Origin of the sequence: Persicimonas caeni, from assembly GCF_006517175.1 — a bacterium.
In the GTDB taxonomy this organism is placed as follows: domain Bacteria; phylum Myxococcota_A; class Bradymonadia; order Bradymonadales; family Bradymonadaceae; genus Persicimonas; species Persicimonas caeni.
On the sequence record NZ_CP041186.1, the window covers coordinates 7,200,941 to 7,258,331 of the forward strand.

Consider the following 57,391-nt stretch of genomic DNA (forward strand, 5'->3'; position numbering starts at 1 on the left):
TGCGGATAATCCCGCCGGGCACGAGCTTGTCGTTGACCCACACGAGGCGTCCGGAGACCTGGGGGGTCACCACCAGGTTGCGCGCCGCGACGACCTCGCCGGCGGCCTGCACGTTCAGGCGGTGCGAACTCGCCTCGACCATCTCGGTCTGCACGAGGACCCGTTGCTCGCGCTTCTCTTTGCGCTCGGGCTCTTTTTTGGTGGAGACCAGCAGCACGACCAGTCCGACCGCGGCGGCCAAGACCACCAGCGGCAGGCCGAATTTGGCGACATTCTTAGCGACGGGATTCATTTTCGACTCCTTCGGGGGCTTCGAGCTGTCGGGTCCAGGTGCCTCCCAACGCGCGGCACAGTTGGACGCGGGTCGAGAGTTGCTGGCGGCGAGCGTCGAGCAAAGTCTGCTGGGTGCGCTGCAGGGCTTGGATGGTGTCGAGCACCCGCAGGTAATCGAGCACGCCCAGTCGGTAACGGTCGCGAGCGAGGTCGAGCGCACGCTCGGCGGATTCGAGTTGTTTCTGGAGGCTTTCGACGAATTCTTGCTGGCGATTCTCGCGGATCAGGGCGTCCTGAGTTTCGCGAAGCGCGGTCAGCAGGGTCTGTGCATAGTTGAGAAGAGCTTCCTCGGCCACGCCCTCGGCTTGGTCGATCTGAGCGTTGATGCGGCCGCCTTGAAAAATGGGCTGAGAGAGACCGGCCGAGGCGCTGTAGAGCAGTTGCTCGAACAGCTCGGCGATTTCGGTCGCCTGCAGCGACAAGCTCAGCGAGAGTTGCAGGCTGGGCAGACGCTCGGCGACTGCTGCTTCGAGGCGCTCGTCGGCGGCCATCAATCGCAGCTTGGCGGCGCGAAGGTCGGGGCGACGCTCGAGTAGGTCGGCGGGTACGCCCGGGTCGGGGATCGGCGCCAGCTCGGGAAGCTCGGCGGCGGTCAGCCCCAGATCGGCCTGCGGCGGCTTGCCCACGAGCACCGCGATTTGGTTGCGCGCGACCGCCTCCGAGGCCTTCGCCAACGCCAACTGCCCGCGCAGCGACTCCAGGTTTTGCTTTTGCTGGGTCACGTCGAGCGCGGTGGCCGTGCCCTGGCTCAGGCGCAGCAGCGTCAGCTCGTAGAACTTCGCGGACGTCTCGATCTGTTCCTCGAGCAGGTCGATTCGCTCGCGCTGGTAGACCATCGCCAGCCAATTTTCGGCGAGCTGCGAGGTCAGGGTGATCGCCAGCGCCTCAGCTTGGGCGCGTGTGGCCTCGGCGTCGAGGGCGGCGGCTTCCCAGCGGCTGCGATTCTTGCCCCACAGGTCGAGCTCGTAGGAGGCGGCCATCGAGGCGCGATAGCTGGCGAAGCCGTCTTCGAGGCTGAAGAAGTCGGGCTCGGGCGCCGGCTGTCCGGGTTGGCCGGTGGGTAGATCGGCGCCGAATTGGGCGCCGATATTGGTGCGCTGATAGGTAGCGCCGGCGTCGGCGCTGAGCCACGGCCACAGCGGTGCTTGCTGCTGCTGGGCGATGGCGCGGGCCTGCTTGATGCGCGTAAAAGCCATGCGCAGATCGAGGTTCTCCTCGAACGAAGCGTCCACCAGCCCCTCGAGCTCTGAGGAGCCGAAGTCGGTGCACCATTGCTCGAGGGGCTCGCCCTCGACAGGTGTCTGCGAGTAGCTTTCGGGGACCTCGACGACCTCGTCGGTCTTCTCGGCGTACTTCGTCGACTGGCAACTCGAGGCCACCAACGCCACAGCGATGAGCGCGATGGAGGTCCATCGACCTGCGCGCCATCCCCGAGAGGGTGGGGGAGCATGTCTGTTAGCTACGTCCATGACGAAACCAGGAAATTAGTAAGTTCGTACTCATTAATCGAGCGGCACTGCACAGAGGCCTCGGAGAGAGCGCGGGTGCAGTTGAGATGCACCTGCGAGCGTCTGGGTAACATCTAATCCTCGTGCTGTTCAGATGGAGGTGCTTGTTCGATTCCGCGCAACAGGTTGTCGACCACGCCGCGCACGAAGGTCTGCTGCGGCATCGGCAGGAAGTCGTTGAAGCCGCAGAACTCGAAGAAGGCGTAATTTTGAATCGAACCCAAGAACATGCGAGCGGCAATTTCGGTGTCGCAGCGTCGCACCCGACCACGTCGTTGCTCGGACTGCAGGTACTTCGCCAGCGCCTTGAGGCCGCGCACCGGGGGCGGCTCGGCCATGCGCTCGAACATCTCGGCGCGCGCCGAGCCGTCGGCCATGACCATGCTCATCTTGGGGATGAGCTCTTCGAAAAAGGCGAGCATCTCGTGAGCCAGACGCGTCAGGTTGGTGCGCACGTCGTCGCCGCCCGACTCCTGGAACTCTTCGGTCAGTGCGATCCAGGTCGGCCGCGGCGAGATGCCCATGGCGGCCATGAATAGCTCGTGTTTGGTGGGGAAGCGACGAAAGATCGTCCCCTCCGAAATCCCCGCGCGGCGAGCGATTTCGGCGGTCGTCGCGCTGAGTCCAGACTCAAAAAAGACGTCGCGGGCGGCCTGCAGGATTTCTTCGTCTGTGATGCTTGGCGTGCGTGCCATAGGTGTTCTCGCGCAATTGCCGGGTTCAGGAGGAACCGTAGCCACGCTGAATAAATGAGTCAACACTTTTTATTATTCCGCGCGTCGCCGGCCCGTTCCTTCGGCAGGCGGCGGCGAGGTGTGGATCGGCACCGCCACCTGGGCTACCATCTTGTTGTACCGCCAGCGCTTTCCGAAACGAGCCGTGGGGTTGGAAGGATCGGGATCGTGCTGAAGATCAAACGTAACAGATTCTCATACCCGAAGTAGGCGGCTGGCGACACGCTGCATCGACTTGGGGCCCCAACTCATCGAGGCCCCGATGCAGTTCAACAGGTGGTACGCTCTGATTTGCGAGGCTCGATCGATGCGCATGTCCGGAAGGATTTGTCTTCTGTTGTCCGTGGTGCTTGTGGCGACCGCCTGGTTGATTCCGGCGACGGCTGATGCCCAAGTCTTTGTCTACCCTCGCCGACCCAGTCAGACCAACGTGCGTTGGTTCGACTTCGATTGGCACCACGTCGACGTTCTCATCGGCCCGGAGGCGTCCGGCGAGACGATCAAGGATTCCGGGCCGCGCATGCACTATGCGCCCCACGACACGGCTCACGGGCCCGAGACCCAGCCGCTGGGCCAGGGCGGGCCGTGGGACTGGTCGGCCGCGCGCACCATGCACTACGCCCCGGGCGGCACCGGCGGTTGGGCCCAGGGCGGCAAGCAAGGCCAAGCCGGCAAGCAGGCCCAAGTTGGCATGCAAGCCCAAGGTGGCATGCAAGCCCAGGGTGGCAAGCAAGCCCAGGGGGGCGAGGACGACGGGGCCAAAGGCAAAATCGAGGGGGACCGAGAGCTCAGCGAGAGCGAGGCCCAGGCCGACGATGTCCCTCCGTGGACCGGCGGCGTGCGGCTCTTTTTCTACGAGCGCGAGCGTGAGGTCGCCGAATGGGCCGCCGGCTTTATCGAGGTGATGTACCGCGAACTGGTCAAAGATTTCGACTACGTGCCCCGAAAGACGTTCTCGTACTTTCTGTACAGCAGCTACCACGAGTTCCTGCAGACCAACCTGTTTCCGATTCAGGAGGGCGTGCTCGGCGTGACCAGCCCGCGCAACCTGGACGTGACGCTGCCGTATTTCGGCGACCACGCCATGTTTCGCGACGTCTCCAAGCACGAGCTCGCCCACGAATTCACCATCCAGAAGGTCGGCAGCTACGCCAAAAAGAACAAGGCGGCGATCAACCCGCTCATGAAGCTGCCGCTGTGGTTCATCGAGGGCTTGGCCGAGTATTATGCCAAAGACGGCCTCGACCCGAGGACCGAGACCCTGGTGCGCGACCTGGTCGTCAACCCGGACGCCAGGCGTGGCTACGTGCTCGAGGGCTTCTTCGACGACCGCGTGCGCAGCTTTTTGTGGACCTACAAGCTCGGCCAAGCGCGTGTGGCGTTCTTGGAGGAAACCTACGGCGAGGGCACCATCCAGCGGGTGCTCGAGGAGTCGTATCGGCTGGTGGGCACCGAAGAGGGCAAAGACCGCGTGGGGAGCTTTCCGGCGCTGTTGACCGCGCTGACCGGCGACTCGCGCAAGACGATTTCGACGCGCTTCCAAAACTGGGTCAAGCGCCGCCACTTTCGCACCTACTTGGACGCCGACCAGTCGCCGGGCATCCTGCAGGAGTACGACACCGGCAACGGCATCATCCAGGCCCTGAGCACCTCGCCCGACGGGCGGGTGCTCATGTACAGGAGCATCTCGCCGAACACCGGCCAGCGCCAGCTCTACCTGGTCGACCATCGCGATCCGGAGGACGCGCTGACGGTCGCCGCCGACGGCAAGCCGGGCCTGGAGTCGCTGCACCCCATTGCCGGGCGAAACTTCGACGTCGGCAAGGAGACGCTGGCGTTTGTGGCCCGGCAGGACGAGCGCGACCTCATCTACTTTCAACCCTACAAGCGAACCGTCGAGTGGGCGGAAGTGCCCTCGGCCGACGACGAGGGCGACGAGGAGGAGGCTTCCGCCCGAGACACTGAGAAGACCAAGCTCGCCGCCGCCGACGATAAGGCCGTGGCGCGCGCCGAGGAGGCTGCCAAACAGGTGAGCGACGTCGACTTCGAGCTCGGCCAGCGGGTCAAATACCGGCTCGACGCTTGGAATATCATCGGTGTCGACACCCTCGCCTTGGGGCCCGACGGCCGGCGTATCGCCTTTGTGGGGCTTCGCGAAAACGGTCAAAAGGACCTGTACCTGCTCGAACCCAAGAAGGATGGCAAGAGCTTTACGGTCAAACGGCTGACCGACGATGTCTACGCCGAGCGTGAGATCAGTTGGGGCAGCGACGGCATCGCGTTTACCTCCGATGCCACCGAGAAAGGGCACTACAATATCTTTCGCCTCGAGCCCGACACTCGCAAGATCGAGCGGCTGACCTTCGAGAACCGCGACCACACCTCGCCGCGCATGCTCGACGACGGGCGAGTCTTCTTTGTGGCCTACGACGAGGTCGGCGCCAACGTCTATCAAGCCGTCGGCCCGGGGCTGGTGCGAAAGACCGGCCTCGCCACGGCGCTCTCCGACTTGAGTCCTGCGCCGGGTGATGGGCTGTGGGCGCTGCAGTACCACGAGGGGCGCCAGCGACCGGCGCGCATCCCGGCCAGCCGTCTGCTGACGGGCGATATATCGACACAGTCGGTGCAGGCGGCGGCCTACCCGTTGCCCGAGCGATCGCTCGACAAGTCCGAGCGCTACGACGTGTGGAGCCTCGATAGCTGGGAGGTGGGCACGGTGTTCGGCATCGTCGGCGCCAGCTCCGAGGGCATCGCCGGCCAGATCTATGCCACCTCGTACGACAAGCTGCGCGACCACACGGTCATCTTCAACATGCTCGCGTCGGGCTCGGTCGAGTCGATCGACGGCTCGCTCTTCTACATCAACCAGGAGAATCGCCTGGTCTGGGGTGGTGGGCTCTTCCAGGACGTCGGCTACCGCCTCGACCGCACCTTCAAGGACGACGGCACGGTCAACCGGTTCATCTCCTCGGAGCGCTTCTTCGGCGTCACGGGCACCGCGCGTTGGCCCTTCGATCGGTTCACGTTCGTGCAGGGCTCGCTCGCGATCGGTGGTCTCGACTTCTTCCTGTACGACGGCACCGAAGCCTGCCTGCAAGACCCGAACTGCATCCGCAACAACACCGCGCCCGATGACGCCGGCGGCGTGCTCGACCAGTGGGAGGCCGAGAACGACGACGTGCGCTTCCAGCTAGAGCCGTCGGTCAGCCTGGGGTACAATACCATTCGCTACCACCCGCAGACCGGCCCGTTTATGGGCCACTCGCTACTGCTGACGGGGACCTACGACTGGCAGCCGTTTCGCCAAAACGGCTACACCAACATTCGCTTCGACGCCGAGAAGTACTGGTCGTTGTGGGGGCGGACGAACCTCTTTTTGCGCGGCGGCACCGGCTACACCTTCGGCAGCCGCTTCGCCCGCTCGTTCTTCCTGTCGAGCTTCGACACGATACGCGGCGTTCAGTGGGGCGACTTCGACTACCTGCTGGGGCGCTCGTTCTTCTTTTCGACCGCCGAGTTGCAGTTCCCGCTCAACTTCTTGGTGCGCGTGCCGTTTCTGGACCTGGAGGGCATCACCGGCGTCGACTTCGGCGCGGCCGGCGACGACTTCGCCGAGGTATGGGACCGCCGCGTGCTCGACTACGTGCTCGGGGTCAACTTCGGGCTAGGCCCGTTCGTCTTCCGGCTCCACTTCGCCAAGCCGTTCGACATCGGCGCGCCGGTGCCGAACAACGGCGACTGGAACACGAACTTCTCGTTGTCGTGGCGTTATTGGTAGGGTTGGTTTTGCTGGCGTGTAGGTCTTGCAGGAGCGTAGGCCTTGCAGAGGTGTGGTGCCTGCTCTGCAAGGCCATCAAAAAAACGCAAGCTCACCCGAGCAACTCTTCAGCCGCCGGCATCTCGATGTCGAGCGACATCCCCGACGACTTCACGAAGTCGACCAGGTTTTCGGCGTAGGTCGGAAACGGCGGGCAAGAGAGCTCACCCTCGAGCGCCTCCATCGTGTTGATGGAGTTGTAGATGGTCAGCTGGTTGAAGTCCTCGACGAACTGGCGCGGGCTGCGCGTGAGCTTCTCGAGGTACGGAAACTTCATGATCAGCTGGGTCAGCTTGTAGGGCACGTGACCCACCGGGGCGCGCTTGCCCGCCTTCTCGGCGACCAATTCGAAGACCTTGCGCGCCGACAACGGGTTGGGGTCGCACAGGTGGAAGGTCTGCCCGGCAGTGTCTTCGCTCAGGCTGATGCGGTGCATCGCGTCGCACACGAAGTCGACCGGCACGACGTTGAGCGGCTTGTCGCCTTTGCCGGGCATCAAAATGGGCACCGACTCGGGCATCTGGATGATCAAGTTCATCAGGTAGTAAGGGCCGGCCATCCGGTCGATCTCACCGGTGCGCGAGTCGCCCACCACGATGCTCGGGCGAAAGACGCTGATGGGCACGTGCGCCATCGCCTCGCGCATCGCCTTTTCGGCCTCGTACTTGGTGCGCTCGTAGAGGTTTCGGAAGCTCTGCGCCTCCTCGAGCTCGTCCTCCATGATCACGCCGGTGCGCTTGCCTGCGACGAATGCCGTAGAGAAGTGGTTGAGCCGGTTGAGCTGCTCCATCTCCATGGCCGCGTCGATGACGTTTCTGGCGCCCTCGAGGTTCACGCTCCAAATCTCGTCTTTGTCGGCCCCCAGATACCAGATGCTGGCGATATGATAGATGTCGGTGACGTTGGCGACGAGCTCCAGATACTCGGTGCCGCTCAGTCCCAGGTCGAGCGCGACCACGTCGCCGCTCAGGATCTGATAGCGGTCCGGGTCGACCTCCAAGTTCTCGAGGCGCCGCGTGGCGCGGTCGACGAAGTCGGGGCGCACCAGCAGCCGGACGAACGCGTCGGGCTCGTTGTCCAGAATGGTATGCAGGAGGCGGCGCGACACGAAGCTCGGGAAGCCGGTCAGCAAGATGTCGCGTGCCTTGTCGGGACGTCGGTTGTCGTCTTTGGCTTTGTTCATGTCTGGGCGTCTTCGTCTGCGGGCTTGGCGGTGCCGCGGGTGCGCACGCCTTCCTCGATTTGTTGATAAATTTGTTCGACCTGTTCGCGGGTTTGCTGCAGCGTGCCGTTATTGTCGATCACGTAGTCGGCCACCGCGATCTTTTCTTCGAGTGGCATCTGTGCGTCGAGGCGCTGGACGGCCTCGTCGTGCGACATGTTGTCGCGCTCCATCACGCGCTTGATCTGCACGTCGCGATCGGCGGCGACCACGATCAGGCTGTCGAGCCACTCGTGGATGCCGTTCTCGACGATCAGCGCCGCATCGTAGATCACCCAATGGTGGCCCTCCGAGCGAATCTGCTGGGCGCGCTCCATCATGCGCTGGCCGATGCGCGGGTGCGTGATCGACTCGAGCTTCTTGCGCGCTTCACGGTCGCCGAAGACGACCTTTCCGAGCGCCTCGCGGTCGAGGGTGTCGTCATCGCGCAAGACCTCGTCGCCGAAGGCCTCCCGGATATCCTCCCACGCAGGCTCGCCGGGCTCGACGATCTTACGGGCGATGACGTCTGCGTCGATGATCCGTGCGCCGAGTTCGGCCATCATGTTGGCCACCGTCGATTTGCCGCTGGCAATACCGCCGGTCAATCCCACGATGACAAATGTGTCGTCCTGTGGCATCGCTTCGTCGTCCGTGCTTGAGTTGGTTCAGGTACGTTCCGATTTTATGGCATATCGCGGGGCGGTTGCCAAATGAGCATTGAAGTCTAGGATAGGCGTGCCCGAACGCGGCCCAAATCGGGCAGTTGGCGAAAGCGGGTGGCTCGCAAAACGGATATCCATCGATGGCCAGACGAAGAAGAAGACGCAGGGGAGACCGAGGAGCCGAGCAGGGCGGTCTGATCGACCGCGTCTGGACGTACGCGACCGACGTGCGCACGCCGGGCATCTTTATGGTGCTCGCCGGAGTGCTCTTGGCCTCCACTCCCTGGACTCGCACGCCCGACCCACTGGTGGTGTCGTGGTGGGACTCGCCGTTGTACCTGCCCGACCCGCTCGGCGTCGCGGCTGGTTTGGCGTCGGTCGCCGCCGTGTTGCTGCTCGGGACGATGTGGAATCGTTATCGGCTGGCCAGCGACCCGGACCTCGCCGAAACCGCCACGCCCGATGCAAGCGTCCAACTTACGGACGGCGACGACGTCGGCGAGGCGCGTCGCCCCTGGTTTGCCTGGGCCGGCGCACTGTGCATGCTCTCGGGCATCGCGGTCGTAGTCGGCTACTGGTTTTTCGCCCAGCAGATGCTCGGCACCGCACGCGTTCCCGTGGCGGTCGGCGAGACCATCGAGCACTACACGCTCCCGTATGGACAGAAGGGCCTCAAGGTCATGCTTCCGCTGCGAGTTCGTGTGGATGGTCTCGAGCGCAAAGAAGGGCTGGTCGCCAACGTCCAGTTGTTCAAGGCCGGCCAAGAGCCACCCAGCCCGCAAGGGGTTCCGGCTGGCTCGGGCGTCGAGATGGGCGACTTTCGCCTCACCTTCGTCGGCATGCAACCGGACGCTACCAAGTTGCGTGCGGTGCTCCAGAGCAGCGCCCCGAACACCATCCCGGCGGTGGCCAGCGAGGGGGACTCGTTCCGCCTCAGCCTCGACGGCCCCGAGTATAAGGTGTTGGAGGTCTCACAGAACTACCTCGGTGTGATGGGCCCGGCGGTGAAAGTCAGCGCGCCCAAGGTCGGCGAATTCTGGGTGTTCCAGAGTGCGTCGCAGGCCAAGGTGCCGCCCGACTTGGAGCACTCCATCGTGCTCGATCGGTTGCAGACCCAGCCGGCGGCGGTCTTCGCCGTCGCCAAGGCGCAGCCCTTCTGGCCGTTGTCGCTCGGCGGCACGCTCTTCGTTTTGGGCTTCGCGCTGCTCATCGTCTTTCCGGAGCGCATCTCTCGACGCAAGGATGGTCGAGTGCGCATCTGGAGCTTTAATGAAGCCGGCCGCATCACCGAGCAGTTGACCACCGCGCCGTCCCCGGCGAAGCGAGGGGAGGACTAATCATGAACCTCGTTATCCCAATCATCGCCGTCATCGGAGCTCTCCTCGCGCTTGCAGTTCTGGCGCCGCTGAGCGAACGCGTGCGCTCGTATCTCGGCCGCTCGGCCGTCGTCTTAGGCTGGCTGGGCGTGCTCGGCGGTGCGATCGGTATCTACACCGAGCAACTCGCCGGAGCGGGCGTGTTGCTCGGCGTGGCGGCCTCGGCCGGCCTCGCAATCTTGCCCCTCGGTATGCAGCTCGCCCCTGCGCGCAACCTGGCGTGGACGTTGGGCGCTGCGCTCCCCTTGGTCTTGGCCACGTTGGGCCTGACGGTCCAGGTCGACATGGCCGGCGGAAACTCCGGGCTCTTCTTGCTGCACGCCGGCCACTGGGGCGCACTGAGCGCGGCACTTGTGTCGTTGCTCGTCGCCGCGGGGCTCTCCTCGAGCGAGGGCTGGGCGAAAGATGCCTCCCGCAAGACGCCTGGAATGGGCGTCGGTGTGGTGCTCGCCTCGCTGACGATCGCCGCCTGGATGATCGGCAGCTTGCGAGGAGGCCCCGAGGGAATCGCCTGGTCAGTGCCGCTCGCCTCCGAAGCCGGCGGTGTGACCTGGCAGATTCCTCCGTCGGCCGCGTTGCCGCAGGGGCTGTGGCTCGAAGCGGTCGCCGAGCTTGCTTGGATGGGCCCGCTGTTGATCGCTGCTGCCGTTCTCGGCGTGGTGACCGGCCTGGCTACACGCTTTAAGGCTGGACGCCGCGCTTCAGCGCTCGGCTGGTTTGTCACGGGAGCGGTTGCGTTGTCCGGAGTCGCGGGACTGCTGTCGAGTCGGACCGGCGCCAGTCTGCCGGATCCGGCGCCGTATCGAGAAACGGCCAGCACGGTCTTGGGCGGCATTCAGGGAGCTCCGATGCTCATCCAGCAGGGAAGCTTCGTCAGCGAGGGCGGCGTGTTCGTGCCTCTCGGTGACATCGCCCCGGAGCTGGGGATGCTCGTTGCGGCTGCGTTGATTGCGCTGCTGGCCGGCGTCTTCTCCCTGCGTGTCCATTGGCCCGGAAGCGCCGGCGAAGGAGCCGAGCGCACAGCGATGGGGCTGCATGCACGCGACTACGCGCTGCGCGGCGTCGTGTTCGGCTGGCTCGCTTGGCTGCTCGTTACACTGATTCACTGGAACCACTTCGGCGCCGTCGGCGTCGGCTCGCCGGCCGAATGGAGCGCGGTGGGTTTTTTGGCGCTCGCGACAGGTGTTCTTCTGCTCAGTTGGAGCAGGCGGAATGGACGCAGTGACCGTATCATTAGAGAGTTGGCGCCGGGCGTGATGTTCGGATTGCTATTGTTCGGGATTGCGACCGGTGTGGTGTTCGACGCGCCATTTGGGTTGTCGATCGCGTTTTAGTCGGGACTGCTTTGTGGCGCCAAATCGCTACGCCTTGCATACAAGAGAGACCATGAAAATCACGAAAGCCGAATTCATCAAGAGCGCCACCCAACCCGAGCATTTTCCGCCGGCCGACAAGCCGGAGGTGGCCTTCGCGGGGCGAAGCAACGTGGGCAAGTCGAGCTTGATCAACACATTGCTCAACCGCAAGAAGCTCGTCAAAGTCAGCGGTCGGCCCGGGCATACCCAGTTGGTCAACTTCTTCAACATCAACGACCAGCTCTACTTCGTCGACCTTCCGGGCTATGGCTTTGCGAAAGTGCCTAAAGAGGTCAAAGACGCGTGGGGGCCGATGATCGAGGGGTACTTGGCCAATCGGCCCAATCTCACCGCCATGGTGTGCATCATGGACGTGCGCCGCGGCGTGCAAGAGGACGATTTCGAACTGATTCACGCAGCCCCTCACTTCGGCGTTCAGCCCATCTTGGTCTTCACCAAAGCCGACAAGCTGAACAAGCAGAAGAAGAAGCAACGCCGGATCGACATCGCCAACGAGTTCGGCGTGCACAAAGACGACATCATCTTGTTCTCGAGCCTCAACCGCACGGGCGTCGATCGCGTATGGAGGCGTATCGAGGAGCTGACCGGGCTGGGCAACGGATGAGTTGGCGCCTCGACGAGCCTCGCCTGGTGCGCGAGGGGGACGCGCTCAGAGTGCGCGAAGCCGGCGCCGATGATCTGGAGGCGATCCTCGCCATCGAGGAGACCGCCCACCCGACGCCGTGGATCGCAGAGGTCTTCGAGCGAGAGATGGCCCTCGACTGGTCGTATCTGTGGCTTTTCGAGCGTGGGAATAAGGCCGTCGGATTCCTCGTCTTCTGGGTGATCCACGACGAGGTCCACATCCTCAACGTGGCTGTCGATCCTGCATGTCGACGCCAAGGAATCGCCACCGCTGTCTTGGTTTATCTGGTTGAAATCGCCGAGGAACACGCGTCGAGTTTTGTGACGCTCGAGGTGCGCGAGCACAATCAGGCCGCGATCGCCCTTTACGAATCGCTGGGATTCGAGATCATTGGCAAGCGCGAGCAGTACTATGCCGACACTGGCGAGGACGCGTTCATCATGAGCTGCATCTTGTGATATGCGTGCGTTGCGTCGACCACCCCCCAAACGAGCACACAAACAATGAAAGTATTTTCGGGCAGCAGCCATCCCGCTTTTGCCAAGGCGATCTGCGATTACCTGGGCATCGAGCTAGGAAAGAGCCACACCGTCACGTTCAGCAACGAGAATATGCTCGTTCAGATCGACGAGAACGTGCGCGGAAGCGACGTTTATGTGGTCCAAACCTCGTGTCCGCCGGTGCACACGCACCTCTTCGAGATGCTCATCATGATCGACGCGCTGCGCTCGGCGTCGGCCAAGCGCATCACGGCGGTCATTCCGTACTTTCCGTACATCCGAAGCGACAAGAAGGATCGTCCCCGCATCAGCATCACCGCGCGCCTGATGGCCGACTTGGTCAAAGCGTCCGGGGCCGATCGCGTGCTCACGATGGACCTGCACAGCCCGCAGGCGCAGGGCTTTTTCCGCATGCCGGTCGACCAACTCCAGGGCGCCGGGCCGCTGTGTGAGCGCTTGGCCGACGACAAGCAGGACGACTGGGTGCTCGTGGCCGCAGACGCCGGCGAGGCCAAAGACCTGGGCCGTTACGCCAACCGGCTCGACCTGCCCATGGCGATCATCGACAAGCGTCGCGAGGGCGACGACGAGAAGCCGCGCGCGGTCAACCTCATCGGCGACGTGGAGGGGAAGGTCGCGCTGGTCGTCGACGACGAGATCGCCAGCGGGGGGACGCTCATCGAGGCGGCGACGTTCCTAAAGATCAAGGGCGCTCGCGAAGTAATGGCCGTGGCGACGCACCCGGTGTTCAGCTCGAACGCGCTCGGTCGCATCGCCACCGCGCCGCTGACCAAGGTCTTGGTCACCGACACGATTCCCATCGCCGAGGGGGCCGACACCGATAAGATCGAGGTCGTCTCGGTCGCGCCGATGTTCGCCGAGGCGATGGCACGTATCCGCGACGGCAGCTCCGTGTCGAACTTGTTCAAGGCCGACACCTTACGCGAAATCTTGCAAAAAGAGTCGATCGACGACTGAGCGATCGATTTGACGAGAAGAGGGCGGCCCGTCGGACGGGCCGCCCTTTTTGCTCTGTGGCAGGTTTGCTACTCGGAGAGCAATGCGTGGAACTCGCGCATCGACATCTCGGGGCCGTAGACGTCCAAGAAGTGCTCGAGCGAGTCCATCAACGCCGGATGCTCGGTCATCTCCGTCCACTTGAGGAAGGGGACGAGGAAGGGGCGGGCATGCTCGACCTCTTTTTGAAGTAGATACGCCGAGACGTCACCGCCATCCAGAAACCCGCTGGTTTCGTAGGCGTCGAGAAAAGCCTGGCGGTCATACTCGACCTGGCGAAACTCGACTTCCCAGCCGGTGGGTTTGAGCGTGAAGATGGCGTACTGGGCGCGCCAGTCACCGTTGAAGGGAAGGCCGACCGAGCCGACGTTGACGATGAGGCCGTCGCCAACCTCTCGCACCATCGGTCGGTGGGTGTGCGCGCAGACTAGCAGCGGCTCTTCGATCGACTCCCAGTGCTCGCGAAGCGTCTCCGCCTGGGTCCACTCGCCGATGCCTTCGCGGTACGAGCGTGGGCTTCCGTGAAAGAGGCGCAGCGACGGGGCGCACTCGGCAGTCATCGTGAAGGGGAGCGCGTCGAGGTACTCGGCGTGTTCATCGTCGAGCTCGGCGGCCATCCAGCGCGAGGCTGCCCATACCAACTCGGTGAGCCAATCGTCAGGGACATCCTGGCGGCGAAAGTCGAGGGTGTAGTCCTCGTGATTGCCGCGCACGCTGTGCCAGCCGAGCTCGCGGACGTGATCGACGACCGCGCTTCCCAGTGGGCCGCGGCCCACGAGGTCTCCTCCTACCAACACTTCGTCGACGCCGACACGGTCGATGTCGTCGACCACCGCCGCCAGTGCGAAGGGATTAGCGTGGATATCTGAGATGACGGCTACGCGCTGCATGTCTAGGAGCGTATGCGGTTCGAGGAGCTAGGTCCAGAGATAAGGTTTCCACTCGTCCGGATGCTCATCGAAGCGCGCGCTGCTGGCTGAAAAGGGCCACCACCGCGGCTCTTTGGGCTGCGACAGAAGCGGCATGGTTGCTTCTTCGGGGGTCCGGTCACCCTTGGTTCGATTACACGGTTTGCACGAGGTGACGATATTTGTCCAGTTCGTCGCCCCACCGCGGCTCCGTGGTAGTACGTGGTCGAAGGTAAGCTCCTCTTTGCGAAAGCGAACCCCACAATATTGGCAGCTAAAGCCGTCGCGCCGGTAGACGTTGGTGCGGGAGAACTGCACCCGGCTTCGAGGCACGCTGACCCGGCGCAACAGGCGCAATACCGAGGGGAGCCGAAACACGCGCGTGGCCGAGTGGACCACGCTGGCTTGGGGCTCGATCATCTCCGCTTTGCCCAGGATGAGCAGCGTGATGGCCTTTTTCCAGGAGACGACGCTCAGCGGCTCGTAAGTCGCGTTGAGTAATAATGCTGGGTCCATGCCGACGTACCTCGTACTACGGTGGGCCGTTGTTCCGGAACCAGCCGGCGATGGTTCCAGGCGCTCTCGAGGAGAGGAGCGCATATGCTTTGCCTGTGTCGGCTGTTCCATCCTCGGCTCAACGGGGGCCTGAGATACGTGAGCGCGAGCCGGGTTGCCATAGATGGAACGACAACCCGGCCAGCGTTTATTTCGTCGGCGTCGCCTTATAGGCAGACCCCGTCGATGCATCGAAGCTTCTGCTCCTGCGGGCAATCGGCGTCGGTGCTGCACTGGCGAATGCTGCCGTCCCAGCGCAGATACGGAATCACGACCCGGTCGCCGGTCTGCGGCGGATTGGGGCCGCCAAAGATGACTCGGTTGACGATCGAATCATAATCCCATCCGTCGGCGCGGCTACGTGTCCAGTCGACAATCGTGCCCGAGGAGACTTGACCGACGTTGACGTCGATGGAGGGAGGCGCCGGTGTTCCGCGCAAGCGCAGGCCGCTGGCGATGCCCGCCGAGGCGTTGGCGATATCGGCCAGGGTGGTGCCCAGGTCCGACTGGCAGATGCTGCCGGCGGTGCCGCCGGTGGCGTTTACCGCGCTGTGAATGCCGGCGGGGGCTTCGGCCGCCGTCGCACAACTCTCGCCGGGAATCCAGTAGATGCCGAACAGCGTGGCGGCGACGTCGGTGCGCAGGTAATAATCGACGAAGGGCTGGACGACCGCGTCGACCGCCGACTGATCGTAGTTGGAGTAGGTGGTCGGATCCTGCGGCGGGTTGCTGCCGCCGCCGGCGTCGGTCCAGTTCATCTTGGCCTGCACGTAGTCGTCGAACTCGTCGGTCACCGAGATGATCACCACCGCTGCGTCTTGGCGCAGTTTGAGCGGGTCGTTCGCCGCCCGCGGCATCGCCCGGTCGATGGCGGCCACGCCCATCGTCATGGTCATCTCACCCGACTCCTGGTCGGCGACCTTCTGCACGCAGTCTTTGAATTTCTGCGGGTCACGGGTGAAGTTGGCGCCGTTGTGGTCACACAACTTGCCGTTTTTGTACGGGGTGAACGAAATCCCCGGGAACGAGGGCAAAGACGGGCACGACCCGGTAAATCCGCCGCCGCCAAACATGTCCTTGACCCCCTGGCTGACCGCCGGGTCGCTGGAGATGCCATCGCAGGTGCCCGTAGTCACCGCCAGACGCCAGTCCAGGTTGGACTGCTGCAAAATCTGGACGAAGTCGTCGGCAAACTGACGCACCTGGGCGATCTCCTCGTTCATCGAGCCCGAGCCGTCGATGATCCAGATGAAATCGACCTTGGGCGTGGTGTCGACCCGGTAGGAGACGCACTGCTCGGTGAGCGTCTCGTTGGCCTCGGCGATCGCCGCACCACCGGTGATGTCGTCGATCAGATAGCCGGTGGCCGCCGCGTCGTCGGTGTACTCCGACTCGCGCACGACGGCGCCCGAGATGATGTAGTTGCCCGAGCCGCGCTTGATAACCTGGTAGACGAAGAGCAGCGGGTTGCCCGAGCTCGCGTTCGGAAGCGTATCCGACAGCGAGTGTGACGGCGTCGCTCCGTCGAGGCGGCCGAGGATGGCGTCGCGTGCGGAGGTCGGGCTCTGCACACCCGACAGGTCGATCACGGCGCTGACGACGGCGTTGTAGCCGTCGTGGGTGGTGATGCGCCGGCCGGTGGCGCGCTGCGTCGAGCCGCCATACAGGCCGGTGATGTCGCTGAAGACATCGTCGCGCACGGTCTCGGCGCTCGACCGGTTGGTCGGCAGCGAGGCCACGAATCCGGCAAAGTTGTTGGTCGTGTCGTTGAACACGTGAGCCTGGCCGCTCGACAGTCCGCTCACCTGACTGGTGGACAGCGCCGTCGGTACGGCCAACTGGTAGTTTCCGGTGCTGTTGCTCAGCATCTGCGGTTGAGACAGGTTCTGAGTGTCTTCGGGACGACACTCCAGATACTGCACTTCGTCGTTGTCGGGCGTGCCGTCGCCATCGGTGTCCGTCGAGCACGGATCGGACTCGCCTTGCGCACAGGTCGGGTCGTACTGCCGGTTGGGGCAAGTGCCGAGTTGGCCGTCGGCGTTGCCATCTTCGACCGCGTCGGGGATGCCGTCGCCGTCGGTGTCATCCGTGCGTGGGTTCATGCAGCCCGAGTCGACTTCGGGGCCGTCATTGACCCCGTCGCCGTCGCTATCCGGATTCAAGAAGTCGGTGCCGTTGAGACGCTCTTGCGCGTCGTCGAGCCCGTCACCGTCAGTATCAGCGGTGCGCGGATCGCTCTCACCCGGGTCGAATCGGCAGTTTTTGTTCTCGTCTTCTTCGCCGTCGGGGACGCCGTCTCGATCGGTGTCCGAATGGCCCGGTGACGTGCCCAAGCGGCATTCGCAGCCGTTGGTCAGCCCGTCGCCGTCGCTGTCGAGATCATTGGCACACGCCTGGTTGGCATCGACGTCGACGCTCGTTTGGGCGTCGGGGTCGTAGTTGGCGTCGGGCGGCACGAAGGCATCCTCACCGCCGCCGGCGTCTGTATCCGAGCCACCGCCGTCGGTGGCGTCGGAGCCTCCGTTGTTGCCTACCGAACGCTCCGGCTCACATTGGCCCGAGATCTGGTTGAAGACCTCTCCGGGGCCGCAATCGAGCGCGCCCCCTCCAGAGTCGGTGTCGTCGCTACATGCACTCAGGGTGAGCACGGAGGCAGCGGCGAGGACGAGAAACGAACGACAATATACAAGTGCGCGCATGGCATTTATCCAACAGGGCGGAATTACGTCTGTTATCGACTGGGGCACAATGTAGCGGAAACACAAGTCCCGTTACAAGATCACGCGGCGGCTTGACGGTCTGTTCCTTCAGGCGCGACACTTTGGGTCCGTGCTCCTTGGCCTCTTCTTCAATGTTCCGGGGCGTCTCACACTTGTGGATGAATGATGAACCTACGCCTGATACTTGTCTCGCCGCTGTTGATCGCGACGGCGTTTCTCCTGAGTTGCAGCACCGCGCAGGCTCCCGACGCGCAGGGGGATCTGTCGAAACAGGGGCCGTGCGCTGCGTCTTGGAATTTGCGCTACGAACGACTTGTGGGCCACAAGTGCTACCCGAAGCGCGTCGTCGAGGCCGCCAAGGCCGGATGCAAGGCCGGTGAGAAGACAAGTTGCAAGGTCGCGCGCGCCGTCAGTCGATACAACCGAACCACCCACCTCGACTTGGAAGATGGCGCGGTGGCGACCGCGGCGGCGGCTGGCTGCAAGGCCGGCGAAGGCGACGGTTGCGCCTTGCACGGTCTCGAGCTGTTGGCGATGCGATTTGACGCACAGGCGGCCAAGATCTTCGGTCGCGGTTGCAAGCTGGGGTCGCGGGCGAGTTGTTTCGAAGCCGCGCGGCTCAAAGGCGAGAAGCCCGCGTTCGACATGGCCCACAACACGTGCGATGCACAGCAGCCGGTGCCGTGCCGCCAACAGGCGTGCCGCCGCGGTGATGGCGCATCATGTCGCGTGCTCGGGCGTTTCGCCGAGGACGGCGAGCATCTCGAGCGCAACCTTGGTGAGGCGGTCACCTACTATGAGAAGGCGTGCATGCTCGCTGATATGGCCGGCTGTGGCGCGTTGGGGCGCTTTTACGCGCGTGGCCAAGTCGTCCCCAGGCAAACGGGCGTGGCGCGTAAGCTCTTCGCCTGGGGCTGTGGGCCCGATAACACCGAGGCGTGCGTGGGGGCAGCCCGCATGCTCGCCGAGGGGCTCGGCGGCGAGCGCGACCCGCAGGCTGCCGAGAAACTGTACTCGGCGGCTTGCGAAGGAGAGAGCGGTATCGCCTGCCGTGAACTCGCGTCGCTCTACAAGACCGCGATTGTTTTCCGGACCAAGAGGGCTGAAATTGCCTCGTATTTTGGCAAGGGTTGTGAGCTTGGCGACGGCCCCGCGTGCGCCCATCGCGCCGAGATCGAGCTCGCCAAGAAGCCTCTGGACGAGCAGGCCGTTGCACGCGTGGAGTCGCTCTACCGAAGCGCATGCGACGCAAAGTTCGCCGATGGCTGCAAGCAAGGGGCTGACCGGTTTTACTTCGGCAACGGAGTTCCCTCCAACGAGAAGGTCGCCATCGAGTTGGCTTCGAAAGCATGCGAGCTCGGGTCGGCCCTGCATTGCACGCGCGCGGCTGACGGCTATCGATTCGGACGCGGTGTCTCCGTCGACGACAAACGCGCCACCGAGCTCGTCGAACGAGGCATCGAGCTCCACAAAGATGCGTGCGGCGACGAGCAGGGGCGCGGCTGTTTCTACGCCGCTCACGCCATCGCCCACGGCTTCCCGCGAGAGAAAAAGCTCGAGGAGGCGAGGGCGTTTCTCGAAAAGGCTTGTGAGGATGGCGCCAAGGGGGCGTGTCGTGAGATCGCCTCGCAGTATGTCATCGGCGAAATTTATCCTCGTGAGCGCCAGCGGGGTATCGAGAAGCTGCGAAGCCTCTGTGACAAAGGAGACAACGCCAGCTGCGACACCTTGGCCGACGAGTTGTCCTTCGGGCTGGGCGGGGAGAGCGAACTCGCCGATGGCCTCGACTATCACCGGCGTGGATGCTTCTGGTACTCGAACGACGCTGCGTGTGTGAAACTCGGATTGCACTATCTGCGCGGTCACGGCGCCCAGCGCGATGCGAAAAAGGCGTTCGAGTATGCCTTCCGAGCCTGCAGTGAAGACGGCGAGCGCCAAGGCTGCACCGGCGCCGGCGTGACGGTATTGCGCAGTCATCCAGAGAGCGATGACGAAAAGAGCATGCCCGATTTGCTGCAGCAGTATTGCGTCTATGACGGCAATGACTCCGTTTGTACGCCCCTCGCACGGATGTACGAAACCGGCTACAGCCTTCCCAGAGAACCCTACCGCGCCCTCAGCCTCTACGAACGTGTCTGCGACGCCGAAGTTGGCTTCAGCTCCGAAGCTTGCTCACGCGCCGAGTTGGTTCGCCTGGCGAAGAAGACTGATGACGACGCGGACAAGTCCCCCAAAGACCTCGACAAAGCTTGCAAAGCTGGCGACGCGGCGAGTTGTGTGCTCCTGGCGCGGCACCACGAGTTCGGAACGACCGACACAAACCGGTTTCGCAAGGCGCTTCCCCACTACCGAAAGGCGTGCGAACTCGGCAGCGCGGACGCCTGCACGATCTATGTCACGCTGTCCTTCGAAGAGGGCCAGCCGTGGGGCGCAAAATTCTACGAAGAACTCGCCTGGGCCTGTCAGAAGGGGACGGCGCTGATGTGCTACCAGTGGGGCAACTACATGGGCAGCCACAACTGGGACATCTTCGTGCGGATGAACCAGGCGGCCTGCGCCAAGGGCAACCAAGTGGCATGTCGCCTCTTGGAGCGCAACTTGGAGCCGCTCGAGCTAGAAGCTGAGTCTTCGGCCAAAGCATCGTCCGCAGACAAGCGCTGAGCTAGCTGGGTAGGGTGCGCGCGGCGGTCAACACGACCACCTCGCGGGCACCGGCACCTCGGAGCACGCGCGCCACTTCGTCGGCCGTCGCGCCGGTGGTCATCACGTCGTCGATGAGCACGACCTTGTTCCCCTCGACTCGCTCAGAGTTCGTACACTCGAAGGCTCCCCGCAGGTTCGTCAGCCGCTCGTCGCGGCTCAATGCGGCCTGGGCACGAGTACGCACGGTCTTGCGCACCAGGTCGCTCGCAACGTGTCGATGGGGCAATGCGAGGCGGGCGAGGAGATGAGCCGGGTTGAATCCACGAGCGCGCAAGTCTGCCGCGTGCATGGGCACGGCCGTAATGACGCTATCGACCTCGTCGCTCGCCCGAGCGATGCGCTCGTCAATCCAGGGGCGCCACGCGCGTGCTAGACTGCGAAGCATCCACAAATGACCCTGGTACTTGGCGCGCTGTAACGCTTCGGCGATGACGCCGGCATACTCCCACCGCGCCCGGGCGGTTTCGAAGCGCGGACGCCGCGCGAGACACCGGCCGCAGATTTCGTCGACGCCCGAGTACGTCCCCTCCACCTGAAGGCGGGGGGCTCCACAGACGAGACATTTGGGGCCCTCGATCGGGAACACGGCGTGCGCGCAGCGCCCGCAGGCGAGTTGGTCTTCAGTCAGGTAGTCGTCACAACTGACGCAGCGCGCCGGAAAGACTTGGCGAAGTGCAAAGCGTACGATCGTTCGGAGTCTTGGGGGCAGTTTCATGTCGTCCTCTGTCGAAAACAGGTGCTTGGTGGTGGAGAGGCTCGTCGAGCCTCCCCTTTGGTTTTCGGCAGATCTATGGGATTTGTTGCGTGGTTTTTTGAAAATCACGCCCCCACGGGCTTCACGAGGTGATTTGTGAAATTTGAAATTGTTGCGGTAGGGAAACTCAGAAATCAGCATTTTCGGGCGTTGACCGACGACTACCTCGGACGACTGGAGCACTACACGCCGGTCGAGGAGTTGGAAGTGCGTGAGTCGCGGCTCACGGACCGAAATGTGTCGAAGGGGCTGGCCGAGGAGGCCGAGTCGCTGGAGAATGCGGCTTCGGAGGGGGCGGTGACGATCGCGCTGGACGAGCGAGGCAAGCACCTGACGAGCCGTGAGTTGGCCCGTTGGGTCGACGATTGGATGGTGACCGGCACGCGCTACGTCAGCTTCTTTATCGGTAGCGCCAACGGCCTCGACGCCAACTTTCGCAAAAGCTGCCGCCGACGCCTGTCGCTATCGAAGATGACGCTCCCGCACGAAATGGCACGCATGATGCTCGCCGAGCAACTCTACCGGGCGATGAGCATCATCCGCGGTGAGCCCTATCACCGCTAGCTTGGATAGCCGCGTACCGAAGGCGGCTGCTTAGAGCTTTTGCAGCTCGAAGTGGCCGTACAGGTCGTCAGGGCCGTCTTCGAGCTCCAAAAACGGCGCGTCGGGCCACATGCGCTCGAGGTCGTACTCGTCGCGCACCGAGCCGTTGAAGATGTGCAAAATGGCGTCACCGAAGTCGATGAGCGCCCACTGGCCCGACTCGACGCCTTCGATGCCCAGCGGCTTGTAGCCGGCTTCGGACAGGCTGTTTTGCACGTGCTTGGCGATCGCCTGGACGTGGCGGTCGGAGGTGGCCGTACACACGATCACAAAATCGGTGTAGCTGACCAGCCCTCGCAGGTCGATGGCCTTGGTGTTCAGCGCCTTGAGGTCCCAAGTCAGCCCGGCGATGTCGCGCGCGAGCGTCTCGGTATCCACCTCGTCGGCATTGAGCGCATAGATGTCGGAGTTGCCCCCATCGGAAGGCGTCTGGGGGGTCGAACCGGAGGGGAGTGGCGTGTCGTTACTCATTCGTCTCCTGCGTGGATGTTACCGCGCTACCTGTTGGTGTTCGAGCGCCCGTTCTGGCGCTCACTGTCGAATTTGCCCGTCTCCGAGCACTACAAATTTGGTGGTCGTCAACTCGTCGATGCCCATCGGGCCATACGCGTGCATCTTGGTGGTGCTGATGCCAATTTCGGCACCCAGTCCGAGCTGGTTGCCATCGCTAAAGCGAGTTGATGCGTTGATCATGACTACCGAACTGTCAACCTCGCGCTGAAAACGCTCGCTCTGAGAGTAGTCCTCCGTCAGCAGAGACTCGGTGTGGTGCGAGCCGTATTCGTTAATGTGCCCAATGGCCTCGCTCAGGTCCTCGACCACGCGCACGGCGAGCTCCAGCGACAAAAACTCGGTGCGGTAATGTTCGGCGGTGGCGTGGTCGTAGGTGTTGGCGTCCAAGCCGCTCTGCTCGGCGACCTCGAAAGCACGTTCGCAAAGGTGGAGCTTGACGCCGGCGTCGGCCAGGCGGTCGAGCGCGCGCCCCAAGTGTGTCTTGACGGCGTTGTCGAGCACGAGCAGCGTCTCCATGGCGTTGCACACCCCGGGGCGTTGAGTCTTGGCGTTGAGTACGATCGGATCGACGACCTCGCGGCGCGCCGAGCCGTCGATGACCACGTGGCAGACGCCTTCGTCGTGCTTGATCACCGGGATACGCGAGTGCTCGGTCACGAATCGGATAAGCCCTTTGCCTCCGCGCGGGATGATCACGTCGATGTCGTCGGAGAGCCTGAGCATCTCTTGGACGGCGCCGCGGTCGGTGGTGTCGACAAAGCCTACCGCGTGGCGTGCGCCCTCGGGCAGGGCGCTCGCCTCGAGGCCCGCCAGAATGGCCTTGTAGACCGCGCGGTTCGACGCGAAAGCGTCCGAGCCGCCCTTGAGCAACACTCCGTTGCCGCTCTTGATGCACAGCGCCGCGGCATCGCTGGTCACGTTGGGGCGCGACTCGTAAATGATGCCGATCACCCCCAGCGGGATGCGCCGGCGCCCCACGCGCAAGCCATTCGGGCGTACCCAGGTTGATTCGACGCGACCGACGGGATCGCCCAGTGCGATGATCTCCTCGACGTCGGACGCCATTTTGTCGATACGTGCCGGGGTCAACTCGAGCCGGTCCAAAAACGCCTCGTCGAGCCCCTTGGCGCGCCCGTTGGCCAGGTCCTGGCGATTGGCTTCCAAGATCGCCTCGGTCTGATCGCGCAGTGCAGTGGCGATCTTCGACAGCGCGTCGTTCTTGGCACTGGAGGGCTGGAAGGCGAGGAGACGAGCCGACTGGCGAACCCGTCGGGCGGTGGAGTGCAATTTCTCGAAACGGACAGACTTAGTCGCGTCAGGCATGGACGGCCTTTTAACTTCTCTTGTGGATTCGAAATACAGCCATGACAAACCGAACGGGGGAACTGGGTTTGTATGGTGCGGGCTGTGTAGCCCACACAGGTTGATCATAGTGCCCCCCATTTCCCAGTCAAGAGGGGTCGGGCCGGCCGACAAAAGGAGGAAGCGCAAAAAAGTGCGCCCGTCGGCTTGACCTCTTTGAGATCGTGTTAAGAGTTGGTCGCCGATCAGATTGTGACCCATGGCTCGGCCCCGCGCGGCGCCACTTTCGCCGCCGCGCTCGGTTCACCAACGCCAGTCTCACGGGCCGAGTTTCATCGCTGAGAAAATCTTGCGCTTTACGCCTTGACTTTCAGAGGAGGGTCACTATAAATCCGACGCAGTTAGCACTCTCGGAAGCAGAGTGCTAATGCGGGCTTCGGAGGAGCGCGCTCCCATCGTGTCGCGCCCCTCCGGGCCGAGCAACTTCTTTAAATTTATATTGGTAGCAAGTCCGTTCCCTTTTGTTGAAAACCTTACGGAGGACAGTCTCATGAACGTCAAGCCGCTTTATGACCGCGTCCTGGTCCAGCGAGTCCAGAGTGATGAGAAGAGTGCCGGTGGAATCATCATCCCCGAGACCGCCAAAGAGAAGCCCCTCGAGGGCATCGTGCGCTCGGTCGGACCGGGCAAGCTCACCGACTCGGGTGAGAACGCTCCCATGCAGGTCCAAGAGGGCGACAAGATCCTCTTCGGCAAGTACTCGGGCACCGAGATCACCATCCAGGGCGAAGAGCACCTCATCCTGCGTGAGGACGAGATCCTGGCGGTCATCGAAGACTGAATCGTCGGAGCGAACGCCCAGTCGGGCATTCAACTCCAACTGCTCAATCGATAGCAATACATACGATCTGAAGGAGTTCAGACATGGCAGCTAAAGAAATTATTTTTGATGCACGCGCTCGCCAGCGCATTCTCAAGGGTGTCAACACCCTGGCCAACGCCGTGCGCGTGACGCTCGGACCCCGTGGCCGCAACGTGGTCATCGAGAAGAGCTTCGGTGCGCCGACCATCACCAAGGACGGCGTGACCGTCGCCAAAGAGGTCGAGCTCGAAGACAAGTTCCAGAACATGGGCGCGCAGATGGTCAAAGAGGTCTCGTCGAAGACCTCGGACACCGCCGGTGACGGTACGACCACCGCAACCGTGCTCGCTCAGGCCATCTTCCGTGAGGGCTCCAAGCTCGTGGCCGCCGGCCACGACCCGATGAGCATCAAGCGTGGCATCGACAAGGCCGTCGAGGCCGTCGTCGGCGCCATCGGCGAGTTGGCCACCCGCACCAACGACCGCGGCAAGATCGCTCAGGTGGGTACCATCTCGGCGAACAACGACCCGCAGATCGGCGAGCTGATCGCCGAGGCGATGGAAAAGGTCGGTGAGTCGGGCGTCATCACCGTCGAAGAGGCCAAAGGCCTGCACGACGAGCTCGAGTTCGTCGAAGGTATGCAGTTCGACCGTGGCTACCTGTCGCCGTACTTCGTGACCGACAGCGAGCGCATGGAAGTCAACCTCGAAGATCCCTTCATCCTGCTCTTCGACAAGAAGGTCAGCAGCATGAAGGACCTTCTTCCGGTGCTCGAGCAGGTCCACCAGCAGGGCAACAAGCCGCTGCTCATCATCGCCGAAGACATCGAAGGCGAAGCGCTTGCCACCCTCGTGGTCAACAAGCTGCGCGGCGTGCTCAACGTCGCTGCGGTCAAGGCGCCGGGCTTCGGCGACCGCCGCAAGCAGATGCTCGAAGACATCGCGGTGCTGACCGGTGGTCAGGTCATCAGCGAAGAGCGCGGCATGCAGCTGGAGAACACCAAGCTCAACGACCTGGGCACGGCTGATAGCGTCACCATCACCAAAGACGCGACCACCGTCGTCGGTGGCAAGGGCACCAAGGACGACATCCAGGCCCGCATCCAGCAGATCAACACCCAGATCGGCACGACCACCAGCGACTACGACCGCGAGAAGCTCCAGGAGCGCCTGGCCAAGCTTTCGGGCGGCGTCGCTGTCATGAAGGTCGGTGCGGCCACCGAGATCGAGATGAAGGAGAAGAAGGCGCGCGTCGAGGACGCCCTCAACGCAACCCGCGCCGCCGTCGAAGAGGGCATCGTCCCCGGTGGTGGTGTCGCTCTGCTCCGCGCTCGCAAGGCGCTCGACAACGTCGAAGCCAAGGACGACGAAGTCTTCGGTGTCGAGATCATCCGTCGCGCCGTCGAAGAGCCGATCCGTCAGATCTCGGCCAACGCCGGCGTCGAGGGCTCGCTGGTCATCCAGGAAGTTCTCAGCCAGGACGGCAACTACGGCTACAACGCTGCCATCGGCGAGTACCAGGACCTGGTCGAAGCCGGTGTCATCGACCCGGCCAAGGTCACCCGTACCGCGCTGCAGAACGCAGCCAGCGTCGCTGGCCTGATGCTCACCACCGAGGCGATGGTCGCCGAGAAGCCCAAGAAGAAGGGCGCCGAGGACGACGATGACGCCGGAATGGGCGGCATGGGCGCCATGGGTGGAATGGGCGGCATGGGAGGCATGGGCGGCATGATGTAAGCCCCCGACTCCGATGCGGCTCGAGGCCCGGTGAGTTGTCACCGGCGCCTCCCGCCGAATCTAGAAGCCCCGCGCACTCTTTGGGTGCGCGGGGCTTTTTTTTGTGCGGCGAACGCGAGTTGAAGCAGACACGACCGGGGTGCTAAGCTCACCTCGGTCAACGCATTTCACTCGCCGCAACACGAGTCTCTAGCGAGCTTCTGATGGTTAAGTCCGATCCCGACGCGCGCCTGCGCAAGCTTCTCGCGCCGGGAAGTTTGTTCGAGGAAAAGTATCGGGTCGTCTCCCAGCTGGGGACGGGAAGCTTTGCCATCGTGGTCAAGGCGCGACACGAGGTCATGGGGCGTGACGTCGCTCTCAAGTGCCTCAAGCCTTCGGTGGTGCGATCCAACCCGGAGGTCTCCGAGCGCTTCGTCAACGAGGTGCAGATCGTCAGTCGGCTGCGCCATCCCAACACCGTGACCATTTTCGATTTCGGCCAGACCGACGATGATCTGGCCTACATGGTCCTCGAGTACCTGAAGGGACAGACGCTCGACGAACTCATCGCGCGCGAAGGTGCCCTCGACGAAACACGCGCGATTCATATCTGCCGACAGATCTTGAAGAGCTTGGCCGAGGCGCACGCCCTCGGGATCATCCACCGGGATCTGAAGCCGTCCAATATCATGCTCACCGAGCTTCACGGCGAGCCGGATTTCGTCAAGGTGCTCGACTTCGGCGTGGCCAAGCTGCTCGAGGATTCCGAACGCCGCGACACCAAGTTTCAGCCCCGCTCCACGCAGTTCATCGGTACCCCCGTGTATATGAGTCCGGAGCAGGTGCTCGGCCAGCCGGTCGCACCTGCCAGCGATCTCTACAGCCTCGGGTTGATCCTCTACGAAATGCTCACCGGCCAGACGCCGATCGAGCACGACAGCGTCGCCTCGGTGGTGCGTGAACACCTCGACGATCGGCCGCTGCCGTTTCCGAAGCTCGATCAGGTCGCGCCGCCGCTCCAAAAGATCATTCGCAAGTGTACCGAGCGCCAACCCAAAGCGCGGTATCGCACCGTCAAGGCGTTCGCCCGCGCGCTACCAGTCGAAGGGGTCGCCGAGAGCATCGAGCAAATCCGCCCGCAAGCGGAGCTGGCCACCGCCGAGGCCGCCCCGGGCTTGACTCAGGAAACCTCCGAGCCGGATGTCTTCTCGGGTAAGAATTACCTGGCGCCGCCCGAGCCCGAAGAGGAGAGGGCGGCCGCCGCACGGTCCGGGGAGTTCCTCGCCCGGGCACCGCGTCAACGCGAGCCCCAGCGCCCCAAGCGGCCCAAGCGGCCGTCACCGTCGCTGAGCACCGACGAGCTCGACCTCGATCTGGAGACGGTCAATCGACAGCGCCAGCGCATCGAGCAGCGCCGCCGTCAGCGGTCGACCGGCTCGCGCCAGGTCGACGGTGATTGGGAGGCGCGCGAGTATTGGACACGCTTGTCGGTCTATGCCGCCGGTCTGCTGGCGTCTCACTGGGGATTTGTGTTGCTCACGGCGATGATGAGTGGCCAATCGAACTCGGTGCGCTTCGGCGCAGGTTTGCTGATGATCGTCGCGGCGGTGACGTGGACGGCGTTCTCCGAGGTTCAAGCGGTTGGCGTCGACTTCGGTCGGCGTTGGCTCGTTCCGACCGCCAAAAACTTCGTGTACATTCTCGGGATTATCTTCTTGGCGGCCGCGCTGTGGCGTCCCGGGCCCACTTCCACGGGTCTGACCACCGACCCGACATGGTTCTATGCATCGCTCCCCAAGTTTCCGCCGCTGACCTGGATTGACGCGGCGACCGTTTGGGGCGCCGAAACGCTCGCTCCCCTGTTCGCCTACATGGCCAACGTACTTCCTTACTGATCGACCTCGGCTCCATGTCGCAACCTGGCAATACACTGCGCGATTATATCCACATCGGCGATGCGCTGGTCGGTCGGTACTTCATCGAAGATACGGTCGGCGCCGGAGCTTTTGGGGCTATTTACAGCGCCATCGACCAGCAGACCGGGGAGCGGGTGGCGGTCAAGGCGTTGCCGCCGCAAGGTGAGGCAGCCAGCGACACTGCGCTGGCGCGTTTTCGCCGTGAGATGAAGGTGATCAGCAACCTGATTCACCGCAACATCATCGGGCTGTATGACTTCGGGCAGACCGACGAGGACGTCTTTTTCATGATCCTCGAGTACGTCGACGGCAAGCCGCTCGACCGGGTCGTGTACCGCTCTCCGCTGGAGCCCCAGGACGTCATCGATGTGTGCGAGCAGATCGCCTCGGCGCTCAACCTCGCTCACCACCGCGGGGTGATCCATCGCGATCTGAAGCCCGCCAACATCATGCTCACCCGCGAGGCGGACGGCTACGACGTCAAAGTGCTCGACTTTGGCATGGCGAAGCTTCTGTCGCGTATCGATGACGACTCCATCCCCCAGCTTACCCGCGAGGGAATGGCGGTGGGTACGCCTCGCTACATTGCGCCCGAGCAGGCGCGCGGGGAGCAGGTAGGGCCTTGGACTGATTTGTATGCGTTGGGCCTGTTGGTGTACGAGATGCTCACCGGCGCGCGGGCGGTCAAGGCCGACGACGTCGAGGGGGCTGTGAGCGCCCATGTGTCACGAAAGCCGCTCGACCTCCAAGAACTCGACCAGGTCCCCGAGACGTTTCGCCCGGTGCTCTTTCGGCTCATCGAGAAGGACCCGCAGAAGCGTTACCGTTCGGCCGAAGAACTCATGGCCGACCTCGACGCGCTGCGCTACGAGACCGGCGTGGGAATCGGCGCCCCGGATCGACCGCAATTCGACCCGCTAAAGGGACGCGTCGAAGGCGGGCCCGCGGCAGGCGCCACATCGCAAGCGGCTGCACCGGTCAGCCGGGTTCCCCAAGAGCGACGAAAACAAGCTCAGCGCATCGCCGCCGAGGCACGCCAGGAGCAGGAGCTCGACCTCGATTGGGAGGCGTACGATCAGCACGGTTCCAGACAGCGCGATCCCGCGCTCAAGAAACGCGAGAAAGATGATGCGTACGTTTTGTTTCGAGGCCCGGATCGGCCCATCGAGTGGGTCGAGGCGTGCGTTGCGCCGCTTCTGGGCTTCTTTGCGTTCGTGCTGTTGACGGCGCAGCTTCGCTCGTTCGACTACGGCATACGCTTGGCGGTGGGGTTGGTGCCGGTGGTCATCGCGCTGGCTTGGTCGGTCGGGTCGGGCCGAGGCAGCTGGCGTTATAGTTTCTTTCGGCTGTGGAACCTTTTTTCGATCGCGGCCGCCTTTGTGGCCCATGCTCTGGGCCCAGCCAAACTCATCACCGAATTGTACCGTCACCCCACCTGGTTTCTCGCCCCCGTTCGGGACCTGCCCGGAATGGATGCGACAGAGGGCGTGTTGACGTGGGTGATGCGGCGCTATGCCGTCGTCTTGTCGACGCTGCTCGATTCCGGCGGCCATCTCATCAACTGACAAACCGACGACAAAATCTCCCTACATTCGTTCTTGACGCGCTGGCGAGCTTGACACTTTGGACCGCCAGATTGTAGGCGTCATGCACTTGCGAACTTGTGAACAACGACAAGGAGCCTTCATGGATCGCTGCAAAATGTTACTTCTGGCGCTGGCCGCCATCGTGGGACTGGGTCTCGCGACCGGCTGTGACCAGAAGGTCAAAGATGATGCCAAAGAAGAGAAAGCCGAGGCCAAAGCGGCCGAGGACGACAAGAAAGAAGACGGAGCCAAAGAGCAGGCCAAGACCGACGGTCCGCCGCTCGAGGCGACCGGTCCTGTGGCCGTGGTCGACGGCACCGAGATCACCGCTGAGCGCTTCAATGAAGCTGTCGAGCGTCGCACCAAGGCGATGGGCGGGCGGATGCCCCCTCCGATGGCCAACATGATGAAGAAGCGCACCGTCGATCGCCTCATCGACGAGCACCTCATCGACCAGAAGCTCGAAGGGGCCAAGGTCGAAGTCGAGCCGAAGGAAGTCGACGAGGAGTTCAACAAATTCAAAGAGCGCTTCCCCAACGAGAAGGCCTTTGAATCTTTCCTGACTCGTAACGGCATCACCGCCGACAAGATGAAGGAAAACCTCCAGAAAGACCTCAAGCTGCGCAAGTTGCTCGAGGACAAGTACGGCATCGAGGTCACCGAGAAGGACGCCAAAGACTACTACGAGAAGAACGAGGCTCGCTTCGAGCAGCCCGAGCAGGTCAAAGCGCGTCACATTCTCATCAAAACCGAGAAGGGCGCCGACCAGGCTGCGCTCGACAAAGCCAAGAAGCGCGCCGAGGACCTCGCCAAGGAAGCCAAGAAGTCGGGCACCGACTTCGCCAAGCTCGCCGAAGAGAAGTCCGAGGGCCCCTCGGCTTCGCGCGGTGGTGACCTGGGCTTCTTTACCCGTCGTCGCATGGTCCCCGAGTTCTCCGAGGCTGCCTTCAACATGAAGCCCGGCGAGATCTCCGACCCCGTCAAGACCCAGTTCGGCTACCACGTGATCAAGGTCGAAGAGAAAAAGGAAGCCGGCAAGGTTCCTTACGACGAGGCCAAAGAGAAGATCATGATGCAGCTCGAGCGTCAGAAGTTCCGCAAGGCGATGAAGCAGTTCCTCGCCGAGCTGAAGAAGGACGTCAAAATCGAGCGCAAGGAAGACAACATCAAGGTCAACGTCAGCGCCGATGCCGCGCAGGGCGGCCCGGGTATGATGGGCGGTGGCAAGATGCAGCAAATGCAGCTGCAAAAGGCCCTGCAGAAGAAGCTGCAGCAACAGCAGCAGCAAAAGCAGCAAGGCGGCGACTCGAAAGGGTCGGACCCGACCAAGCTGAAGCTTCAGGAGCCCAATCTCGGCAAGTAAGTTGAGGTTGGTCTGCTAGCAAACGAAAGCCGGCTGCGCGAACGCGCAGCCGGCTTTTTTGTGTCAGCTCGGTGTGTGTCGGTCCGGCAGTGGTGCCAAAGGCGATAAGCCTACCACTCGATGTATTCGTCGTCCTTCGACTTGCCAGGCGCCTTCGAGTCAGAAGATGGTGAGGTGGTCGGTCGAGTCCCAGTCCGCTTATCCTGAGCCGGCTCGGCCTCTAGGGCCTTCTGTTGCTGCTTGCGCTGCTTGGCCTGCGTCGACGGGCGCGTCGGCGCGGGCGGCTCGGCGATCGTAGGCTTCATTCGCTTGGGACTCGCGGTCGTATCGGCGTGGGTCTTCCCCTCGTAGATGCCGATAGCGCTCGTCGCCTCCTCGACCACCTGGGCCAGGCCCAGCGACACCTTGGCGTTGAACTCACCGAAAGCCGAGTGGCGCTGCGAATCGGTCATAAACCAGTTGGGAAATTTCCGCAGTTCGTAGACGACGGCGCCCGACATGGCCAACGCACAGATGACGGCGGTGCCGAACGAGAAGATCGCGGTCCCCACGAAGACGCGCACGATCCGGTCGTACGGGTTCTCGACGACCTCGAAGCGCTCGCGCTTGCTGTTTTCGCCCAACGCGGTCAACACCGGGATTGCCGCCGCCAGAATCAGCGAGGCGATGAGCTTGAGCTGGCCCGACAGGAAATGCCCGAAGATGGTGCTCACGACCAAGAAGGCGAGGTAGAGCCCAACCGCGGCGACGAGGCCAAAGATGGCGAGCCGCAAAAACTCGAGCACGAAGATCGTCGTCTCTTCGTCCTTCGCGTCTGCTCGGTTGGGCGTGGGCTTTTCTGCAGAACGCGCCGACGGGTTGGGCACCGCAAATTGATTGGTGTCCGAGGGCGGTGGCGGCAAATCCTCGTCGAGCTCATCGTCTTCGATGTACTCGTGGATGGCGTTACCCGTGAAGGGGCCGGCGCGGCCGTGGTCGCTGGGCTGTTGTTGCGCTTGTTGCGACGGTTGCCCGAAACGCTGTTGCTGCTGCTGATGTTGCGGCAGCGCAGCCTGCGTCGGATTGGTCTCGGCGTTCTCGGAAATGCCGGCGCCGAACGGAGCGCCCATCTGTTGCATGCCGCTCGGTTGCATCCCACCGTGCTGTTTCTCACCACCGCCATTCGGACCCGGCTGGGCGCCGAAGCGGCCGGTCTGGTAGGCCGGCTGTGGCGTGCTCTGGTTGTTGAACTGTCCGGATCGGTCGACGACGTTGAAGCGGCCCGATTGGCGCGCGCTGGCCGTTCCCACCGGCGGCCCGCCGACGCTGGCGAGCGCCTGGTCGACCGCGTCGCCGAATGTCTCGGCGTCGGGAAATCGCCGTGACAGGTTTTTGGAGGTCGACCGCCGAATGATCTGGGAGACCTGCGGAGGCAGCGCACGCAAGCCGTCGAGTCGCAGTGGCTCGGGGCTGATCTGCTGGCTGATGAGCGCCATGGTCGTGTCGCCCTGCACGGCCGGCTGGCCCACCAACATCTCGTAGAGGATGAGGCCGACGCTGTAGACGTCGCTGGCCGGGCCCAGCGATTCGCCGCGCACCTGCTCGGGGCTCATGTAGCGCGGCGTGCCGATGAGCTCGCGCTCGCCTTCGGGGAGCCCGACGCTGGTCAGGTCGCGCTCGTCGGTGCGAAGTAGGCGGGCGATGCCAAAATCGAGGACCTTGACGAAGTCTTTCTCCGTCTCCAGGTCCATGATCATGATATTGGCAGGCTTGAGATCCCGGTGGATGACCCCGTGACGGTGCGCTTCGGCCAGCGACCGTGCGATTTGCCCCGTCAGTGCAAGCGCGCGTTGGGCCGGCTGAGCTCCCTCGCGCTTGAGGATCTGCTTGACGGTCTCGCCCTCGATAAACTCGAGGACCATGTAGAGCAAACCGTTGGCAGTCTCGCCAAAGTCGTGGATGGTGACCGTGTTCGGGTGGCGAAGCTTGCTGATGATTTTGACTTCGCGTAAAAAGCGCTCCTTGGCGCTTCGGTGCAGCTCACCGATGCCCGACTTGAGCACCTTGATGGCCACGTGGCGGTCCATCTGCTCTTGATAGGCCAGATAGACCATGCCGAAGCCGCCGCGGCCAAGCTCGCGCACAATGCGATACTTGCCCTCGAAGATCGCCCCTTTGTCGAGGAAGTTGGTTTGGCGTTGTCTTCCGGCCACGTCGAAGGATCCCTCGTCAGCTTGGCGCGCCCTTAAGCTCGGCACGCTCAAGGGCAGTCCCGCTGCCCGTTTGGAGTGGATGGAGCCAAGCGTCAGGCTATCAGTGCAATTCTGGGAGATCAATTGCGGAGTTGGGGTCGACGCCTGCGAATTGCTATAGTCACGTGGACTTTGCGCGGACGGACTCATGGACGAACAACTCACACTCAGGCTCGACGGGGCTCCTCAAAGGCCCGACGCCGAGCCGCTCGAGCTTCGCTTCGAGGCCGGCACGCTGGTGATCGACGGTCTGGCCAAAGGCGACGAACCGCTGCCCGATGAGCTTACGTGGGACGACCGAATCGAGCGCTATCGCGGCGAGGCCATCGACTACCGGCTCGTCTTGGCCAAGCTGCTTCGAGTCGGCCACACCGTAGTCGACCGCGCCCGCGAGTACGTCGAGTGCGACTTCACCATCGAGGAGCGCCTCGAGCCCTACGAGCACCAGCGTGAGGCGCTCGAGGCGTGGCATCGCGCCGGAAAACGCGGTTTGGTCGTGCTGCCCACGGGCGCCGGAAAGACCTACGTCGCCCAGATGGCCATCGAGTCGGTCGCCCGCAGCACGCTTGTGGTCGTGCCGACCATCGACCTGATGAACCAGTGGTCGGGCGTGCTCGAGGAGGCCTTCGGGTGCAAGGTCGGCCTGCTCGGCGGCGGCTACCACGAGATCGAGGACCTGACGGTGACTACCTACGACTCGGCGGCCATCCACATGGAGCGTATTGGTGGGCAATTTGGCCTCGTGGTGTTCGACGAGGCGCATCATCTCCCGGGCGAGGTCTACCGGCAGGCAGCCGACTGTAGCATCGCGCCGTTCCGGCTGGGGCTGACCGCCACGCCCGAGCGCGCCGACGGCAAAGAGGCGATGCTCGACGAACTCATCGGCCCCATTGTGTATCGCAAGTCGATCAAAGAGCTCTCCGGCGACATCCTCGCCGACTACGAGGTGCGCACGGTGCCGGTGGCGATGACCGACGATGACTTCCAGGTCTATTCAGCGGCGCGCAAGTTCTACCGCGATTTTGTCGAAGCGCGCGGGATTCGGATGTCGTCGCGAAGCGGCTGGCCGCGATTCTTGGCGGCCACAAACCAGTCCGAGAAGGGCAGGCGGGCGCTCAAAGCCTACCAACTCCAGAAGCGTCTGGCGCTGGTGCACGAGGCGAAGATGCACAAGCTCTACGAGCTGCTCGAGCGCCACCACGACGACCGCGTCCTCGTCTTCACCAACGACAACGACAGCGTCTACGAAATCAGCGAGAAGGCGCTCGTGCCCGCGATCACCCACCAGACCAAGATCAAAGAGCGCAAGGAGATCCTGGCGCGCTTCAACGAGGGCACCTACCGCGTCGTGGTCACCAGCAAGGTGCTCAACGAGGGCGTCGATGTGCCCAAGGCGGCCATCGCGGTCATTCTGTCGGGCTCCGGTTCGGTGCGAGAGCATGTCCAGCGCCTGGGGCGTATCTTGCGCCGCGCCGAGGACAAACGCGCAGTGCTCTACGAGTTGGTGACCGAGAATTCCGTCGAGACGTACGTCAGCGAGCGACGAAGGAAGCACGATGCTTACGACTGATCTGGTCCGCACGCGCGTCAAGAAGGGCCGCGTCACTCCCCAATACCTCGACACCGACTCCGAAGAGGCGCGTGCGAAGGCCGAGGAGCTCATCGACATCTTCGAGCGGCACGCTGGCGGTATGCGCGGCGACGTCGACGAGGCGGTCGACGAGGCCATCGGCCACGGCACCGACTTCCTGATCTGGCGCGGTTTGGCCAAGCTCCTGTACGACCGCAGCGAGTTCGAGACGGTCGCCTCGGTCGATCCCCAGGACATTCGACGCGCGGTCTTCGAGGCCTCTGGCGAACTCGGCCCGGTGACCGGCGCCGAGGCGCGCGGCGCCGTGCTCGACAGAGCAGGGCAGGCGCTCGAACTCGCCCCTGAAGAGATCGAGGAGAGCCTGTACGCCGACCTCGAAGAGCGCCAGCGCCTCGTCGAGTTCAAAGCCCTCGAGCCCCTCGAACTCCTGCACCGTTACAACCTCGCCCTCGCTCAGGCCGTGCTCTACAAGGCCACTCGTCTGACGATTGACCTGGGCGAGACCGACTCGAATATGCTGCGCTACCTGTTCCAGGCGCTCAAGTTCAACCGGCTGATGCACCGAGCCGAGCGCATCGACGGCGGTTATCGCCTCGAGGTCGACGGCCCGGCAAGTCTGTTCAAGCGCAGCCGCAAATACGGTCTTCAGATGGCGACCTTTTTGCCCGCGCTCTTGCTCGCCGACGAATGGGCGATGCGCGCGGAACTCGACTGGGAGGGCAAGGGCAAACAGCACGAGATGGTGCTCTCCCACGAAGATGGGCTGGTCTCGCACTACAAAGCGCGCGGCCAGTGGGTCGCCGAAGAGGAGCGCTACTTCGAGAAGCGCTTCGCCGAAACCGAGACCGACTGGCAGCTCGAGCGCCAGGGATCCATCGTCGACCTCGACGACAACGTCGTCATCATCCCCGACTACGTGCTCACGCACCCCGACGGCCGGCAGGTCTACCTGGAGGTCGTCGGCTTCTGGCGGCTCGCCTACCTCGAGCGACGCATCGAGATGCTCGTCGACTCGTGTGACGTGCCATTGGTGCTGGTGGTCAGTGAACGCCTCAAGACGGGGCGTGCAGAGCTGGCTGAGGCGCCGGCGGAAGTGGTCTTTTTCAAGGGCGTCATCCTCGTCGACAAGGTCCTCGAGGCCGCTGAGGCGGCGAGCAACTAGTTCCGATGCACTCCCAGGCGCCATGCGTGTATGGACTCCGGATTGACTCCTTTGAGGCGCAACGTCCAACGTCCCGCCACCTCGGCGCCGTATAGCGACGCCACAGCCGACTCGCCGCCGAGGTCGACGCGCCCGTGATACATTCGCGTCAGATCGACCACGCGGTCGTCGACTTCTAAGATGACACGTGCGTCGCCCGGCAACGCGACGTCCGTGTCGACGTCGACTGTCACGAAGTCGACCGAGCCGGACGCGTCGACCTCGACGGTGCTCGTCCACTCGTCGCCGTGCGCTTCGAAGCCATGCCCCTCGGCGCGTACCCATCCCGCGGACCCCGCCGGCGGCGCAATCCACGGTCGAAACTGCCCTACGCGCACGGCCGAGTTGCCTCCGCAGCCGTCGTCGCCGACCTCTTCGCAAACCCGCGAGACCGAGCAGCCGGCTTCGGTGTCGACGAAGTCCCTGGTGCCGCGCACATGAATCCCCTCGACCGCGCCGGTGATCATGTTGACCACCGGCGAGCCGGAGTTTCCGCCGTAGCTGTCGAGGTCGGACGAAAAGTAGACGTCGCTTGAGACATCGAAGACGCGCCCTCCCGGGGCGATTTTGAGCGGGAGTCCCGAGGGATGGCCGACCAAGCCGACCCAATCGCCTTCGCCGAGCACGCCGCGGTCACGAAGACTCACCGGCGCGCGGTCGTCGACCGTGCGGTCGAGGCGCACCAACGCCCAGTCGGTGCCGATGTCTCGGCCAATCTGGTCGTCATGCTGGCGGGCGAGCAGGGACGCGCAGCTATAGATATCGTCGGCGTCGACCAGAGTCGGGTCGTCGTCGGCCGACTCGTAGCGAAAGTCGAACACGAAGCGCGTGTTCTTGCAGTCGGCGAGGTCGTCGACGCAATGGGCGGCGGTGGCGAGGACATCCGGGGCGACGAGGAAGCCCGTACAGAAGCCGGGCGCACGCTGCTCTCGGTAGGGCTCGGAGGCGCACAGGTTCTTCTCTTCGGCGAAGGTGTCGTCGCGCAGGCGCCGCGTCTCGGGCGAGTCGCCGTCTTTGACGCGGAAGGGGCGCACGAGCACTGCAGTCGCGTCGGCCACCTGCTTCAGCACTGGGTCGGCACTCTCGTAATAATCGTGTCGGTCGTCCTTGCCATAGATGTCCGCCTTGCCGCCTGCCGTCTGCGAGGACGCCGGTTTCTGGCCCTCGGGTGCGTCGGTGGCCGCCGCTTCGTGGCACGCCGCCAACGATGCGGCCAGTCCCAAAAGGCAAAGTGTCCAGAATAGCCTCGTCAGAGTCATCATGGGTCTCTCCCCGCCTGTGAGTGTTCGCTCTGTGAGCGTTGCGTTGTACTTCGCGTTGCCGAAGTACAGAGCAAGGGCGGTGCCAGGCCGCCAAACGGGCCAGACAGCGGGGGAATGAGGGTTTGGGGCAGGGAAGGGCGCGCGCGGTGAGGACTCTACACCCCAACTGGCAACTCCGGTTGGCAGCATGCTGTTGCTGCATCTCGACGCCCCGGTTGAACCACATCGACCCTGTGCTGACCTTTTGACCGACAGCACCCGCGCGGCACATGTCCCACCCGAACAGGACCTACGATGAAGAGCACTGATTTTAGTTGGAAGCGAGAGCGAATGGTCGAGGAGCAGATCAAGCGACGCGGCGTCGAGCAGAAGGCGGTGCTCGAGGCGATGGCCGAGGTGCCTCGCGAGGAGTTCGTGCCCGACAAGTACAAGACGACCGCCTACAGCGACCGCCCGCTTCCCATCGGCGAGGGACAGACGATCTCGCAGCCGTATATGGTGGCGATGATGACCGAGTCGCTGCAGCTAGGACCCGAGGACAAGGTGCTCGAAATCGGCGCCGGCTCGGGTTACGCGGCGGCCATCTTGAGCCGGGTCGCAGGTGAGGTCTACACCGTCGAGCGCCATCGCTCGTTGGCGGAGCAAGCACGTGAGCGCTTCGAGAAGCTCGGCTACGATAATATCCACGTGCGCCACGCCGACGGCACCAAGGGCTGGGCCGAAGAGGCCCCCTTCGACGCCATCGTCGCCGCCGCCGCCGGCCCCACGGTGCCCGAGTCCCTCAAACACCAACTCGCCCAGGGCGGCCGCCTGGTCATCCCCGTGGGCCAGCGCATGGGCGCTCAGACCCTGATGCGCGTGACCCGCGCCCAACAAAACGGCGATTTCAAAGAAGAGAACTTGGGCGCGGTGCGCTTCGTGCCGCTCATCGGCAGCGAGGGCTTCGAGGAGCCCGGCGGGCCCAGCCCGGGTTCGCGTTTTTTGGAAGGATAGACGGGAAGGAAGACTCACCACGGGGACACGGGGCTCACGGGGAACAGCTTCTTTCTTTTCTCCGTGTTCCCAGTGTCCCCGTGGTGAATGCCGGCGGCTAGAAGACTTCTGCGAGCGACTCTTCTGCCTTCTCGAGCACTTCGTCGATGATCGCCTCGGTGTGGGCCGTGGCGAGGAAACCGGCCTCGAATTGGCTCGGGGCGAGGTAGACGCCGCGGTCGAGCATGGCGTGGAAGAACTTGTTGAAGCGCGGGATGTCGCACTTCTTGACGTCCTCGTGGTCGCGAATCGGCCCCTCACTAAAGAACAGCGAGAACATCGAGCCGACCCGGTGCTGGAACAGCGGGTAGTCGTGCTCGTCGATGATGCTCTGCATGCCCTCTTGGAGCTGCTGGCCGCGGGCTTCGAGGGCCTCGTAGACCGAGTCGTCGAGCTGCTCGAGCTGGGCGGTGCCGGCGGCGACGGCGACCGGGTTTCCGCTGAGCGTTCCGGCCTGGTAGACCGGCCCGTCGGGGGCCACGAAGCTCATCATCTCTTCGGTGCCGCCGTAGGCCGCCAGCGGGAATCCGCCGCCGATGACCTTTCCGAAACAGTAGATATCCGCCTGCACGTCGTACAGCTGGGCGGCGCCGCCGCGCGAGACGCGAAAGCCGGTCATCACCTCGTCAATGATGAGCGCGACGTCGTGCTCGTCGCACAGCTCGCGAAGCTTGGTCAAAAAGCCGTCGAGCGGCGGGATGCAGCCGGTGTTGCCGCAGATGGGCTCGAGGATCACCGCGGCGACCTCGTCTTTGTTGGCCTCCATGAGCTCGCGCACCGAGTCGATATTGTTGAACTCGGCCAGGAGCGTGTCCTTGGCGGTGCCCTCAGTGACGCCCGGGGAGTTCGGGACGCCCAGGGTGAGCGCGCCGGAGCCGGCGGCGATGAGGAACGAGTCGGCGTGGCCGTGGTAGCAGCCCTCGAACTTGATGATCTTGTCGCGGCCTTTGGCGCCGCGGGCCACGCGGATGGCCGACATGCACGCCTCGGTGCCGCTGTTGACCAGGCGCACCCGGTCGAGGCCGGGGACGCGCTCGACGATCATCTCGGCCATGTTGACTTCGCGCGCGGTGGGCGCGCCGAACGACGACCCCAGCGCGACGGCCTCTTGCGCGGCTTGGACGACCTTGGGGTTGGCGTGGCCCAAGATGGCCGGGCCCCAGGTCAGCACGAAGTCGATGTAGCGGTTGTCGTCTTCGTCGAAGATATACGCCCCTTCGGCCTTCTTGATGAACGGCGGGGTGCCGCCCACGCTGTTGAAGGCGCGTACCGGCGAGTTGACCCCGCCGGGGATGGTTTTGCGGGCGCGTTCGAGGAGTTTCTGGCTTTTTTCGAGCATGTGTTGTTCAGGGTTGGGGGATGACTGGGTGCTCATCTACGAGGGCACCTTCTTCGAATTCACGAACGAATTTCTCGAGCACGTCGATCCACTTGGGGTGGTCGTTGAGGCAGGGTACGAGGTGGAACTCCTCGCCGCCGGCCTCCAAAAAGTCCTCGCGTCCTTCCATGCCGAGCTCCTCGATGGTCTCGAGGCAGTCGGAGACGAACGCAGGGGACATGACCACGAGCTTTTTGATGCCTTTGGACGGCATGCGCTCGAGGGTTTTGTCGGTGTAGGGCGTCAGCCACGGGTCACGGCCGAGCCGCGACTGGAACGTCAGGCTGTATTTCTCTGGCGGGATGCCCGCCTTGTCGGCGAACGCCCAGGTCGTGGCGTGGACCTGGTGGCGATAGCACATGCCGTGCACCGGGTTCTTCTTTCTGCAGCAGTCGGCGGTCTGCAGACAATAGCATCCCGACGGGTCGCCCTTCTTGATGTGCCGCTCGGGCACGCCGTGGTAGCTGAACAGCACGTGGTCGTAGTCCTGCTCGAGGTACTCCTTGGCGCTGTCGACGAGCGCGTCGATATACGCCGGGTCGTCGTAGAAGGGCGGCTGGAACGTCAGATCCATGCGGAACGGCAGCTTGGCCAGCTCGTCTTTGACCTTGGCGACCGCCGTCTCGTAGCTCGACATGGCGTAGTGCGGGTACAGCGGGATGACGAACAGGTCGTCGACTCCCATCGAGGCGAGCTTGCGAAGCGCCGATTTGACCGACGGGTTGCCGTAGCGCATGGCCAGCTCGACGGGCACGTCGACGCGCTCTCGCAGAAGCTCGGTCACCCGCTCGCTGATGACGATCAGCGGGGAACCCTCTTCGGTCCAGATCTTCTCGTAGGCCTCCGCCGAATCTTTGGGGCGGCTGGGCAAGATGAACAGGTTGACCACCGCGTGGCGGATGGGCGCCGGGTTGTCGAGGACGCGCGGGTCGGTCAAAAACTCACGCAGGTAGGTGCGCACGTCGCCGACGTCGGTCGATTCGGGGGAGCCCAGGTTGACGAGGAGAACGCCTCGGGTGCGTTGTTTGTTGGGATTGGACATATCGTTGGTCATTCGGAAATCGGAACGCCCTCTATTTGGGCAATTAATGATTTTAGGGCTGCGAGTCGGCGGAGGACGAGCTTCGCGTCCAAAAGAGTGGACGGGCCTCGCGCCAGACCATGTCGCCGTTTCGCAACCCGCGTGTCCTTAGATGCTCATGTAGAGGGCGCTGGTTCAACCAATCGCATCTCAAAAAGCCAAGCTCAACCGAGCATCGGCGCAAGATCGCGCGCGAAATACGTCAGAATGATGTCCGCCCCGGCGCGCTTCATCGACAGGAGCTTCTCGTAGGCCACGGCATCGCCGTCGATCCAGCCTTTCTCGGCCGCCGCTTTGACCATCGCGTACTCGCCCGAGACGTTGTAGGCGGCCACGGGCAGCTCGAAGCGCTCCCGCACTTTCTGGATGACGTCCATATACGACAGCGCCGGCTTGACCATCAGGATGTCGGCGCCTTCCTCGACGTCGAGCGCCGCCTCGACCATTGCCTCGCGGGTATTCGGCGGATCCATCTGGTAGGCGCGCCGGTCGCCGAAGCGCGGGCTCGAGTCGACCGCGTCGCGGAACGGCCCGTAGAACGCCGAGGCGTACTTGACCGCGTAGCTCATGATCGGCATCTCGGCGTGCCCCGCCTCGTCGAGGCCGGTGCGCATCGCCTTGATCATGCCGTCGAGCATGCCCGACGGGGCGACCATGTCGGCGCCGGCCTCGGCGTGCGAGATCGCCTGCTTTTGCAGGTTCGCCAGTGTCGGGTCGTTGAGCAGGTTCCCCTCCTCATCGACCACGCCGCAGTGCCCGTGCGAGGTGTACTCGCAGAAGCACACGTCGGTGATGACGTACATCTCTGGGTGCTGCTTTTTGATGTGGCGCACCGCCTCTTGCATCACCCCGTGCTCGTGCCATGTATCCGAGCCGACCTCGTCTTTGGACTCGGGAATCCCGAACAGAATCACCCGCGTGATCCCACGCTCGACGAGCGTCTCCAACTCTTCGTCGACCCGGTCGAGCGAGTACTGGTAGATGCCGGGCATCGACGAGATCTCGTTTTTGACGTTCTCCTCGGCGGTGATGAACACCGGCATGATGAGGTCGTCTTTGCTCAGGTGCGTCTCACGCACGAGGCTGCGGATATTCTCGTTGCGGCGAAGCCGCCGAGGGCGTCTGGGCAGGTCGAATCGTTCGGACATTGGAAACTCCGTATCGTGGGGGCGTTCAGAAATTGTGACGCCTTCTATTTGGGCACTTAAGGATTTAGGGGCTGCGTGGCGACCATCCGTCTCGACTCGCAACCCACAAATCCTTAGTTGCCCAAATAGAGGGATTCTCTTGTCTGCAAGGCCGTCATCTCGATTAACTTATAAACTGGCTAATGCGCTCGGCTGCTTCGTAGCCGGCGGTGACGAGGTCGGGCACCGCGATGCCGTTTCGGAAGTTGCCCACCAAGAACAACCCCGGGTTGTCCGCTTCGAGGTCGTCCATGATCTCGTGGAAGCGGGCGTAGCCGACTTCGTATTGCGGGATGGCCTTCTTCCAGACGATATGCTCGGTGAATTGCGGCTGACCGCGCAGGCCGAGCAGGTCGTCGAGGTCGGCCAGGGCGCGCTCCACGAGGATGCTCTTGTCTTCGAGGGCGAGCTCGGGGTCGCGGGCGCCGCCGACAAAGCTCGTCAGCAGGACCTGTCCGTCGGGGGCGCGGCCCGGGAAGAGGGTGCTCATGAACAGCGTGCCCAGGATGCTGCGGCGCTCCTCGGCGGGGATGAGCATGCCGAAGCCGTCGAGCGGGTGCTCGACATCTTCGCAGCGAAAGCCCATCGCCAGGATCGACACCGGCGGGTAGTAGACGTCGTCGAGCGGGGCGAAGGGCTCCGCGCCGTCGAGCTCGACCTCGGCCAGGGCGTGGGTCGGGATGGTGGAGACCACCGCGTCGACGGTCTTTTGGCGGCGCTTGTCCGACTGGCGAAAGCGCACCAGCCAGCGCCCGTTGCTCTTCTTTTCGAGGCTGTAAACCCGCGACTCGCGCTCGATGTGGTCTTCGAGGCGCGTCTCCAACTCGCCGGTGAGCACCTGCGAGCCTTCGTCGAAGGAGATGAGCTTGGGGCGAGGGGTCTTCTTTTTGCCCTGCGGGTCCTTGCGGCCCTCGAACACACGTGTGAGCAGGCCGCGCACAAGCGAGCCGTGCTCGCGCTCGAGGTTGAAGAGCTTGGGGAAGGCGTGCTTGACCGACAGCTTGCCCGGGTCGCCCGCAAACGTGCCGGCGACGAGCGGTCCCACGGCGAACTCGAGCGGCTCGGGGCCCAACCGGCGGGTCACGAAGTCGGCGAGGCTCTCGTCGGAGCGGTTGCCCGGCGGGATGAACGGCTCGACGAAGAGGCGCAGCTTGGCTAGAGGCGACAAGAGCTGGGTCTTCAGAAACGAGATCGGGTCCATCGGCGCGGCGTGCGGCTTGCCGTAGCGCACCAGGTAGCGCTTATTCGCCTCCGAATTTGCCTCGATCATCCGGCCTCGCAAGCCGAGCTCGTCGACGAGCGTCGGGAGCTTGTCGCGGCCGAGCAGGGTGTGCGGGCCGGTCTCGAGCAGGTAGCCGTCCTCGCGCTTGGTGCGAATCTGGCCGCCCACATGCCCCGACGCCTCGAAGATGACGACGTCGAAGCCGGCCTGGCGCAACTTGAAGGCGGTCGTCAGCCCGGTGATCCCGGCGCCGATTACAGCGATGGTTTTATCGGACGCAGCCATGGGGTCACCCACTCTCTATTTGAAATTGACGACCGTATCGACGAGCCGCTTGACGTTCTTCGGGTCGGCGCCCGGCGCGATGCCGTGGCCGAGGTTGAAGATGTGGCCATTCAGCCCACGCATGTCCTCGAGGATGCGCAGCGCCTCGCGCTCGACGGTCGCCTCGTTGGTCTCCAAAATGACCGGATCGAGGTTGCCCTGCACGCCGACGTTCTCGGGCAGGCTGCGGCGCACGTGCGACAGGCGGGTGTTCCAGTTGACGCCGATGACGTTGGCGCCGGTGCTCGCCATGATGTCGGGCAGGTGCGACATGCCCTTGGAGAAGACGATGACGGGCACGTCGTCTTTGACAGCGTCGACGATCTTCTTCATCCAGAACGCCGAGGCCTCGGCGAACGCATCCGGGGAGAGCACGCCGCCCCAGCTGTCGAAGATCTGGACGGCGTCGACGCCGGCGACGATCTGCATCTTCAGGTAGCGCACCACGGCGCTGGTGATCTTGCGCATCAACCGGTCGAACAGCGGCCGGTTGGTGTAGAAGAGTTTCTTGGCCTTGGTGTAGTGCTTCGAGCTCTTGCCCTCAATCATGTAGGTCGCCAGGGTCCACGGCGAGCCCGAAAACCCGATGAGCGCGCGCTCGCCGGCGAGTTCCTGCTTGATGAGGCGCAGCGATTTGGCCACGTAGTTGAGCTTTTGCTCGACGCGGTCGACCTTGAGCGCGTCGACGTCCTCTTCGGTCTCGATGGCGAAGTCCATCTCGATGCCGCCGCCTTCGGGGAAGCCGTACGGCTGGCCCATCGCCTCGGGGATGACCAAAATGTCCGAGAAGACGATCGCCGCGTCGACGTCGTAGCGACGAAGCGGCTGCATCGTCACCTCGAGGGCGAGCTCGGGCGTCTGGACCACGTCGTGAAAGCTGTGGTCGGCGCGCAACTCGCGGTACTCGGGCAGGTGGCGACCTGCCTGGCGCATGATCCAGATGGGGGGACGGTCGACCGGCTCACACCGGCAGGCTTTGAGGAATCGTTCTCGAGAGTTCATGGGCTTCACGCGGGCGCGGTAAATGGGGGCAATAAGCACAATTCAATCGCCCACCAACTTGCCCACTTGGCGCCAAATTGCAAGGGCAGAGGCAGGACCTGCAAAACGACCGCCTCGCGCAAACGTAGGTAGTTCCACCTCACTAGCTGGCGCATCAGTCCTGCAAGGCCATCGAATCGAAAGGGAACGCCTTGCAGGTGAGCAGCGTCTGCTATTGAGAGAGTTAAGATTGAGGGGCGGACGACTCGCGACGTTTGCGCGAGGCGGTGCGACACGCCAAAAGCCCCGCCAGCAGTGCAGCGAGTGCGAGACCGCGTCGTGGGCTGCGTCCCGCTTCGACGGACGTGCACGCGCAGCCTTCTTCGCTCGTGTTCGTGCTATTTTCGGCGTCACCAGTCGTGTCCGGCGTCGAGCCGGATGCGTCGGCTGGGGCTGGACCGGAATTAACGTCGGTCGAGCCGGCGTCGGTCGAGCTGGCGTCGGCAGGTATGCCGGCGTCAGGTTGGGGGCTCGGTGCGCAGTCGCCCGTGTAGCAGTATACCTGCGAGCAGTCGGGCTGCGCCGACCAGTCGATATCTTCGAAGTGCTCCCAGTCGTCACTCGACTGAAGGTCGGTCTCTGGCGGCGCACATCGGTCCGGCACGCAACTGGAGATGGTCGGGCCGCGCTGACCGGCCCCGTCTATGGCGGTGACCTCGATGCACTCGGCCTTGAAAGGTGTTTGCGTCGCGATCCGCACGATGTCGCCGTCGATCTCTCCGAAGCCGTGGTAATCGTCCGCGGCGACGTCGTCGATGTAGATGAACCTGCGCGAGTCTATTGTGGACCCTTCGGTCCGTTCGATATCTCCGTCGAATGCGCCGACCGCCGTCAAACGCACCTGGTACATCAAGGAGCGTGGGTCATCTGAGGAGCGTGGGCGGGGAAAGGAGATGAGCGACTGCTGTTGGAAGTCATGATTGCAAGACCAGCGCGCCGGCTGCACGGAGTCGTAAACGCGGGTGAACCACTCGAGGGAGGCGATAGTCGGCGGCGTCGCGTAGTCGATGTCGTCGGACACCTCGAAGTTCGTCTCGGCCAGCACTTGGTTCGGATTGGCTAGCTGGATGGTGTAGGTCCCCGGGCTGAGCTGCTCAGACGGAGATACCGCATAGACCATCCGCTCGAAGGCTGCCTCGCCGAGGGCCTGCGTCGGTGCGGATGTGTCGAGCGCCACCTCCTCTCCATCGCTATCGAGGAGGCGAGGGCGATCATAGCTATCGAATGACAGCGGCCCAATCAGGGCGAGGTTGAGTAGCGTGTCAGGGGGGGCGACCTCGCCTTCAGCCGGCACGGTCCGAAAGCCGCTCGGACTCGGGCTGCAGCAGAGTGCTTCATCAGGCACGAGCAGGCCGACGCCGACGACCGTTACGGTGAAGACCAAACCAAAGAGTCGAATCGTGAGACGCGGTGTCATGGAGTTCCCCCATTCGAGTCGTGCGAGTGTAGTCCGCAGACAGTAGCAGCCAGGGAGGCGCGAATCCAATATGTCGCAAGGGGGCGGTTACGGTCACGGCACCGGTCACGGTTACGGCACCGGCTGACCATCCCACCACAAATGGCGGAGGCGCACAATAGGGTCGGAGCGCGCGGGGGCGTCACCGCCCCAGCTTGCGTGTCATCTGGAAGGCACGCGCCTTGCTCGAACAGGTGCGGGGCCCGAGACGGACTCCGGCGGCCGGGGACGACCGCGCCCCAACCGTCAATGCGGCGCATCAACCAAGCAGGGCCGTCGAATCGAAGCGAGTCCGCGTTACGCTCGACGCCCCCTTGACACAACCCGCGATGCCCGTAACTATTCAGAGGTCGCTAACGACGCTGCGCCCGACGGCGCGAACCGACGAAAGAACAGAATGCTCAACTTGCTCAACAACCAGTGGTGGTGGCCCTCCTACTCGCATACCCGCGGTGGGTCGCTGGCTGGTTGTACAAGGACAGGCTAACTAGAAGCGACAGACGATTCGACGAGTCAACCCACCGGAAACGGTGGGTTTTTTGATTTCTTGGGCCATTTTTTAGAGCCAATCGAAGGAGCCAGTCATGATTATCGTGTTGAAGCCGCAGACCACAGAAGCCGTCGCCGCCGAGCTGCTCGGGCGTATCGAGATGTTGGGGCTCAAGCCGTTGCATATGCCGGGGACCGAGCGCACCGTGCTGGGCGCCATCGGCGACGAGCGCGTGCTCGCCAAGCTCAACCTCGACAGCCATCCGGCCGTCGAGAAGGTCACGCCGGTGTTGAGCCCGTACAAGCTCGTCAGCCGCGAATTGCACCCGCACGACACCCTCGTCGACGTGGGCGGGACGGTTGTGGGCGGGAGTCGCTTTACGGTCATCGCCGGGCCGTGCTCGGTGGAGAGCCACGCGCAGATGCTCGAGACGGCGAAGGCGGTCAAAGAGGCTGGCGCGGGCATCCTTCGGGGCGGGGCGTTCAAGCCGAGGACGAGCCCGTATAGCTTCCAGGGCCTGGGCGAGGAGGGGCTCGAGATTTTGAGCCGCGTGAGCGAGGAGGTCGGCCTGCCGGCGTTCACCGAAGTGATGGAGGCGCGCGACGTCGAGCTCGTGGCCGAGCATAGCGCGGGCTTCCAGATCGGCTCGCGCAACATGCAGAACTCGCGGCTGCTCAAGGCGGTCGGCCAGACCGACAAGCCGGTGCTGCTCAAGCGCGGCATGTCGGCGACCGTCGAGGAGCTTTTGTTGGCCGCCGAGTACATCGTCTCGGAGGGCAACGGCAACGTCATCTTGTGCGAGCGTGGGATTTCGACCTTCGAGACGGCCACGCGCAACACCCTCGACCTGAACGCCGTGCCGGTGCTCAAGTCGAAGACCCACCTGCCCGTGGTGGTCGACCCGTCGCACGGAACCGGCGTGCGTGAGTACGTCGCGCCGATGGCGCTCGCCGCGGCGGCGAGCGGCGCCGACGGGATCATCGTCGAGGTGCACTGCGCGCCCGAAGAGGCGCTCTCCGACGGCCAGCAGCAGCTCTATCCGGAACAATTCGCCGAGCTGGTGGGGCGCCTTCGCCGCGTCGCCGCCGCGGTCGGGAGGGAAGTCTGATGCGAGGACCGAATCTGCAACAGGGGCAGGTGCTGCCCATCTCGCGACGCGTGCCAAAGGCGCCCGATCCGCTCGAGCTCTTCGCGCGGCTGACCGACGCCGGCGAGCGCGCCGACGCTGCGCTGCTCGAATCGGCCGACGGCGCCGAGGGGCGCCACTTGCGGAGCATGCTCGTGACCAAGTGCGCCGTGCGGGCGACGTGTCGAGCGCGTGAGGTCATGTTCGAGGCGTTGTCGGCCAACGGCGAGTCGGCGCTCGAGCACGTCGCCGAGCGGCTCGGCGAGTTTGGCGAGGTGCGCGACGAGGCGGGCGCGCTTCGGTTTGTACCCGAGACGGCCACACGTGGCGGTAGCGAAGCGCATCGGCTGCGCGCGCCGTCGAGCCTCGACGCGCTGCGGGCGATGGCGTTCGGCTGGGAGCTCGTCTCCTCGCCGGGGCCGCTGTCGATGGTCTGCCCGGGCGTGTTCGCCTACGAGCTCATCGACGAGTTCGAGGCGCTCCCCGAGCCCCGTGGTGACGCTACCGAATACCCCGATTTCGTCTTCTGGTTGCCCGAGGAGACCGTCGTCATCGACCACACGACTGGTGCGACGCGGGCGATTCGCCACGTCTACGCCGGCTCCCAGGCTCGCGCGAGCTACCACGACGCGATGAACGCGCTCGAAGGCCTCTGCGCGGCGGTCGAGGCGGCGCCGGCTGCAGCCAAGGCCGAGCGGGTGAAGGGCGCGCGTCTCGACGAGGAGCCGCAGGTCGAGGTCGACATCGACGAGGCGACCTTCGGCGGCGCAGTCGAAGAACTCAAAGGGCATATCGCCGCCGGCGATATCTTCCAGGCCGTGCCCTCGCGCACGTTTCGGGCGGCTTGCTCGGACCCGCTGGCCTCGTACCGGCGGCTGCGCGCCGAGAACCCCAGCCCGTACATGTTCTACGTGCGCCGCGAGGAAGACGTCTTGTTCGGCGCCTCGCCGGAGACGAGCGTCAAGGTGAGTCAATGTGGGCGAGGCGAGCCCAAAGAGGTCGAGATTCGACCGATCGCCGGGACACGTCCGCGCGGCTTCGACGCGCAGGGGCGTATCGACGCCGATTTGGACGCCCGCATGGAGGCCGAGCTTCGCCTCGACACCAAGGAACTCGCCGAGCACATGATGCTCGTCGACCTGGCGCGAAATGACGTCGCGCGGGTGAGCCGGCCCGGCACCCGCGAGGTGAGCCGGCTGCTCGGCGTCGACCGCTACTCCCACGTCATGCACCTCGTCAGCCACGTGCGCGGCGAACTCGCCGACGGATTAGACGCGCTGCACGCCTATGCCGGTTCGATGAATATGGGGACGCTCGTGGGTGCGCCCAAGCTTCGCGCGGCCGAGTTGATTCGACGCTTCGAGGTCGATCGGCGCGGGCCCTACGGCGGGGCGGTGGGGTACCTGACGCCCGACGGCGAGATGGACACGGCGATCGTGATTCGCTCGGCGCTCGTGCGGGATGGCGTGGCTCATGTGCGGGCCGGGGCGGGGGTTGTTGCGGATTCCCAGCCTGCGTTGGAGGCCGATGAGACGCGTCGGAAGGCTCGAGCTGTGTTGAGGGCGCTGGGAGGGGCGGGTCGAACCGCAAAGGGCGCGAAGGGCGCGAAGGACGCAAAAGGAAAAAAGAAGGAGGGGCTATGAGCGGTGATGGGTTGCGTGTGTTGTTGGTCGATAATTTTGATTCGTTTTCTTTCAACCTGGTCGACGAATTTGCGCGGCGGGGGGCGGCGGTGGAGGTGTATCGCAACGATACAAACATCGAGGAGGTGGTGGGGCTCGCCAGTGAGCGCGATCTGGTGGTGCTGTCGCCGGGGCCGGGGACGCCGCGTGAGTCGGGTTGCTGCCTGGAGTTGGTGCGTGCGGTGAGCGGGCGGGTGCCGGTGTTCGGGATCTGTCTGGGGCACCAGACGATCGTGGAGGCGTTCGGTGGGCGCGTGGGGCGGCATAGCGAGAGCGTGCACGGCAAGGCGACGGTGGTGGAGCACGCCGGCGAGGGGATCTTCGCCGGGCTGCCGCGGCCGATGAGCGTGGGGCGGTATCACTCGCTGGTTGCGCAGGAGGTGCCTGCGGAGCTGCGGGTGAGCGCACGGTTGGGTGAGGTGCCGATGGCCGTCGAGCACCGCGAGCACAAGGTGGCCGGGGTGCAGTTTCATCCCGAGTCGATCCTGACGCCGCACGGAGGGCGGTTGGTGGAGAACGTGATTCGGTGGGCGAAGGAGTCGTAGACGAGGGCAAGATATCCCCGCACCGATGAGGAGGCAGACGAGGGCAAGATGCCCCCGCACCGATGAGATCGCACCGAAAAATCAAGCTGACTCAAGATAGATGAGAGGACAATGAAAGAGACACTCGAACAAATCTGCAGCGGAAACGACCTAACACAGCAACAAGCCTTCGACACGTTCACCCGACTGCTCGCCGGCGAGCTGAGCGAGGTCGAGATCACCTCGCTCGTGATCGCGCTCAAGGCCAAGGGCGAGGCGCCGCACGAGATCGCCGGCGCCGCTCAGGCGCTCCGGCAGGGCGCGGCCGAGTTTCCGCGGCCCGACTACGCGTTCGTCGACACGTGCGGCACGGGTGGTGACGGGGCTGGCACGGTCAATATCTCGACCGCCGTGGCGCTGGTGTGCGCCGGGCTGGGTATGCCGGTGGCCAAGCATGGCAATCGGTCGGTGTCGTCGAAGTGTGGCTCGGCCGACGTGCTCGAGCAACTCGGGGTGCGCCTCGACGCGGAGCCCGAAGCGGCCCGGCGTTGCCTCGACGAGACGGGGATCTGCTTTTTATACGCGCCGAAATATCACGCCGGGGTGCGCTTCGCGATGCCGGTGCGGCGGGCGCTGCGAACGCGCACGATCTTCAACCTGCTCGGGCCCTTGGTGAATCCGAGCCGTCCGGCGGTGCAGTTGATGGGCGTTTACGACCCAAAGCTGTGCGTGCCCATCGCCGAGACGCTGCGCCTGCTCGGTTGCGAGCGCGCCATGGTGGTGCACGGAAGCGGCCTCGACGAGGTGGCGGTCCACGGCACGACGAAGGCGGCGCTGCTTCGCGACGGGCACGTGCGCGAGCTCGAGATCTGCCCAGAGGAGGCCGGGCTCGAGCGCCACACGCTCGACGAGCTGGCCGGCGGCGAGCCCGAGGAGAACGCCGCGCACCTGCGCCGGCTGTTGAGCGGCGACGGCCCCCGCGCCCACAACGCGGCGGTGGCGATGAACGCCGGCGCGCTCGCCTGGATATCGGGCCGCGCCGAGACCTTGGCCGACGGTGCCGAGCAGGCGCTGGCGGTGCTTCGCTCCGGCGAGCTCATCGACCGCTTCGAGCGCTTCGCGGAGGTGTCCCATGGCGCTTGAAGAGATCTTGGAGCGAAAACGCGCCGATGTGGGGGAGCGCAAGGCGCGCCGGACCCTGGAGAGCTTCGTCGATGCATTGGAGCCGTCCGATCGCAGCCTTGAAGCTGCGTTGCGCGCGCCCCGCGCCGGGTTTATCTGCGAGTGCAAGCGCTCGTCGCCGTCGCAGGGACAGATCCGCGAGGACTTCGTGCCCGTCGACATCGCCCGGAGCTACGCGCCCTTCGCCGACGCGATCTCGGTGCTGACCGACGAGCCGTATTTCGGCGGGCGCTTCGAATACCTGCGCGAGGTGCGCGAGGCGGCCGACGTGCCGGTGTTGTGCAAAGACTTCGTGGTCGACCCGTATCAGGTCTACGAGGCGCGAGGGCACGGCGCCGACGCGATCTTGCTGATGCTGTCGGTCCTCGACGACGAGGCGTACGGGCGCTGCTTCGAGGTTGCTCGGCGGCTCGGCATGGACGTGCTCACCGAAGTCCACGACGCGGCGGAACTCGATCGTGCGCTCGCTCATCCGTGTGCGCCGCCGATTATCGGCATCAACAACCGCAACCTGAAGACGCTCGATGTCGACCTCGGCGTGACAGAAAGGCTCGCGCCGAAGGTGCCTGCCGACCGGGTCATCGTGTGCGAATCAGGTGTGAAGTCGCACCGCGATACGCTGCGGCTGCGTGGGCACTGCGATGCGTTCTTGGTGGGCACGGCGCTCATGGGCGCTCCGGACCTCGACCGTGCGGTGCGGGAGTTGGTCTTCGGCGAGGTGAAAGTGTGCGGGCTGACCCGTCCGGAGGACGCCAAGGCCGCGTTCGACGCCGGCGCGAGCCTGGGCGGGCTGATCTTCGCCGAGGAGTCTCCCCGGTGCGTCACCGAAGCGCAGGCGCGTGAGGTGCGCGAGGTGGGCGGGCTCGGCTTTGTGGGCGTCTTCGTCAACGCCGAGGTCGACGAAGTGGCCGGGAAGGCCGCGGCGTTGGGCTTGGCCGCCGTGCAGCTCCACGGCGACGAGGACGATGCCTATGTGGACGAGCTTCGACAGAAGCTCCCCGGCGCGACGGCCATCTGGCAGGTCGGGCGGGTGGCAAACGTGCTGCCGGACGTCATGTCTGCGAAGGCCGACCGGGTGTTGCTCGACACCTTCGCCGCCGGAAAGCGCGGCGGCACGGGCGAGCGCTTCGACTGGTCGTTGCTCGCCGGTCTCGAGGGGCTCGAAGAGCGCGTGGTGCTCAGCGGCGGGCTCGGACCCGACAACGCGGGGAAGGCCGACCGGGTGGGGGCGCGAGCCCTCGACGTGAACTCCGGGGTCGAGCAGGCGCCCGGCATCAAAGATAGCGGACGATTGGAGCAGTTTTTTGCGGCCCTGCGCGGCCGAGGGAGAAGAACATGATTGGTGACGGAAGATTTGGTGAGTTCGGGGGCACATTTGCCCCCGAGATACTCGTGCCGGCGCTCGAGGAGCTCGAGGCGGCGTTCCTGGAGGCGATGGACGACGCCGAGTTCTTGGCGGAGCTCGACGATTTGTTGCGTGACTACGCGGGGCGCCAGACGCCGCTGTACCGGTGTCGGAACCTGGCGGCCGGGACGGGCGCGAAGATCTACTTGAAGCGCGAGGACCTCGTGCACGGCGGGGCGCACAAAACGAACCAGGTGCTCGGCCAGGCGCTGCTCGCCAAGCGGCTTGGAAAGACGCGGCTCATCGCCGAGACGGGTGCCGGCCAGCACGGCGTGGCCACGGCGATCGTCGGCGCGCTGTTCGACATGGAGACGGTCATTTACATGGGCGAGCTCGACGCGGAGCGCCAGTTGCCGAACGTGCAACGCATGGAGCTTCTGGGCGCGCGTGTCGAGACGGTCGACGCCGGAAGCCGCACGCTCAAAGACGCGATCAACGAGGCGATGCGCGACTGGGCGTCGTCTTACGAGACAACCCACTACATGCTCGGCACGGTGGCCGGTCCGCACCCGTTCCCGACGATGGTGCGCGAGTTTCAGCGTGTCATCGGGCGCGAGGCCAGGGCGCAAATCTTGGAGGCCGAGGGGAGGCTGCCCGACGTCGCCATCGCGTGCGTGGGCGGTGGCTCGAACGCGATCGGCCTGTTCTACGACCTGCTCGAGGACGACGTCGAGTTGGTTGGCGTCGAGCCGGCCGGCCAGGGGCTGCATGCACGGAAGCACGGCCTGACGTTGGGCCGAGGGCGCCCGGGGATCTTGCACGGCTCGCGCACGTTCGTGCTGCAGGACGAGCACGGCCAGATCGCCGAGTCGCACTCGCTTGCGGCGGGGCTCGACTACCCGGGCGTGGGCCCGGAGCACGCGCATCTGCAGGATATCGGGCGGGTGGATTACGTCGGGGCGACCGACGACGAGGTCGTCGAGGCGTTTCGCGCGTTGTCTGGGGCCGAAGGGATCATCCCGGCCATCGAATCGGCGCACGCCGTGGCGCATGCGTTGAAACTCGCACGAAAAGAAGGCGGCCCCGAGGTGATTTTGGTGAACCTGTCGGGTCGCGGCGACAAAGATTTGGGCCGGATTGCCGGCGATGACCATCAGGAGACGGTATGAATCGCTATGATCGCATGTTCGAACGTTTGGAAGAGGCCGGTGAAGGAGCGTTTATCCCGTTCGTCACGCTTGGAGATCCGACACCCGAGGTGAGCCTGGAGGTGGTGAGCTGCCTGGTGGAGGCGGGTGCGGATGCGCTCGAGCTCGGGATTCCGTTTTCGGATCCCATCGCCGACGGTCCTACGATCCAACGGGCGACCCGACGGGCGCTCGACGCCGGTACGACGCCGGGGACGTGCTGGGAGCTGTTGGCAGAGGTGCGCAAGCGCCATCCGGAGGTGCCTATCGGCCTGCTGGTGTATGCGAATTTGGTGGTGCAGGGATCAGTCGAGCAGTTCTACGAGCGCGCTGCCGAGGCGGGCGTCGACTCGGTGCTCGTCGCCGACGTGCCGACGCTCGAGGCCGAGGCGTTCGCGAAGGTTGCGCGTTCCAAGGGCGTCTGTCCGGTGATGATCGCGACGCCGAATGCCTCTCGTGAGAAGCTCGAGACGGTCGCTCGGTTGGGGGCGGGATACACCTACGTAGTGACGCGCTCGGGCGTGACCGGTGCGGAGGTCGACGCCGACACGACGCGAAGCGAGGTGCTCGACACGCTCGCTCGGCTGGACGCGCCGGCGTCTGTGGTCGGGTTTGGGATCTCGCGCCCCGAACAGGTCCGCGCAGCCCTCGAGGCCGCCGCCGCCGGTGCGATCAGCGGATCGGCGGTCGTGCGGCGCATCGAAGAGCACCGGGGCGACCGCGAGGCGATGCTCGAGGCGCTGAGCCGATTTGTGAGTGAGATGAAGGCGGCGACGCGCCCCTTGGCGTGACACTCGTGGTGTCGTTCAGTTTACCTTGTCGACCTCGGAGCTCAGCTTGAGGACGTGGTCGCCGTCGTCCTGCTCGATGTAGAGCGCCGGGTTGTCGGACGAGCCGTTGCGCACGATCTCGCTGCCTTTGATTGTGCGCGTCACGCGTTTCTCGAAGCTGCTCTTGACCGTGCCTTCGGCGTAGTCCGAGCCCCACTTCCAGCGTACGCGGTCTCCCTCGTGGATGGCCGGCATGGTGTCTCCTGTTTGGCTGCGACTAGCTGCTTTGGCTGCTTTAGCTGCGCGCCGATGGCGGGCTGGTGGCTTCGACGGCGGTGAAGCTATCGAGGATCTCGTAGCAGTGCTCGACGTCGGCCGGCACGAACCACGAGTCTCCCTTGGCTAGCTCGATCGTCTCGCCGCCGCAGTGCAGCTTGGCTTTGCCGTCGATGACGTAGCCGACCGTCTCGTACGGACTCGAGTGCATCTTGCTCTCTTTGTCGCCTGGCTTCTCGTCGACCCACATGCGCATGCCGACCTGGTCGCCGCTGGCGAGTTGGCGCAGGAATTTGGGGCCAGAGGAGGGGGCTTCGCTGCTTTTTATCTTCTGGGGCGTCTTATTCTGGGGAGTCTGGGCTGCCATGGTCGCCTCGTCGTTCGGGAAATAGTCAACCGACAAGGCGAATGTAGGCAGATGTGGGGAGGTCTCAATGGAGCCTACTCAACAACCCGCCATCCTCAGAGCTGTAGAATCTTTTGCATCATCAGATCCTTGTCCGGCGTCTCCATCACCAACGCCGGCTCGATGCCGGCTTCGTTCATGGCGTCGCCGGTCGTCGGACCGATCGCCGCAAATTTATAAGCATCGAGGTCGACGTGGGAGGCTTGGCTCAAAAAGGTCCGTACGCCGCGCGGGCTGGTGAACGCGATCCAATCGGCGTCGACTTCGGCGAGTTCGTCTCGGAGGCGTGGGTAGAGCTTCGCGCACGTGTGGTAGACGGGGACTTCGTGCACGTCGGTACGCCCGAGGCGGCGGGCGAGGTCGCGGGGCGATTCTTTGAGCGCAAACGCGATGATGGGGGAGGACGGAGGGCTTTGGCGAAAGGTGGCCACGAGGCCGTCGAAGCGCTCATCGTCGGGGACGGAGGCGTCGATGCCGAGTCGCTCGCGCACGGTGGCGGCGGTCTTTTCGCCGACCGCCCAGGCGGTGTGGTGGCGCAGGTCGATATCGTCGAGCACGCCGGAGTCGGCGACCACTTTGACGCTGTTGGTGCTGTAAAAGACCAACGTGCACGGCTGGCGCACCAGAATTTTGACCTTCTTGCGGTCAAAATCGACCGCAGCGACCTCGAGCATCGGCAGGTGGTGGATGCGAAGCGTCGGATCGCTGAAGCTCGGCCGGCGCGTGCCGGTGTAGACGACCGTGGTCGAGGCGTCTTGTGTGCAGGCGTCGCTCATAATCGAGGATTATTCGTGGCCCAAAATGCTGCGCGCGCCCTTGTCGACGAGGGTGGCGACGGCTTCGTCGGCCATCGCGCGGGGATCGTCGCCGGTGAGGGTCTCGTGCAGCACGCGCTGGCCATCTTTGCTTCCGACCCAGGCGTCGAGGCGCCAGCCGCCGTCGTCGGTGCGCCGGCAGTGGGCGCCCAACGGGACCGAGCAGCCGCCCTCGAGGCGGTTCATCACCACGCGCTCGGCGGTGACGGCGGCGACCGTCTCTTCGTGCAAGATGGGGGCGAGCAATGCTTCGACGTCCTCGCGCCCCTCACGAATCTCGATGCCGATAGCACCCTGGCCGACGGCCGGTACGTACTGGTCGGCGGGCAGCTCGCAGGTGATCGTGTCGTGCATTTCGAGGCGCTCGAGCGCAGCGGTCGCCATGACGATGGCGTCGAAGCCGTGCTTGTCGAGCTTCTCGAGGCGAGTGCCGATATTGCCGCGCAGGTCGCGGAACTCGAACGTGGGGTGGCGAGCCAAGAGCTCGGCGCGACGTCGGATGCTGCCGGTGGCGATGATCGCGTCCTCGGGCAACTCGTCGATGCAGCTCCACTTGGTCGAGATCAGGCTGTCGGTGGCGGTGGCGCGCTCGGGCGAGCCGGCATACTTGAGCCCTTCGGGCAGGTCGGTCGGCAGATCCTTGAGCGAGTGCACCGCCAGGTCGATGGCGTCGGACATCAGCGCCTGCTCCAGCTCGGCCGTAAAGATCCCCTTGCCGCCAATCTCGGGCAGCGACTTGTCGAGAATCTTGTCGCCCAGGGTGTCCATCGTCACGATTTCGACGTCGAGGTCGTCGTGCGCTTCCTCCATGAGGGCGGCGACGTGGCGGGTCTGCCACAGGGCGAGCCGCGACTTTCGCGAGCCGATTTTGATCGTTTTGGATTGGGCCTTACTCGGAGCCGTCATCGAAATCCTCGAGGTTGTACAGCGAGCGTACCACGCGCAGATCCTCGGCGGTCAGGCTGTTGTTCTGGACCGAGGAGCGCAGGTACATGATTGGATGGTGCAAAAGCTTTTTGATGAGCCCTTTGGAGAACTCTTCGAGCATGACGCGGTCGTCGTCGTCGACGCTTCCGCCGTGACGATCGAGCTCCTGCTCGCGAACCGCGTCGAAGTACTTAGCCAATGTGGCAATGGTGGGGGTGACCTGCAGAGACTGCAGCCAGTTGTCCCACTCGCTGACGAAGTGCGCCACGATCTTTTCGGCGGCGGGGATTTCCTGGCGGCGCGCATCGAGGTTGTCGGCGACGACGCGCTGCAGGTTGTCCATGTTGTACAGATACACGCCGCTCATATCGCCCACGGCCGGGTCGATGTTGCGCGGGTTACTGATGTCGATGAGGAAGATGGAGCGCCGGTGGCGCTTCTTCATCACCTTTTTGAACATCTTCTTGGTGACGAGGTAGTCCTGCGAGCCGGTGGCGACGAGGACGATGTCGGCGTCGATGCACGCCTCCGGGATATCCTCCAGGGGGCGGTAGCTGCCGCCGAGCTGATGGGCAAAGGCGCGGCCCTTGCCCTCGCTGCGGTTGACCACCACGAAATTCTTGGCGCCGGCCTCTTGGAAGTGAATCGCCGCCTTCTCGGCGGTGTCGCCGGCGCCGATGAACAAAATCTGGCGCTTGGCGAAGTTGCCGAAGATCTTCTCGGCGAGCTGCACGGCGACCGAGCTGATGGAGACGGTGCCCTCGCACAGCGACGTCTCGGTGCGCACCTCTTTGCCGCAGCGCACCGCGTACTGGAAGAGTCGGTCGAGCGCCGGCGTCTTGACCGGCTGGCCGAGCAGGATTTCGTGCGCGTCTTTGACCTGGCCCAAGATCTGGTTTTCGCCGAGGGCCAGTGACTCCAGTGAGGCGGCCACGCGAAAGATATGGGTGGCCGCGTCATTGCCGCTGAGGCCGTGAGGCTGCGGGATTTGGGAGACGCGCAT

General features: G+C 64.2%; 47 protein-coding genes (2 of these 47 cut by a window edge). 23 read left to right on the plus strand and 24 right to left on the minus strand.

Features of this window, described 5'->3' with window-relative positions; genetic code table 11:
- The 3 genes from FIV42_RS26740 to FIV42_RS26750 form a co-directional block, all read right to left on the minus strand.
- A protein-coding gene (locus FIV42_RS26740) for an efflux RND transporter periplasmic adaptor subunit (protein WP_141200653.1) crosses the window boundary here: on the minus strand, window positions 1–292 show its 5' portion. Its footprint begins 977 nt before the window's first position; only the first 292 of its 1,269 coding nucleotides appear in the window; the start codon lies at window positions 290–292; its stop codon lies beyond the left edge, outside the window.
- Window positions 276–1,712: an efflux transporter outer membrane subunit gene (locus FIV42_RS26745; protein ID WP_168210972.1), complete on the minus strand. Its 1,437-nt coding sequence runs from the start codon at window positions 1,710–1,712 to the stop codon at window positions 276–278. The genes FIV42_RS26740 and FIV42_RS26745 overlap by 17 nt, the downstream gene beginning before the upstream one ends.
- 203 nt (window positions 1,713–1,915) lie before the next feature.
- Window positions 1,916–2,536, minus strand: a complete 621-nt coding sequence (locus tag FIV42_RS26750; RefSeq protein ID WP_141200655.1) for a TetR/AcrR family transcriptional regulator — start codon at window positions 2,534–2,536, stop codon at window positions 1,916–1,918.
- 352 nt (window positions 2,537–2,888) lie between these two features.
- Between FIV42_RS26750 and FIV42_RS26755 the strand changes: the two genes are divergently transcribed.
- Window positions 2,889–6,353 (plus strand): tolB protein precursor protein, encoded by a 3,465-nt coding sequence (locus FIV42_RS26755; RefSeq protein ID WP_141200656.1) that lies wholly within the window; start codon window positions 2,889–2,891, stop codon window positions 6,351–6,353.
- Between the two features lie 91 nt (window positions 6,354–6,444).
- Here the strand turns inward: FIV42_RS26755 and FIV42_RS26760 are convergent, their stop codons facing one another.
- Together FIV42_RS26760 and coaE are read right to left on the minus strand one after the other, a co-directional pair.
- A complete protein-coding gene (locus FIV42_RS26760) occupies window positions 6,445–7,575 on the minus strand; it encodes an SDR family oxidoreductase (RefSeq protein ID WP_141200657.1) in 1,131 nt (376 codons plus the stop codon).
- The gene (coaE, locus tag FIV42_RS26765; RefSeq protein ID WP_141200658.1) at window positions 7,572–8,234 is read right to left on the minus strand and encodes a dephospho-CoA kinase; all 663 of its coding nucleotides are present in this window, start codon (window positions 8,232–8,234) and stop codon (window positions 7,572–7,574) included. The genes FIV42_RS26760 and coaE overlap by 4 nt, the downstream gene beginning before the upstream one ends.
- Window positions 8,235–8,398: 164 nt before the next feature.
- On the opposite strand from coaE, the gene FIV42_RS26770 reads away from it, so the two are divergent.
- The 5 genes from FIV42_RS26770 to FIV42_RS26795 are packed head-to-tail and all read left to right on the plus strand — an operon-like array spanning window position 8,399 to window position 13,113.
- A complete protein-coding gene (locus FIV42_RS26770) occupies window positions 8,399–9,595 on the plus strand; it encodes a hypothetical protein (protein WP_141200659.1) in 1,197 nt (398 codons plus the stop codon).
- Between the two features lie 2 nt (window positions 9,596–9,597).
- Entirely contained in the window at window positions 9,598–10,968 is a 1,371-nt protein-coding gene (locus FIV42_RS26780; protein WP_246099072.1) for a hypothetical protein, read from the plus strand.
- Window positions 10,969–11,020: 52 nt separating this feature from the next.
- Window positions 11,021–11,614, plus strand: coding sequence for a ribosome biogenesis GTP-binding protein YihA/YsxC (gene yihA, locus FIV42_RS26785; RefSeq protein ID WP_141200662.1), 594 nt, complete (start codon window positions 11,021–11,023; stop codon window positions 11,612–11,614).
- Window positions 11,611–12,093 carry a ribosomal protein S18-alanine N-acetyltransferase gene (rimI, locus tag FIV42_RS26790; RefSeq protein WP_168210973.1) on the plus strand — a complete coding sequence of 161 codons (483 nt, stop codon included), beginning with the start codon at window positions 11,611–11,613 and terminating at the stop codon, window positions 12,091–12,093. The genes yihA and rimI overlap by 4 nt, the downstream gene beginning before the upstream one ends.
- Window positions 12,094–12,138: 45 nt before the next feature.
- Window positions 12,139–13,113, plus strand: coding sequence for a ribose-phosphate diphosphokinase (locus tag FIV42_RS26795; RefSeq protein ID WP_141200664.1), 975 nt, complete (start codon window positions 12,139–12,141; stop codon window positions 13,111–13,113).
- A 68-nt stretch (window positions 13,114–13,181) separates the two neighbouring features.
- On the opposite strand, the gene FIV42_RS26800 is transcribed toward FIV42_RS26795, so the two are convergent.
- The 3 genes from FIV42_RS26800 to FIV42_RS26810 form a co-directional block, all read right to left on the minus strand.
- Window positions 13,182–14,042 (minus strand): metallophosphoesterase family protein, encoded by an 861-nt coding sequence (locus FIV42_RS26800; protein WP_141200665.1) that lies wholly within the window; start codon window positions 14,040–14,042, stop codon window positions 13,182–13,184.
- Between the two features lie 27 nt (window positions 14,043–14,069).
- A complete protein-coding gene (locus tag FIV42_RS26805) occupies window positions 14,070–14,576 on the minus strand; it encodes an HNH endonuclease (protein WP_141200666.1) in 507 nt (168 codons plus the stop codon).
- Window positions 14,577–14,782: 206 nt separating this feature from the next.
- The gene (locus tag FIV42_RS26810) at window positions 14,783–17,314 is read right to left on the minus strand and encodes a hypothetical protein (RefSeq protein WP_141200667.1); all 2,532 of its coding nucleotides are present in this window, start codon (window positions 17,312–17,314) and stop codon (window positions 14,783–14,785) included.
- A 186-nt stretch (window positions 17,315–17,500) separates the two neighbouring features.
- Here FIV42_RS26810 and FIV42_RS26815 point away from each other — a divergent pair, with 186 nt between their 5' ends.
- Complete coding sequence (locus FIV42_RS26815; protein WP_168210974.1) at window positions 17,501–19,996, plus strand: tetratricopeptide repeat protein; 2,496 nt, start codon at window positions 17,501–17,503, stop codon at window positions 19,994–19,996.
- 1 nt (window position 19,997) lies between these two features.
- Here FIV42_RS26815 and FIV42_RS26820 read toward each other — a convergent pair whose 3' ends face one another.
- The gene (locus FIV42_RS26820; protein ID WP_168210975.1) at window positions 19,998–20,753 is read right to left on the minus strand and encodes a ComF family protein; all 756 of its coding nucleotides are present in this window, start codon (window positions 20,751–20,753) and stop codon (window positions 19,998–20,000) included.
- 135 nt (window positions 20,754–20,888) lie between these two features.
- Between FIV42_RS26820 and FIV42_RS26825 the strand changes: the two genes are divergently transcribed.
- Window positions 20,889–21,356, plus strand: a complete 468-nt coding sequence (locus FIV42_RS26825; protein WP_141200670.1) for a 23S rRNA (pseudouridine(1915)-N(3))-methyltransferase RlmH — start codon at window positions 20,889–20,891, stop codon at window positions 21,354–21,356.
- A 30-nt stretch (window positions 21,357–21,386) separates the two neighbouring features.
- Here FIV42_RS26825 and rsfS read toward each other — a convergent pair whose 3' ends face one another.
- Both rsfS and FIV42_RS26835 read right to left on the minus strand, forming a co-directional pair.
- The gene (gene rsfS, locus FIV42_RS26830; protein WP_141200671.1) at window positions 21,387–21,866 is read right to left on the minus strand and encodes a ribosome silencing factor; all 480 of its coding nucleotides are present in this window, start codon (window positions 21,864–21,866) and stop codon (window positions 21,387–21,389) included.
- A 60-nt stretch (window positions 21,867–21,926) separates the two neighbouring features.
- Entirely contained in the window at window positions 21,927–23,231 is a 1,305-nt protein-coding gene (locus FIV42_RS26835; protein WP_141200672.1) for a glutamate-5-semialdehyde dehydrogenase, read from the minus strand.
- Window positions 23,232–23,760: 529 nt separating this feature from the next.
- Between FIV42_RS26835 and FIV42_RS26840 the strand changes: the two genes are divergently transcribed.
- From FIV42_RS26840 to FIV42_RS30985, 5 genes are all read left to right on the plus strand, one after another.
- Window positions 23,761–24,051, plus strand: a complete 291-nt coding sequence (locus FIV42_RS26840) for a co-chaperone GroES (RefSeq protein WP_141200673.1) — start codon at window positions 23,761–23,763, stop codon at window positions 24,049–24,051.
- A gap of 83 nt (window positions 24,052–24,134) precedes the next feature.
- Window positions 24,135–25,808: a chaperonin GroEL gene (groL, locus tag FIV42_RS26845; protein ID WP_141200674.1), complete on the plus strand. Its 1,674-nt coding sequence runs from the start codon at window positions 24,135–24,137 to the stop codon at window positions 25,806–25,808.
- 203 nt (window positions 25,809–26,011) lie between these two features.
- The gene (locus FIV42_RS26850; RefSeq protein WP_141200675.1) at window positions 26,012–27,682 is read left to right on the plus strand and encodes a serine/threonine-protein kinase; all 1,671 of its coding nucleotides are present in this window, start codon (window positions 26,012–26,014) and stop codon (window positions 27,680–27,682) included.
- Window positions 27,683–27,696: 14 nt separating this feature from the next.
- Window positions 27,697–29,268, plus strand: a complete 1,572-nt coding sequence (locus tag FIV42_RS26855) for a serine/threonine protein kinase (RefSeq protein WP_141200676.1) — start codon at window positions 27,697–27,699, stop codon at window positions 29,266–29,268.
- 121 nt (window positions 29,269–29,389) lie between these two features.
- The gene (locus tag FIV42_RS30985; RefSeq protein ID WP_168210976.1) at window positions 29,390–30,652 is read left to right on the plus strand and encodes a peptidylprolyl isomerase; all 1,263 of its coding nucleotides are present in this window, start codon (window positions 29,390–29,392) and stop codon (window positions 30,650–30,652) included.
- Between the two features lie 110 nt (window positions 30,653–30,762).
- Here the strand turns inward: FIV42_RS30985 and FIV42_RS26865 are convergent, their stop codons facing one another.
- Complete coding sequence (locus tag FIV42_RS26865) at window positions 30,763–32,844, minus strand: serine/threonine protein kinase (protein WP_168210977.1); 2,082 nt, start codon at window positions 32,842–32,844, stop codon at window positions 30,763–30,765.
- Between the two features lie 187 nt (window positions 32,845–33,031).
- Here FIV42_RS26865 and FIV42_RS26870 point away from each other — a divergent pair, with 187 nt between their 5' ends.
- Together FIV42_RS26870 and FIV42_RS26875 are read left to right on the plus strand one after the other, a co-directional pair.
- Entirely contained in the window at window positions 33,032–34,453 is a 1,422-nt protein-coding gene (locus FIV42_RS26870; RefSeq protein ID WP_141200679.1) for a DEAD/DEAH box helicase, read from the plus strand.
- On the plus strand, window positions 34,440–35,636 hold the full coding sequence (locus FIV42_RS26875) for a DUF790 family protein (RefSeq protein ID WP_141200680.1): 1,197 nt from the start codon (window positions 34,440–34,442) through the stop codon (window positions 35,634–35,636). The genes FIV42_RS26870 and FIV42_RS26875 overlap by 14 nt, the downstream gene beginning before the upstream one ends.
- On the opposite strand, the gene FIV42_RS26880 is transcribed toward FIV42_RS26875, so the two are convergent.
- The gene (locus tag FIV42_RS26880; protein ID WP_168210978.1) at window positions 35,633–36,937 is read right to left on the minus strand and encodes a trypsin-like serine peptidase; all 1,305 of its coding nucleotides are present in this window, start codon (window positions 36,935–36,937) and stop codon (window positions 35,633–35,635) included. The two genes, FIV42_RS26875 and FIV42_RS26880, sit on opposite strands and share 4 nt — an antisense overlap.
- A 294-nt stretch (window positions 36,938–37,231) precedes the next feature.
- Between FIV42_RS26880 and FIV42_RS26885 the strand changes: the two genes are divergently transcribed.
- Entirely contained in the window at window positions 37,232–37,930 is a 699-nt protein-coding gene (locus tag FIV42_RS26885; RefSeq protein WP_141200682.1) for a protein-L-isoaspartate(D-aspartate) O-methyltransferase, read from the plus strand.
- Between the two features lie 97 nt (window positions 37,931–38,027).
- Here the strand turns inward: FIV42_RS26885 and hemL are convergent, their stop codons facing one another.
- From hemL to FIV42_RS26915, 6 genes are all read right to left on the minus strand, one after another.
- Window positions 38,028–39,308 carry a glutamate-1-semialdehyde 2,1-aminomutase gene (hemL, locus tag FIV42_RS26890; protein WP_141200683.1) on the minus strand — a complete coding sequence of 427 codons (1,281 nt, stop codon included), beginning with the start codon at window positions 39,306–39,308 and terminating at the stop codon, window positions 38,028–38,030.
- 7 nt (window positions 39,309–39,315) lie between these two features.
- Window positions 39,316–40,401 (minus strand): ferrochelatase, encoded by a 1,086-nt coding sequence (gene hemH, locus FIV42_RS26895; protein WP_222615329.1) that lies wholly within the window; start codon window positions 40,399–40,401, stop codon window positions 39,316–39,318.
- 191 nt (window positions 40,402–40,592) lie between these two features.
- On the minus strand, window positions 40,593–41,576 hold the full coding sequence (hemB, locus tag FIV42_RS26900; protein WP_141200684.1) for a porphobilinogen synthase: 984 nt from the start codon (window positions 41,574–41,576) through the stop codon (window positions 40,593–40,595).
- Window positions 41,577–41,739: 163 nt separating this feature from the next.
- Complete coding sequence (hemG, locus tag FIV42_RS26905; RefSeq protein ID WP_141200685.1) at window positions 41,740–43,122, minus strand: protoporphyrinogen oxidase; 1,383 nt, start codon at window positions 43,120–43,122, stop codon at window positions 41,740–41,742.
- A gap of 15 nt (window positions 43,123–43,137) precedes the next feature.
- Window positions 43,138–44,163 (minus strand): uroporphyrinogen decarboxylase, encoded by a 1,026-nt coding sequence (gene hemE, locus FIV42_RS26910; protein WP_141200686.1) that lies wholly within the window; start codon window positions 44,161–44,163, stop codon window positions 43,138–43,140.
- Between the two features lie 223 nt (window positions 44,164–44,386).
- On the minus strand, window positions 44,387–45,619 hold the full coding sequence (locus tag FIV42_RS26915) for a hypothetical protein (RefSeq protein ID WP_141200687.1): 1,233 nt from the start codon (window positions 45,617–45,619) through the stop codon (window positions 44,387–44,389).
- A gap of 623 nt (window positions 45,620–46,242) precedes the next feature.
- Here FIV42_RS26915 and aroF point away from each other — a divergent pair.
- The 7 genes from aroF to trpA all read left to right on the plus strand — a co-directional run bounded on the left by aroF (window position 46,243) and on the right by trpA (window position 53,985).
- Complete coding sequence (gene aroF, locus FIV42_RS26920) at window positions 46,243–47,256, plus strand: 3-deoxy-7-phosphoheptulonate synthase (protein WP_141200688.1); 1,014 nt, start codon at window positions 46,243–46,245, stop codon at window positions 47,254–47,256.
- Window positions 47,256–48,917: an anthranilate synthase component 1 gene (locus FIV42_RS26925; RefSeq protein ID WP_141200689.1), complete on the plus strand. Its 1,662-nt coding sequence runs from the start codon at window positions 47,256–47,258 to the stop codon at window positions 48,915–48,917. Before aroF ends, FIV42_RS26925 begins: the two co-directional genes overlap by 1 nt.
- Entirely contained in the window at window positions 48,914–49,501 is a 588-nt protein-coding gene (locus FIV42_RS26930; protein ID WP_141200690.1) for an anthranilate synthase component II, read from the plus strand. The genes FIV42_RS26925 and FIV42_RS26930 overlap by 4 nt, the downstream gene beginning before the upstream one ends.
- A gap of 111 nt (window positions 49,502–49,612) precedes the next feature.
- Window positions 49,613–50,623, plus strand: a complete 1,011-nt coding sequence (trpD, locus tag FIV42_RS26935; RefSeq protein WP_141200691.1) for an anthranilate phosphoribosyltransferase — start codon at window positions 49,613–49,615, stop codon at window positions 50,621–50,623.
- Window positions 50,613–52,001 carry a bifunctional indole-3-glycerol-phosphate synthase TrpC/phosphoribosylanthranilate isomerase TrpF gene (trpCF, locus tag FIV42_RS26940; RefSeq protein WP_141200692.1) on the plus strand — a complete coding sequence of 463 codons (1,389 nt, stop codon included), beginning with the start codon at window positions 50,613–50,615 and terminating at the stop codon, window positions 51,999–52,001. The genes trpD and trpCF overlap by 11 nt, the downstream gene beginning before the upstream one ends.
- Window positions 51,998–53,176, plus strand: a complete 1,179-nt coding sequence (gene trpB, locus FIV42_RS26945) for a tryptophan synthase subunit beta (RefSeq protein ID WP_141200693.1) — start codon at window positions 51,998–52,000, stop codon at window positions 53,174–53,176. Before trpCF ends, trpB begins: the two co-directional genes overlap by 4 nt.
- Window positions 53,173–53,985 carry a tryptophan synthase subunit alpha gene (gene trpA, locus FIV42_RS26950; RefSeq protein ID WP_141200694.1) on the plus strand — a complete coding sequence of 271 codons (813 nt, stop codon included), beginning with the start codon at window positions 53,173–53,175 and terminating at the stop codon, window positions 53,983–53,985. Before trpB ends, trpA begins: the two co-directional genes overlap by 4 nt.
- Window positions 53,986–54,000: 15 nt before the next feature.
- Here trpA and FIV42_RS26955 read toward each other — a convergent pair whose 3' ends face one another.
- From FIV42_RS26955 to hemA, 5 genes are all read right to left on the minus strand, one after another.
- Window positions 54,001–54,219, minus strand: a complete 219-nt coding sequence (locus FIV42_RS26955) for a hypervirulence associated TUDOR domain-containing protein (protein WP_141200695.1) — start codon at window positions 54,217–54,219, stop codon at window positions 54,001–54,003.
- Window positions 54,220–54,259: 40 nt separating this feature from the next.
- Entirely contained in the window at window positions 54,260–54,607 is a 348-nt protein-coding gene (locus FIV42_RS26960) for a cupin domain-containing protein (protein WP_141200696.1), read from the minus strand.
- Between the two features lie 95 nt (window positions 54,608–54,702).
- On the minus strand, window positions 54,703–55,422 hold the full coding sequence (locus tag FIV42_RS26965) for a uroporphyrinogen-III synthase (protein WP_141200697.1): 720 nt from the start codon (window positions 55,420–55,422) through the stop codon (window positions 54,703–54,705).
- Between the two features lie 9 nt (window positions 55,423–55,431).
- On the minus strand, window positions 55,432–56,367 hold the full coding sequence (gene hemC / locus FIV42_RS26970; protein ID WP_141200698.1) for a hydroxymethylbilane synthase: 936 nt from the start codon (window positions 56,365–56,367) through the stop codon (window positions 55,432–55,434).
- Window positions 56,351–57,391: the 3' portion of a glutamyl-tRNA reductase gene (gene hemA / locus FIV42_RS26975; RefSeq protein WP_141200699.1), read on the minus strand. Its footprint extends 243 nt past the window's final position; 1,041 of the gene's 1,284 nt are visible here — the last part of the coding sequence; the start codon falls outside the window, past its right edge — the gene reads right to left on this strand; it ends in the stop codon at window positions 56,351–56,353. Before hemA ends, hemC begins: the two co-directional genes overlap by 17 nt.

Excerpts from the sequence above, each read along its gene's own strand:
- FIV42_RS26925 (WP_141200689.1), top strand. The coding sequence starts at position 47,256 with ATGCGAGGACCGAATCTGCAACAGGGGCAGGTGCTGCCCATCTCGCGA.
- FIV42_RS26820 (WP_168210975.1), bottom strand. The coding sequence starts at position 20,753 with ATGAAACTGCCCCCAAGACTCCGAACGATCGTACGCTTTGCACTTCGC.
- FIV42_RS26930 (WP_141200690.1), top strand. The coding sequence starts at position 48,914 with ATGAGCGGTGATGGGTTGCGTGTGTTGTTGGTCGATAATTTTGATTCG.
- FIV42_RS26800 (WP_141200665.1), bottom strand. The coding sequence starts at position 14,042 with ATGCAGCGCGTAGCCGTCATCTCAGATATCCACGCTAATCCCTTCGCA.
- FIV42_RS26850 (WP_141200675.1), top strand. The coding sequence starts at position 26,012 with ATGGTTAAGTCCGATCCCGACGCGCGCCTGCGCAAGCTTCTCGCGCCG.
- coaE (WP_141200658.1), bottom strand. The coding sequence starts at position 8,234 with ATGCCACAGGACGACACATTTGTCATCGTGGGATTGACCGGCGGTATT.
- trpA (WP_141200694.1), top strand. The coding sequence starts at position 53,173 with ATGAATCGCTATGATCGCATGTTCGAACGTTTGGAAGAGGCCGGTGAA.
- rimI (WP_168210973.1), top strand. The coding sequence starts at position 11,611 with ATGAGTTGGCGCCTCGACGAGCCTCGCCTGGTGCGCGAGGGGGACGCG.
- aroF (WP_141200688.1), top strand. The coding sequence starts at position 46,243 with ATGATTATCGTGTTGAAGCCGCAGACCACAGAAGCCGTCGCCGCCGAG.
- rsfS (WP_141200671.1), bottom strand. The coding sequence starts at position 21,866 with ATGAGTAACGACACGCCACTCCCCTCCGGTTCGACCCCCCAGACGCCT.
- trpB (WP_141200693.1), top strand. The coding sequence starts at position 51,998 with ATGATTGGTGACGGAAGATTTGGTGAGTTCGGGGGCACATTTGCCCCC.
- FIV42_RS26840 (WP_141200673.1), top strand. The coding sequence starts at position 23,761 with ATGAACGTCAAGCCGCTTTATGACCGCGTCCTGGTCCAGCGAGTCCAG.
- hemB (WP_141200684.1), bottom strand. The coding sequence starts at position 41,576 with ATGTCCGAACGATTCGACCTGCCCAGACGCCCTCGGCGGCTTCGCCGC.
- FIV42_RS26760 (WP_141200657.1), bottom strand. The coding sequence starts at position 7,575 with ATGAACAAAGCCAAAGACGACAACCGACGTCCCGACAAGGCACGCGAC.
- hemH (WP_222615329.1), bottom strand. The coding sequence starts at position 40,401 with ATGACCAACGATATGTCCAATCCCAACAAACAACGCACCCGAGGCGTT.
- FIV42_RS26835 (WP_141200672.1), bottom strand. The coding sequence starts at position 23,231 with ATGCCTGACGCGACTAAGTCTGTCCGTTTCGAGAAATTGCACTCCACC.
- FIV42_RS26870 (WP_141200679.1), top strand. The coding sequence starts at position 33,032 with ATGGACGAACAACTCACACTCAGGCTCGACGGGGCTCCTCAAAGGCCC.
- FIV42_RS26960 (WP_141200696.1), bottom strand. The coding sequence starts at position 54,607 with ATGGCAGCCCAGACTCCCCAGAATAAGACGCCCCAGAAGATAAAAAGC.
- FIV42_RS26810 (WP_141200667.1), bottom strand. The coding sequence starts at position 17,314 with ATGCGCGCACTTGTATATTGTCGTTCGTTTCTCGTCCTCGCCGCTGCC.
- FIV42_RS26965 (WP_141200697.1), bottom strand. The coding sequence starts at position 55,422 with ATGAGCGACGCCTGCACACAAGACGCCTCGACCACGGTCGTCTACACC.
- FIV42_RS26755 (WP_141200656.1), top strand. The coding sequence starts at position 2,889 with ATGTCCGGAAGGATTTGTCTTCTGTTGTCCGTGGTGCTTGTGGCGACC.
- FIV42_RS26880 (WP_168210978.1), bottom strand. The coding sequence starts at position 36,937 with ATGATGACTCTGACGAGGCTATTCTGGACACTTTGCCTTTTGGGACTG.
- trpD (WP_141200691.1), top strand. The coding sequence starts at position 49,613 with ATGAAAGAGACACTCGAACAAATCTGCAGCGGAAACGACCTAACACAG.
- FIV42_RS26805 (WP_141200666.1), bottom strand. The coding sequence starts at position 14,576 with ATGGACCCAGCATTATTACTCAACGCGACTTACGAGCCGCTGAGCGTC.
- hemL (WP_141200683.1), bottom strand. The coding sequence starts at position 39,308 with ATGCTCGAAAAAAGCCAGAAACTCCTCGAACGCGCCCGCAAAACCATC.
- FIV42_RS26875 (WP_141200680.1), top strand. The coding sequence starts at position 34,440 with ATGCTTACGACTGATCTGGTCCGCACGCGCGTCAAGAAGGGCCGCGTC.
- trpCF (WP_141200692.1), top strand. The coding sequence starts at position 50,613 with ATGGCGCTTGAAGAGATCTTGGAGCGAAAACGCGCCGATGTGGGGGAG.
- hemE (WP_141200686.1), bottom strand. The coding sequence starts at position 44,163 with ATGAACTCTCGAGAACGATTCCTCAAAGCCTGCCGGTGTGAGCCGGTC.
- FIV42_RS30985 (WP_168210976.1), top strand. The coding sequence starts at position 29,390 with ATGGATCGCTGCAAAATGTTACTTCTGGCGCTGGCCGCCATCGTGGGA.
- hemC (WP_141200698.1), bottom strand. The coding sequence starts at position 56,367 with ATGACGGCTCCGAGTAAGGCCCAATCCAAAACGATCAAAATCGGCTCG.
- groL (WP_141200674.1), top strand. The coding sequence starts at position 24,135 with ATGGCAGCTAAAGAAATTATTTTTGATGCACGCGCTCGCCAGCGCATT.
- FIV42_RS26855 (WP_141200676.1), top strand. The coding sequence starts at position 27,697 with ATGTCGCAACCTGGCAATACACTGCGCGATTATATCCACATCGGCGAT.
- FIV42_RS26915 (WP_141200687.1), bottom strand. The coding sequence starts at position 45,619 with ATGACACCGCGTCTCACGATTCGACTCTTTGGTTTGGTCTTCACCGTA.
- hemG (WP_141200685.1), bottom strand. The coding sequence starts at position 43,122 with ATGGCTGCGTCCGATAAAACCATCGCTGTAATCGGCGCCGGGATCACC.
- FIV42_RS26885 (WP_141200682.1), top strand. The coding sequence starts at position 37,232 with ATGAAGAGCACTGATTTTAGTTGGAAGCGAGAGCGAATGGTCGAGGAG.
- yihA (WP_141200662.1), top strand. The coding sequence starts at position 11,021 with ATGAAAATCACGAAAGCCGAATTCATCAAGAGCGCCACCCAACCCGAG.
- FIV42_RS26795 (WP_141200664.1), top strand. The coding sequence starts at position 12,139 with ATGAAAGTATTTTCGGGCAGCAGCCATCCCGCTTTTGCCAAGGCGATC.
- FIV42_RS26955 (WP_141200695.1), bottom strand. The coding sequence starts at position 54,219 with ATGCCGGCCATCCACGAGGGAGACCGCGTACGCTGGAAGTGGGGCTCG.
- FIV42_RS26770 (WP_141200659.1), top strand. The coding sequence starts at position 8,399 with ATGGCCAGACGAAGAAGAAGACGCAGGGGAGACCGAGGAGCCGAGCAG.
- FIV42_RS26815 (WP_168210974.1), top strand. The coding sequence starts at position 17,501 with ATGAACCTACGCCTGATACTTGTCTCGCCGCTGTTGATCGCGACGGCG.
- FIV42_RS26780 (WP_246099072.1), top strand. The coding sequence starts at position 9,598 with ATGAACCTCGTTATCCCAATCATCGCCGTCATCGGAGCTCTCCTCGCG.
- FIV42_RS26750 (WP_141200655.1), bottom strand. The coding sequence starts at position 2,536 with ATGGCACGCACGCCAAGCATCACAGACGAAGAAATCCTGCAGGCCGCC.